Source organism: Chryseobacterium sp. JUb7 (genome assembly GCF_024806495.1).
GTDB lineage: Bacteria > Bacteroidota > Bacteroidia > Flavobacteriales > Weeksellaceae > Chryseobacterium.
On the sequence record NZ_JANUFF010000002.1, the window covers coordinates 288,357 to 346,027 of the forward strand.

At 34.8% G+C, this 57,671-nt stretch carries 54 protein-coding genes and 4 tRNA genes (2 of these 58 cut by a window edge); 21 read left to right on the forward strand and 37 right to left on the reverse strand.

The features are described 5' to 3' along the window. The 3 genes from M2373_RS04885 to M2373_RS04895 all read right to left on the reverse strand — a co-directional run. A protein-coding gene (locus M2373_RS04885) for a M13 family metallopeptidase (RefSeq protein WP_259108206.1) crosses the window boundary here: on the reverse strand, positions 1 to 1,571 show its 5' portion. Its footprint begins 526 nt before the window's first position; 1,571 of the gene's 2,097 nt are visible here — the first part of the coding sequence; its start codon is at positions 1,569 to 1,571; the stop codon falls past the left edge of the window. Positions 1,572 to 1,936: 365 nt separating this feature from the next. Beyond that, positions 1,937 to 4,012 carry a M13 family metallopeptidase gene (locus M2373_RS04890; protein WP_259108208.1) on the reverse strand — a complete coding sequence of 692 codons (2,076 nt, stop codon included), beginning with the start codon at positions 4,010 to 4,012 and terminating at the stop codon, positions 1,937 to 1,939. Positions 4,013 to 4,130: 118 nt separating this feature from the next. Continuing rightward, positions 4,131 to 5,381 carry a CinA family nicotinamide mononucleotide deamidase-related protein gene (locus M2373_RS04895; RefSeq protein WP_259108211.1) on the reverse strand — a complete coding sequence of 417 codons (1,251 nt, stop codon included), beginning with the start codon at positions 5,379 to 5,381 and terminating at the stop codon, positions 4,131 to 4,133. A gap of 99 nt (positions 5,382 to 5,480) precedes the next feature. Between M2373_RS04895 and M2373_RS04900 the strand changes: the two genes are divergently transcribed. After that, positions 5,481 to 5,957 carry a hypothetical protein gene (locus tag M2373_RS04900; protein ID WP_259108214.1) on the forward strand — a complete coding sequence of 159 codons (477 nt, stop codon included), beginning with the start codon at positions 5,481 to 5,483 and terminating at the stop codon, positions 5,955 to 5,957. A 116-nt stretch (positions 5,958 to 6,073) separates the two neighbouring features. Here M2373_RS04900 and M2373_RS04905 read toward each other — a convergent pair whose 3' ends face one another. The 4 genes from M2373_RS04905 to M2373_RS04920 form a co-directional block, all read right to left on the reverse strand. Further along, entirely contained in the window at positions 6,074 to 6,616 is a 543-nt protein-coding gene (locus M2373_RS04905; protein WP_259108217.1) for a lipocalin family protein, read from the reverse strand. A gap of 84 nt (positions 6,617 to 6,700) precedes the next feature. After that, positions 6,701 to 7,435 carry a LytTR family DNA-binding domain-containing protein gene (locus M2373_RS04910; RefSeq protein WP_259108219.1) on the reverse strand — a complete coding sequence of 245 codons (735 nt, stop codon included), beginning with the start codon at positions 7,433 to 7,435 and terminating at the stop codon, positions 6,701 to 6,703. A 19-nt stretch (positions 7,436 to 7,454) separates the two neighbouring features. Beyond that, on the reverse strand, positions 7,455 to 8,168 hold the full coding sequence (locus M2373_RS04915) for a hypothetical protein (RefSeq protein ID WP_259108222.1): 714 nt from the start codon (positions 8,166 to 8,168) through the stop codon (positions 7,455 to 7,457). A gap of 9 nt (positions 8,169 to 8,177) precedes the next feature. Further along, positions 8,178 to 9,962 (reverse strand): histidine kinase, encoded by a 1,785-nt coding sequence (locus M2373_RS04920; RefSeq protein ID WP_259108224.1) that lies wholly within the window; start codon positions 9,960 to 9,962, stop codon positions 8,178 to 8,180. A gap of 130 nt (positions 9,963 to 10,092) precedes the next feature. Between M2373_RS04920 and M2373_RS04925 the strand changes: the two genes are divergently transcribed. The 4 genes from M2373_RS04925 (at position 10,093) to M2373_RS04940 (ending at position 13,523) form a co-directional block, all read left to right on the forward strand. Beyond that, on the forward strand, positions 10,093 to 11,085 hold the full coding sequence (locus M2373_RS04925; RefSeq protein WP_259108225.1) for an SIMPL domain-containing protein: 993 nt from the start codon (positions 10,093 to 10,095) through the stop codon (positions 11,083 to 11,085). A 70-nt stretch (positions 11,086 to 11,155) separates the two neighbouring features. Beyond that, the gene (locus M2373_RS04930; protein WP_259108227.1) at positions 11,156 to 11,509 is read left to right on the forward strand and encodes a hypothetical protein; all 354 of its coding nucleotides are present in this window, start codon (positions 11,156 to 11,158) and stop codon (positions 11,507 to 11,509) included. A 142-nt stretch (positions 11,510 to 11,651) separates the two neighbouring features. After that, the gene (locus M2373_RS04935; protein WP_259108228.1) at positions 11,652 to 12,329 is read left to right on the forward strand and encodes an SIMPL domain-containing protein; all 678 of its coding nucleotides are present in this window, start codon (positions 11,652 to 11,654) and stop codon (positions 12,327 to 12,329) included. A 12-nt stretch (positions 12,330 to 12,341) separates the two neighbouring features. Then, the gene (locus M2373_RS04940; protein ID WP_259108229.1) at positions 12,342 to 13,523 is read left to right on the forward strand and encodes a VWA domain-containing protein; all 1,182 of its coding nucleotides are present in this window, start codon (positions 12,342 to 12,344) and stop codon (positions 13,521 to 13,523) included. A 209-nt stretch (positions 13,524 to 13,732) separates the two neighbouring features. Here the strand turns inward: M2373_RS04940 and M2373_RS04945 are convergent, their stop codons facing one another. Then, positions 13,733 to 14,938, reverse strand: a complete 1,206-nt coding sequence (locus M2373_RS04945; protein WP_259108230.1) for an FAD-binding oxidoreductase — start codon at positions 14,936 to 14,938, stop codon at positions 13,733 to 13,735. 114 nt (positions 14,939 to 15,052) lie between these two features. Here M2373_RS04945 and M2373_RS04950 point away from each other — a divergent pair, with 114 nt between their 5' ends. Next, positions 15,053 to 15,433: an STAS/SEC14 domain-containing protein gene (locus tag M2373_RS04950; RefSeq protein WP_259108232.1), complete on the forward strand. Its 381-nt coding sequence runs from the start codon at positions 15,053 to 15,055 to the stop codon at positions 15,431 to 15,433. A gap of 48 nt (positions 15,434 to 15,481) precedes the next feature. Here M2373_RS04950 and M2373_RS04955 read toward each other — a convergent pair whose 3' ends face one another. Continuing rightward, the gene (locus tag M2373_RS04955) at positions 15,482 to 16,681 is read right to left on the reverse strand and encodes an MFS transporter (RefSeq protein WP_259108234.1); all 1,200 of its coding nucleotides are present in this window, start codon (positions 16,679 to 16,681) and stop codon (positions 15,482 to 15,484) included. A gap of 166 nt (positions 16,682 to 16,847) precedes the next feature. On the opposite strand from M2373_RS04955, the gene M2373_RS04960 reads away from it, so the two are divergent. Then, the gene (locus M2373_RS04960) at positions 16,848 to 17,699 is read left to right on the forward strand and encodes an AraC family transcriptional regulator (RefSeq protein WP_259108236.1); all 852 of its coding nucleotides are present in this window, start codon (positions 16,848 to 16,850) and stop codon (positions 17,697 to 17,699) included. A gap of 69 nt (positions 17,700 to 17,768) precedes the next feature. Here M2373_RS04960 and lipA read toward each other — a convergent pair whose 3' ends face one another. Continuing rightward, positions 17,769 to 18,635 carry a lipoyl synthase gene (lipA, locus tag M2373_RS04965; RefSeq protein ID WP_259108239.1) on the reverse strand — a complete coding sequence of 289 codons (867 nt, stop codon included), beginning with the start codon at positions 18,633 to 18,635 and terminating at the stop codon, positions 17,769 to 17,771. A 107-nt stretch (positions 18,636 to 18,742) separates the two neighbouring features. Here lipA and M2373_RS04970 point away from each other — a divergent pair, with 107 nt between their 5' ends. After that, complete coding sequence (locus tag M2373_RS04970) at positions 18,743 to 19,375, forward strand: hypothetical protein (RefSeq protein ID WP_259108242.1); 633 nt, start codon at positions 18,743 to 18,745, stop codon at positions 19,373 to 19,375. A 27-nt stretch (positions 19,376 to 19,402) separates the two neighbouring features. Here the strand turns inward: M2373_RS04970 and M2373_RS04975 are convergent, their stop codons facing one another. After that, positions 19,403 to 19,963: an RNA polymerase sigma factor gene (locus tag M2373_RS04975; RefSeq protein ID WP_259108245.1), complete on the reverse strand. Its 561-nt coding sequence runs from the start codon at positions 19,961 to 19,963 to the stop codon at positions 19,403 to 19,405. Positions 19,964 to 20,214: 251 nt separating this feature from the next. On the opposite strand from M2373_RS04975, the gene tyrS reads away from it, so the two are divergent. Beyond that, entirely contained in the window at positions 20,215 to 21,510 is a 1,296-nt protein-coding gene (gene tyrS / locus M2373_RS04980; protein ID WP_259108248.1) for a tyrosine--tRNA ligase, read from the forward strand. Positions 21,511 to 21,634: 124 nt separating this feature from the next. Here the strand turns inward: tyrS and M2373_RS04985 are convergent, their stop codons facing one another. Then, positions 21,635 to 22,045, reverse strand: a complete 411-nt coding sequence (locus M2373_RS04985; protein WP_259108251.1) for a hypothetical protein — start codon at positions 22,043 to 22,045, stop codon at positions 21,635 to 21,637. A gap of 221 nt (positions 22,046 to 22,266) precedes the next feature. On the opposite strand from M2373_RS04985, the gene M2373_RS04990 reads away from it, so the two are divergent. Beyond that, entirely contained in the window at positions 22,267 to 24,252 is a 1,986-nt protein-coding gene (locus M2373_RS04990; RefSeq protein ID WP_259108254.1) for a tetratricopeptide repeat-containing sensor histidine kinase, read from the forward strand. After that, a complete protein-coding gene (locus M2373_RS04995; RefSeq protein WP_259108258.1) occupies positions 24,242 to 24,880 on the forward strand; it encodes a response regulator in 639 nt (212 codons plus the stop codon). The genes M2373_RS04990 and M2373_RS04995 overlap by 11 nt, the downstream gene beginning before the upstream one ends. A 51-nt stretch (positions 24,881 to 24,931) precedes the next feature. On the opposite strand, the gene M2373_RS05000 is transcribed toward M2373_RS04995, so the two are convergent. Beyond that, a complete protein-coding gene (locus M2373_RS05000) occupies positions 24,932 to 25,357 on the reverse strand; it encodes a hypothetical protein (protein WP_259108263.1) in 426 nt (141 codons plus the stop codon). A 257-nt stretch (positions 25,358 to 25,614) separates the two neighbouring features. Between M2373_RS05000 and M2373_RS05005 the strand changes: the two genes are divergently transcribed. The 3 genes from M2373_RS05005 to M2373_RS05015 all read left to right on the forward strand — a co-directional run bounded on the left by M2373_RS05005 (position 25,615) and on the right by M2373_RS05015 (position 28,215). Next, positions 25,615 to 26,253 (forward strand): alpha/beta hydrolase, encoded by a 639-nt coding sequence (locus M2373_RS05005; protein ID WP_259108265.1) that lies wholly within the window; start codon positions 25,615 to 25,617, stop codon positions 26,251 to 26,253. A 110-nt stretch (positions 26,254 to 26,363) separates the two neighbouring features. Continuing rightward, positions 26,364 to 27,689, forward strand: a complete 1,326-nt coding sequence (locus M2373_RS05010; protein ID WP_259108267.1) for a PDZ domain-containing protein — start codon at positions 26,364 to 26,366, stop codon at positions 27,687 to 27,689. Position 27,690: 1 nt separating this feature from the next. Beyond that, entirely contained in the window at positions 27,691 to 28,215 is a 525-nt protein-coding gene (locus tag M2373_RS05015; protein WP_259108269.1) for a hypothetical protein, read from the forward strand. On the opposite strand, the gene M2373_RS05020 is transcribed toward M2373_RS05015, so the two are convergent. The 22 genes from M2373_RS05020 to M2373_RS05125 all read right to left on the reverse strand — a co-directional run bounded on the left by M2373_RS05020 (position 28,216) and on the right by M2373_RS05125 (position 45,648). Further along, positions 28,216 to 29,250, reverse strand: a complete 1,035-nt coding sequence (locus tag M2373_RS05020) for a L,D-transpeptidase (protein ID WP_259108270.1) — start codon at positions 29,248 to 29,250, stop codon at positions 28,216 to 28,218. Between the two features lie 494 nt (positions 29,251 to 29,744). Then, positions 29,745 to 29,818, reverse strand: a tRNA-Asp gene (locus tag M2373_RS05025). 32 nt (positions 29,819 to 29,850) lie between these two features. Continuing rightward, positions 29,851 to 29,924, reverse strand: a tRNA-Asp gene (locus tag M2373_RS05030). 32 nt (positions 29,925 to 29,956) lie between these two features. Next, positions 29,957 to 30,030: transfer RNA gene (locus M2373_RS05035), tRNA-Asp, on the reverse strand. Between the two features lie 32 nt (positions 30,031 to 30,062). After that, a tRNA-Asp gene (locus tag M2373_RS05040) sits at positions 30,063 to 30,136 on the reverse strand. Between the two features lie 135 nt (positions 30,137 to 30,271). Then, complete coding sequence (trxA, locus tag M2373_RS05045) at positions 30,272 to 30,586, reverse strand: thioredoxin (RefSeq protein WP_072962583.1); 315 nt, start codon at positions 30,584 to 30,586, stop codon at positions 30,272 to 30,274. Between the two features lie 85 nt (positions 30,587 to 30,671). Next, the gene (locus tag M2373_RS05050) at positions 30,672 to 31,847 is read right to left on the reverse strand and encodes a cysteine desulfurase family protein (RefSeq protein ID WP_259108275.1); all 1,176 of its coding nucleotides are present in this window, start codon (positions 31,845 to 31,847) and stop codon (positions 30,672 to 30,674) included. A gap of 1 nt (position 31,848) precedes the next feature. After that, positions 31,849 to 32,313: a hypothetical protein gene (locus M2373_RS05055; protein WP_259108279.1), complete on the reverse strand. Its 465-nt coding sequence runs from the start codon at positions 32,311 to 32,313 to the stop codon at positions 31,849 to 31,851. Between the two features lie 23 nt (positions 32,314 to 32,336). After that, positions 32,337 to 32,924, reverse strand: coding sequence for an HAD family hydrolase (locus M2373_RS05060; protein ID WP_259108281.1), 588 nt, complete (start codon positions 32,922 to 32,924; stop codon positions 32,337 to 32,339). A 125-nt stretch (positions 32,925 to 33,049) separates the two neighbouring features. Further along, positions 33,050 to 33,775 carry an SDR family NAD(P)-dependent oxidoreductase gene (locus M2373_RS05065; protein WP_259108283.1) on the reverse strand — a complete coding sequence of 242 codons (726 nt, stop codon included), beginning with the start codon at positions 33,773 to 33,775 and terminating at the stop codon, positions 33,050 to 33,052. Between the two features lie 6 nt (positions 33,776 to 33,781). Continuing rightward, positions 33,782 to 35,098 carry an FAD-binding oxidoreductase gene (locus M2373_RS05070; RefSeq protein ID WP_259108285.1) on the reverse strand — a complete coding sequence of 439 codons (1,317 nt, stop codon included), beginning with the start codon at positions 35,096 to 35,098 and terminating at the stop codon, positions 33,782 to 33,784. Then, entirely contained in the window at positions 35,095 to 35,982 is an 888-nt protein-coding gene (locus tag M2373_RS05075; RefSeq protein ID WP_259108287.1) for a decaprenyl-phosphate phosphoribosyltransferase, read from the reverse strand. Before M2373_RS05075 ends, M2373_RS05070 begins: the two co-directional genes overlap by 4 nt. Before the next feature lie 107 nt (positions 35,983 to 36,089). Continuing rightward, positions 36,090 to 36,779 carry an OmpA family protein gene (locus M2373_RS05080; RefSeq protein ID WP_259108289.1) on the reverse strand — a complete coding sequence of 230 codons (690 nt, stop codon included), beginning with the start codon at positions 36,777 to 36,779 and terminating at the stop codon, positions 36,090 to 36,092. Positions 36,780 to 36,801: 22 nt separating this feature from the next. Beyond that, entirely contained in the window at positions 36,802 to 37,296 is a 495-nt protein-coding gene (locus M2373_RS05085) for a lipocalin family protein (RefSeq protein WP_259108291.1), read from the reverse strand. Positions 37,297 to 37,424: 128 nt separating this feature from the next. Then, complete coding sequence (locus M2373_RS05090) at positions 37,425 to 39,107, reverse strand: S8 family serine peptidase (RefSeq protein WP_259108293.1); 1,683 nt, start codon at positions 39,105 to 39,107, stop codon at positions 37,425 to 37,427. Position 39,108: 1 nt separating this feature from the next. Next, entirely contained in the window at positions 39,109 to 39,732 is a 624-nt protein-coding gene (locus M2373_RS05095; protein ID WP_259108296.1) for a WbqC family protein, read from the reverse strand. Positions 39,733 to 39,792: 60 nt separating this feature from the next. Continuing rightward, positions 39,793 to 41,448 carry a signal peptidase I gene (lepB, locus tag M2373_RS05100; protein ID WP_259108298.1) on the reverse strand — a complete coding sequence of 552 codons (1,656 nt, stop codon included), beginning with the start codon at positions 41,446 to 41,448 and terminating at the stop codon, positions 39,793 to 39,795. A 111-nt stretch (positions 41,449 to 41,559) separates the two neighbouring features. Continuing rightward, complete coding sequence (gene dapB, locus M2373_RS05105; RefSeq protein ID WP_259108300.1) at positions 41,560 to 42,261, reverse strand: 4-hydroxy-tetrahydrodipicolinate reductase; 702 nt, start codon at positions 42,259 to 42,261, stop codon at positions 41,560 to 41,562. A gap of 47 nt (positions 42,262 to 42,308) precedes the next feature. Then, a complete protein-coding gene (locus tag M2373_RS05110; RefSeq protein WP_259108303.1) occupies positions 42,309 to 42,947 on the reverse strand; it encodes a DUF5683 domain-containing protein in 639 nt (212 codons plus the stop codon). Beyond that, complete coding sequence (locus M2373_RS05115) at positions 42,948 to 43,838, reverse strand: ParB/RepB/Spo0J family partition protein (protein ID WP_259108304.1); 891 nt, start codon at positions 43,836 to 43,838, stop codon at positions 42,948 to 42,950. Positions 43,839 to 43,868: 30 nt separating this feature from the next. Further along, the gene (locus M2373_RS05120; RefSeq protein ID WP_259108306.1) at positions 43,869 to 44,642 is read right to left on the reverse strand and encodes a ParA family protein; all 774 of its coding nucleotides are present in this window, start codon (positions 44,640 to 44,642) and stop codon (positions 43,869 to 43,871) included. 163 nt (positions 44,643 to 44,805) lie between these two features. Further along, positions 44,806 to 45,648: an energy transducer TonB gene (locus tag M2373_RS05125; RefSeq protein ID WP_259108307.1), complete on the reverse strand. Its 843-nt coding sequence runs from the start codon at positions 45,646 to 45,648 to the stop codon at positions 44,806 to 44,808. Positions 45,649 to 46,047: 399 nt separating this feature from the next. On the opposite strand from M2373_RS05125, the gene M2373_RS05130 reads away from it, so the two are divergent. From M2373_RS05130 to M2373_RS05140, 3 genes are all read left to right on the forward strand, one after another. Continuing rightward, positions 46,048 to 47,649: a hypothetical protein gene (locus M2373_RS05130; RefSeq protein WP_259108308.1), complete on the forward strand. Its 1,602-nt coding sequence runs from the start codon at positions 46,048 to 46,050 to the stop codon at positions 47,647 to 47,649. Positions 47,650 to 47,946: 297 nt separating this feature from the next. Beyond that, a complete protein-coding gene (locus M2373_RS05135) occupies positions 47,947 to 49,785 on the forward strand; it encodes a hypothetical protein (RefSeq protein ID WP_259108310.1) in 1,839 nt (612 codons plus the stop codon). A gap of 209 nt (positions 49,786 to 49,994) precedes the next feature. Further along, complete coding sequence (locus tag M2373_RS05140) at positions 49,995 to 50,828, forward strand: N-acetylmuramidase family protein (protein WP_259108313.1); 834 nt, start codon at positions 49,995 to 49,997, stop codon at positions 50,826 to 50,828. 601 nt (positions 50,829 to 51,429) lie between these two features. On the opposite strand, the gene M2373_RS05145 is transcribed toward M2373_RS05140, so the two are convergent. After that, complete coding sequence (locus M2373_RS05145; RefSeq protein WP_259108316.1) at positions 51,430 to 52,716, reverse strand: adenylosuccinate synthase; 1,287 nt, start codon at positions 52,714 to 52,716, stop codon at positions 51,430 to 51,432. A 165-nt stretch (positions 52,717 to 52,881) separates the two neighbouring features. Here M2373_RS05145 and M2373_RS05150 point away from each other — a divergent pair, with 165 nt between their 5' ends. Beyond that, complete coding sequence (locus M2373_RS05150; RefSeq protein WP_259108319.1) at positions 52,882 to 53,337, forward strand: hypothetical protein; 456 nt, start codon at positions 52,882 to 52,884, stop codon at positions 53,335 to 53,337. Between the two features lie 5 nt (positions 53,338 to 53,342). Further along, entirely contained in the window at positions 53,343 to 54,407 is a 1,065-nt protein-coding gene (locus tag M2373_RS05155; protein ID WP_259108321.1) for a serine/threonine-protein kinase, read from the forward strand. A 58-nt stretch (positions 54,408 to 54,465) separates the two neighbouring features. Here the strand turns inward: M2373_RS05155 and abc-f are convergent, their stop codons facing one another. Continuing rightward, positions 54,466 to 56,055: a ribosomal protection-like ABC-F family protein gene (gene abc-f / locus M2373_RS05160; protein WP_259108324.1), complete on the reverse strand. Its 1,590-nt coding sequence runs from the start codon at positions 56,053 to 56,055 to the stop codon at positions 54,466 to 54,468. A 632-nt stretch (positions 56,056 to 56,687) separates the two neighbouring features. Between abc-f and hpt the strand changes: the two genes are divergently transcribed. Both hpt and M2373_RS05170 read left to right on the forward strand, forming a co-directional pair. After that, on the forward strand, positions 56,688 to 57,242 hold the full coding sequence (hpt, locus tag M2373_RS05165) for a hypoxanthine phosphoribosyltransferase (RefSeq protein ID WP_259108327.1): 555 nt from the start codon (positions 56,688 to 56,690) through the stop codon (positions 57,240 to 57,242). 128 nt (positions 57,243 to 57,370) lie between these two features. Continuing rightward, a protein-coding gene (locus M2373_RS05170; protein ID WP_259108329.1) for an adenylate kinase crosses the window boundary here: on the forward strand, positions 57,371 to 57,671 show its 5' portion. It continues 278 nt past the right edge of the window; the window shows 301 of its 579 coding nt (coding positions 1–301); it begins with the start codon at positions 57,371 to 57,373; its stop codon lies off the right edge, out of view.

Below are 57,671 nucleotides of genomic sequence, written 5' to 3' on the forward strand. Positions count from 1 at the left end.
TTAACTGCTGCATCAGCTTTTGGATTATAGAAAGGAGGCTGAAGGATAGCTGCCGGGAAAACAATTTCGTTATTTGAACCGCTATAGTAAGCATTTACCGTTTGCGGAGTCATTCCCCATTCTGTTTTATCAACCGGTTTACCCACTTTATCTAAGCTTCTCTGGTATTGCCAAGCTGCAACATTCTGAAGATTAGAATATAAAGTTGCTCCCTGCTTTGGAGATTCTACTTTCATCTGAGTGTAGTCTTTCCATTTGTCAGGATAAGCAATTTTTACAGTGAATTTAGATAATTTTTCCTGAGCCTTCACTTTGGTTGCAGGAGACATCCAGTCCATATCATTAATATGAGTCTTAAATGATCTTAAGATATACTGAATATAAGTCTCCATCTGGGCTTTCGCTTCCGGAGTGAAATATTTCTCAACATATAATTTACCAAAAGCCTCTCCCAAAACGCTGTTTACAAGAGAAAGACCTCTTTTATTCATTGGACGCTGTTCTTTTTGTCCCTGAAGGTATTTAGCATAGAAATCAAATCTGATCTGCTCTAAATTTTCATCTAAATTGCTGGCGTTACCGTTAATTAAATGATATTTCAGATAATCTTTCAGTAAAGGAAGGTTCTTCTGAGTCAGGAACTGATCCATATTCTGGTAATATTTCAATTCCCCGACAATCACCTTATCTGTTTTCACTCCTGCATCTGTCAGATATTTAGCCAAATTTACATTCTTCACCAAAGCAGGTAACTCAGCAGTAGTTTTAGGATTGTATCTTAGATTGGCGTCTCTGTTTTGCTCCAGCGTCAGTAAATAATTAGCCAGCTGTTTTTCGAAATCAACTACATTTTTTGCTGCTGCATCAGAATTTTTATATCCTAAAACTCCGAATAGCTTTCCAACATAGGTCTGATATTCTGCTAAAGTCTTTGTATTGGCTTCATTTACTTTCTGATAGTAATCTCTTCCTAATCCAAGATCCGGACCGCCAAGATATACTGCATTCATCGTAGAATTTTTCATATCGGCACCCACTCTCCATCCGTAGAAAGAGTTGTCACCCAATCGTGTTGCTTCCAACAGATATTTCTGAAGATCATTGAGGTTTTTAATTGCATCGATTTTTGCTAAATCTCCTTTAATGGGAGCTAAACCCTCTGCATTTCTCTTCGATGTATCCATAAACGAGGCATACAGATTCTGAATTTTTTGACCCTCGGAACCTGAAGCATATGATTCGGATAAAATTTTGTTTAAAATATCCAGAGAAGCATCATCTACATTCTCTCTCAATGCATTGAAAGATCCCCAATTTGCTTTATCAGAAGGAATCTGAGTAGTTTTCACCCAATTTCCATTAACGTAGCTAAAAAAGTCATCTTGTGGGCGAACGTTTTTATCCATGTAAGATAAAGTGATCCCCTCCTCTTTTACTTCTTCCTTTTTCACTGGTTCTGCAACCGCCACTGATGTTTCAGTTTTTGTACTGCCGGCTGTTTTTGTTGTACCACACGAGTTTAAAAATACCAGCCCGGAAAAGGCAAGTATCCCAATATTTAGCTTTTTCATTAAAGATAATTTTTGATTTTACACAAACTTACCAAATATACAAATTTTGATTATTATTTTTAAGTTATGAATGAGAAGTTATGAATTATGAATAAAAAAAAGCAGGCTTGAAGTGTAAGTTTTGGCTAAAGTCTTTTATGATACTTTGAATTGAAAACAGGCTAAAGCCCGTTCCTGTTTGATTGAATAATATGTAAAATCTGTTGACAACCTCAGGGTGACACCGCTTATACTATCTCAACAAAATAATAGACGGATTTGCCAGTATCATTTATAGTGAAGTCTAAGAATCTCTTGATCTTAATATTTTCAAAACAAAAAAACCGCTCATTTCTGAACGGTTTCTGTTATTTTTTTGGTATTAATTACCAGATTTTAATTCTGTCTTGAGGAGCTTTATACAATTTATCTCCTTGTTTTACGTCGAATGCTTTATAGAAGGCATCAACGTTTGTTAACGGACCGAAACTTCTGAAATATCCAGGAGAGTGCGGATCTGTTTTTACTTGGTTCACCATATATTTCTCACTCGATAATGTTCTCCAAACTGTTGCCCAGCTTAGGAAGAATCTCTGATCCTGTGTATAACCACTGATTGAACCTGGATTTCCTTTGTCTTTCAAATACATTTGAAGAGCATCATAAGCGATGTTTACACCACCTAAGTCAGCAATATTTTCTCCGTTTGTGAAAGTTCCGTTTACAAACGTTCCTTTTACAGGCTCATATTTGTCATATTGAGAAGCCAAAGCTTTTGTTGCTTTTTCGAAGTTGGCTTTGTCTTCAGGAGTCCACCAGTCTACCAAGTTACCGTCTGCATCGAATTGTGCTCCCGAATCATCAAATCCGTGGCTCATTTCGTGACCGATAACAGCACCGATTCCACCGAAGTTAACGGCTGCATCAGCTTTAGGATTGAAGAAAGGAGGCTGAAGAATTGCAGCCGGGAATACGATTTCGTTGTTTACTGGGTTATAGTAAGCATTTACTGTCTGCGGAGTCATTCCCCATTCTGATTTGTCAACCGGTTTTCCGATTTTAGCCAGATCTTTATTATACTGCCATTCTCCGATGTTCTGAAGGTTTGAATATAAATTTCCACCTTTAGCTTCAGAAACGATATTTAATTTAGAATAATCTTTCCATTTGTCAGGATAAGCCACTTTTACAGTAAATTTGTTCAGCTTTGTTAATGCTTTTTCCTTTGTTGTAGCAGACATCCAGGCTAAACCATTGATGTGAACTGCAAAACTTTTCTTTAAGTAATCAATCAACTCAACCATCTGAGCTTTAGCTTCTGCAGGGAAATATTTTTCAACATATAGCTTTCCGAAAGCCTCACCCAAAGAACCGTTGATCAACTCATAACCTCTTTTGTTTAATGCTCTCTGCTCCTGCTGGCCTCTTAAATATTTACCGTAGAAAGCAAATTTCATATCTCCTAACTTTTGGCTTAGGTAAGAAGCACTTCCATGAATCATGTGGAATTTAAGATAATCTTTAATGACAGGAAGATTCTGCGTACTGATAAATTTATCCAGATTTTTATAATATCCAAGTTCTCCGATGATTACTTTATCTGTAGTTACTCCAACAGCCTTAAGATAAGCCGGAAGATTTACATTTTTTACCAAAGCAGAAAGCTGAGCCATTGTTTCCGGGTTATACTGAAGTGTATTATCACGGCTTTGCTCGTTTGTCAGGTAAGTCTGGGCAATACTTTTCTCATAGTCAACGATACCTTTTGCAGCTGCATCAGCATTTTTGTATCCTAATTCTTTCAGCATAGAAGCTACATATTTCTGATATTCAGCAATAGCTTCCGTATTTTTTTCGTTTACTTTCTGATAATAATCTCTTCCTAACCCCAGAGAAGCATCACCTAAATAAACAGCATTCATTTTAGAATCTTTCAAATCCGCATCTACTCCCCATCCGTAGAAGGTATTTTCTCCTTCTTTCGTTACAGAAGTCAGATAATTCTGAAGATCCGTAAGGTTTTTGATCGCATCGATCTTATTTATATTTTCCTGAATAGGCTTGATTCCATCAGCATTTCTCTTATCCATATTCATGTACGTAGCATACAGATCCTGGATTTTTTTACCTTCAGTTCCCGGCTCAAATTTATCTTTCAGAAGAGAATTCAAGATCGTCATTGAATTATTATCTGTATCATCAGCCAATTTATTGAAACTTCCCCAAGTTGGTTTATCAGAAGGAATTTTGGCTGTTTTCATCCACGTACCGTTTACGTAGTTATAAAAATCATCTTGCGGACGTACAGATTTGTCCATATATTTCAGTTCTAAACCTTTATCTGAAACACCGCTTTTTTCAGCAATAGCCAACGCTGCTTTATTTGATTTAGACTGAGCATTCACCACATTTAGTGAACAAACTCCTGCTAATAAAAACAAGGAAAGAGTTAATTTTTTCATTATGATAACAATTTATACAATAGGTATATTATTTTTTTATTTTGTTACGAGATTAATTCTAATTTTTTCAAATCAATTCCAAACGGAACAACGAAAGCAATATAACATTACTAATCAATTATTTACCGATTAAAACCCCCACCAGATCCTGAATAATTTTCTGAGACACAAAATACATAAAATCCATTCGGTCCAAATGAGGCATATATAATTTTGACGTTACTTCTTTATCATTAATTCTTATGGAGTAAAAAACGGTTCCGATATCTTTTCCGTCTTCCCCTTTTCCTGGACCAGCAACCCCTGTTGTGGACAAAGAGATATTCGTTCCGAATAAATTCTGGCATCCTTTCGCCATTTCCATCGCCACCTGCTCGCTTACCACGGTAAATTCGTCTACGGTTTCTTTTCGAACTTTTAAAATTTCAATTTTCTTTTCCGTGGCATAAGGAACTATTCCGCCTAAAAAATATTTTGAGCTTCCTGAATTTGATGTGATCATCTTTGCCAGTTCACCACCAGTACAGCTTTCTGCTGTGGAAACAGTCATTTTTCTTTCACTTAAAATTTCACCAAGAATTTTCTCTATTTTATCTTCAGAAGTTGCAAAAATATGATCTCCAATGATGGGAAATAATTTCTGAATTTCAGCTTCCAGCTGTTGCTGCAAAACTTTTTCATCATCTCCACTTGCCGTTAATCGTAACTTGACACGGGTTCCCACCGGAAGATAAGATAAGGCAAGATTTTCAGGCAAGGCAAGCTCCCAGTTTTCAATCATATCTGCCAGAATACTCTCAGGAATACCGACAACGGAAACTATCCTCGTTGAAATATAATTAAGATTAAATTTTTCTTTTAAATAAGGAATAATCTGGTCTTTTATCAATGGCTTCACTTCATAAGGAACCCCCGGAAGGCTGAACAGGAGCTTCCCATTCTCTTCCATCATCATGCATGGTGCTGTTCCGAAATGATTTTGGAAGACCGTAGATTTCGTTGGTACAAAAGCCTGTTCACGGTTTCTTTCAAGAATTTCAAGACGCCCCCGTTTTTCCATGTAGGCTTTCAGATGATTGAAGGTAGCTTCATCTAAAGCAATTTCATCATTAAAAAATTCGGCGATTGCTTTTTTTGTTTTATCGTCTCTGGTAGGGCCTAAACCACCTGTTGTGATTATCAAATCACCGATCGCAAGGGCCGATTGTAATGTATTTTTTATGGTTTCAATTTCATCTGAAATGGTCAATATCTGAGAAACTTTTATTCCAATATTCTTAAGTTCAGTGGCAATAAAATTAGAATTGGTGTCTACAGTGTTCCCGGAAAGGATTTCATCACCAATCGTAATTAAAACGGCATTTTCCATATTTTGTTTCGAAAATTTCTCCTGCAAATGACGGCATTTTCCAGATGACGGACAATATAAATTGATTTTTTCTATTTTTGACAGAAATTGTTTAAAACTATGACGAAATATGATGATGCTTCATGGCATTATGGAGGAGATTTTCCTGAAGGACTTCCAATCAGGAATGGCGCGACCCACACCGGAATGTTTCTAAACTGGTGTATTGCCAATGAGCTTATTTCCGATGAGATGAAGGAAGATGCTGCAGAAGAAATTGGAAAATTAAAAAGAAGAGAAATCACAGGTGCAGAGTTTGTGATGGATTTTTGTGACGGAAAGTTTTCAGAGCATGATCTGAATGAAGAAGGAAACAGTTTTGCAAAAGATTATTATGCTGATGATACAGATTTCGGGAATAAATTCAGTTCTTTCGCAGATGACTATATCAATCTTTTCGACGCTAAAGCTGAAGAAAAAGATTTCGAATACGAGACTTTTTATCATATTGAAGATACCTGGGAAAACTACGATCTGATGAAGCAAATGATCGATTACCGCTTTCAGGAGTGGAAGGAATATAAAACTCTGAATTAAAAAACGATCAGACTTATCGTTTTAAAAAACAAAAAAACCTTATAGATTTTTAAAGTCTATAAGGTTTGAATATTCTCATTATTCTATAAGTATTGTGATATATCGAGAATATAAAATTATTGGTTATGTTTTACCCAGATCAATTCCTCAGTATTATATCCAATTTTTCTGGCTTTTTCTAAAAATCGCTGTCTGATACTATCAGGAATATCTTTTGTTCTGGATAGAATCCAAAGATATTTTAAGCTATTTCCTGCTACCAGAGCATACTGATAGTCTTCATCAATATCAATAACATTATAACCGGCCCAGATAGGTTTAAAAAATGAAACTTTTAGTTGGGCTTCATTCTTTTCATTGACAAATTTCGCTTCTCCAACAGACTCTTTCCATTCTTTTTTGACGTAATTATATCCGCGGTTCTGTACTTTAATTGTTCCGTTCGGATTCAATGAATAAGTTGCTGTAACATTATCCATATTTTTTTCAAATTTATAATCGAAACGGGCAATTTCGTACCATTGTCCAAGATATTTATCTGCGTTAAAGTTATTAACGGCTACCGCTCCTTTGGGAATCCCGACCGAACAGGAATTGAAAATCATCAATCCTAAAACGCCTAATGAAACAGGAATGGCAATTTTTTGAAAAGTATTCATAATAATATAAGTTTGTGGTTGTCATGAAATCTTCAAAAATAATGCCTTAAATTACTGTTGGTCATCGACTGATTGTTTTCAGTTTTATGAAAAAACCTTTAAAAAATTATCTTTAAAACTGCCTGAAATCTCAATTTCAGTGCTGTCAGAAAGTGTTGCCGTTCCGCTTTTATGGTAAGATTTCACAAAATTGGTGTTGATAATATGTGAACGGTGAACTCTTACAAACGGGTTTTCCAGTAAGTCATCGAAATGCTTTAAAAATCTACACACCATCTTTTTAGAACCATCCGTAAGATAAACCTGTGTAAAGTTTCCATCGGCCTGCAACCTAAGAATATCTTCCGTTTTCACGACATCAAAACCCTGCAAAGTAGGCAGTATCAATTGCTGTTTTTCGGGTTTCAGCTTTAAATTTTCGAGTAGCACTTTATTCCGGTTAAGCTCTTCTTTGCTTTCAATACTTTCAGCCACTTTATTTACAGCTACAATCAGTTCCTGAATATCAATAGGCTTTAAAATATAATAACTTGCAGATTTATTCAGAGCCTGTAGAGAATATTGTGAAAATGCTGTTATAAAAATTGTTTCGTAAGAAAATTCTTTTGTAGCTTCCAATACATCAAAAGCATTTCCAAACGGCATCTCAACATCCAAAAATACCAGTTGTGGCTGTTTTTCAGCAATTAAAGGAACAGCCTCTTTAATATTTTCGGCTTCTCCTAAAATTTCAATTTGCGGACAGTATTTTGTGAGGTAATTTCTCAAAACATCTCTGGCAATAGCTTCATCATCTACAATGACGGATCTTATTTTCATATCTCTCAGGTTTTTAAGCTTATTTATACATTCCGTTACTGAATTTTAGCACTCGGGAGGTTGTTTTCATTTTTTCAACATCTTTGCAGTCTCCGTCTACCTCTTTATTTACGGTACTGGTCGTCTTTGTTTTGATAATAAGATCAGTAAAACTGTTTGTTTTTGCTTTATCAATCATAATGACAGACGTTTCATCTTCAAATTCTCCAGCACAGTTGGTATCCCATTCCCCATGACTCTGACTTAGATTAAACTCACCAAGAATTTTCTTTAATGTCTGACTGACCGGATAATAAAGAGAAATATCTTCTGATGAATACGGATTGGGTCTGCTGCTGCCTTCAAAATATATCTTTACCCCAAAAGCGCGAATATTCTGACTGATATTATATAAACCCGTATCTATTTTTATACTGCTCAATCTTATGGCGTCCGATGTAACCTCTCTGGGATCAAGATATTTATTTTTAATATTTCCCTTCTCATCGCTAATCAGTATATAATTCTGAACCGTAAAAAAATCTTCTTCATAATCCCCTATTAATACAGGAACCACAACGATATAAGAATCTTCGGCGTACGGCATTTTCTTTTCTGTACAGAAATCATTTTTAATTCTTGACCGATCAATCTTCAAACTTCTTATAATATTTTCAAAACGAGTAGAATTAATTTCCTGAGCATTTAAAACATTCGCCACCAGAAGAACAAAAACGAATAAAATTTTCTTCACTTTAATTTTTTATTTGATGTTAGTTAAATTAATTTTTATTGTAACCTTCACGCCATTATTATTTTCTTTATCATTGATTAAGCATGTGATATCCTTTTTATACAGATCATTCAAAAGCTGAATTCGCTCCAGTGTATTTTTCATCCCACGACCTTCCCTATTTTTTTGATGAACTGTTTTCTGCTTTTTACTTTCCTTGATTCCGATACCGTTATCTTCAATTCTAATTTTCAAATGCTGATTATCCTTTTCAAAGCTTAGTTTTAAAAATCCTTTAGTCGTTCTGTAACGAAGTCCATGCCAGATTGCATTTTCCAAAAATGGCTGTACCAACATTCCGGGAACTTTTAAACTTTGCACATTCAGATCTTCATCAAACGTAATTTCATAATCGAATTTATCTGCAAAACGGGTTTTTTCCAGAGCCAGATAATTTTGCAGCAAATCCAACTCCTGTTGAAACGGAATAAAGTCTTCGGTAGAATTTTCCATTACCCCACGCATTAATTTTGAAAACTTTGTTAAATACTGATTGGCCTCCAGCTCATTATTGGTTGCAATAAAATGATTAACACTATTTAAGCTGTTAAAAATAAAGTGCGGATTCATTTCGCGGCGAAGGGACTGCAAAGCAATTTTTTTATTTTTAATCTGAACTTTCTTTAATGTTCTGAAAATAAAGATCACTAAACACGTTAATATAATCAACACGCCAATCAAACTGTAGTTGAAAACATTTTTCTTTCGGATCAACTCATCTTTTAACGCTCTCTCCTTCTCCAGCTGTGAAATCCGTTCTTCGGTATCTTCCAAAATTTTCTGATCTACAAGACTTTTATCTTTTGATACCAAATCCGGTAATTTCCCAAGAAAATCCCGGTACAGCTGCATCGAAGCATCTATATTCTGTGAAATCGCATAAAGACTGTCAAGCCTTTTTACACTTTTCTGAGCTTCCAGCGTATGCCCTTTCTGCAAGGCTATTCCATATGCATTTTTCAACAAGTTGATGGCTTCATCCGGATCATTTTTTTTGATATAAATATCTGCCAATTCCTGAATCTGATTAACATTTTCCTGAGAATTATCTTTAACAAAATCTTCTTTTAAAACCTTTTTTTTTGCTTCAATAGCTTTATCAAATTTTTTGTTTTCAACATAGAAATTGGTTAACTTCTGATTGATTTCCAATGCCTGTTGCGGAGCCTCTTTTTTGGAAATTTTATAGGCATTTTTTAAATTTTCTTCTGCTTTCGGAATATTTTTCTCCTGAATATTCACATCCGCCATCTGGCTGTAACCTGCTGCCAGATCGCCACTATTATTATCTTTCTGACTTATTTCTATATTATTCTGAATCGCTTCTGCTTTTATTTCCGGTGAAGTAGAAGAAAGCCTTGCTGCATCATTGGAATTTACACTTTTGCTTTTAGAACTTACTTCTGCTGCACGGCTGTAATTGCTTATGGCAGGCGTAATTTTATTCTGTTTTTCCTGAGACTGGGCCAGTTTTCGGCTTACTTTTTCAATATTGGATTTATCATTAAGTTTTTCATAGATATTTTTTGCCCGGGTATAATATTCTTCACTTTTAGAAAAATTTCCATCGTTGAAAAAAGTTTCACCGATATTAAAATAAGAATCGGCCTGCGCAGATTCATTTTTGCTGCTTACTGCCTTTTTCAGTTTTTTACTTTGGGTCTGAACTTCCTGTACAACATTAGCACTCTGAGAATATAAATTATTCACAAAAAGGACGAACAGAAATACAATAAACAGTTGAAACACTTTCATAAAACAAAGATATACATATATATAGTTTGCCCAAAAACTATTCACCAAGTGAAAGAATGCATTCACCAAGTTCAGATATTCTCGCCTGTTCTGAGGACTAATTTTGTAGAATCATTCAAACTTAATCATCATGAAAAACATTTTATGCTTGGCTTCGGCTTTACTATTTCAATTTTCCTATTCGCAAATGTCGGGGAACATTAATTACAGAAACCAGGTTCAATATTCCGACAGCAATATCAATGTAGCAACTCCCGTCGTAAATCCTGTTGCCAATGAAAATATCATCAGTGTAAAAGCATTGGCCAATGTAAAAGCCGAGCAGTATGTTGCTATTTTCAGCATTACTCAAGTTGGCGAAAATGCAGAGGAAGTCAATGATTTAATCGATAAGCGCATCAATACTTCACTGGCTCAGATAAAATCAACGAAAGGCGTCGAGACGTATATTGATATGATTTCTTTTGTTCCCGTCTATCAATATAATGTTGAGAAAAAAATATTCAGTAAAAAAACATACAATGAAGTTCCTGCCGGATTTGAATTAAAGAAAAACCTGCACATTAAATTTACAGATCCTTCTCAGATGAATGAATTTATTTCTATCCTATCCAAAAATGAAATTTACGACCTCGTTCGGGTAGACTATTTCTCCACAACAATGGAAGCAATCCGAAAAGAGCTGATGAATAAGGCTAAAATTGCACTCCAGGAAAAAGTAAAAAATTTTGAAGTCATTCTTGGTGAAAGCTTTACCACTGCCACAAAAAATATCAGTGATGGGTACAGAGTTTCCCTTCCCACAGAGATGTATAAATCTTATGAAGCCTACAACAGCTCCTCAATGGCATTAAGCAAATTTTCGAATGTCAATCAGGTCAACAAATCCACGACCTCCTATTATCAGCCGATTTTAGATAAAGAATTTGATTTTGTCATTAATCCGGTGATTCATGAACCCGTTATTCAGGTGATGTATGAAATAAAACTTACGATCAACAGAGAGAAGGAAAAAGATAAAGACAAGAAGGCTGAAACTAAAGAAATGAAAGAAATCAACCATTATATTTTGATTACTCCCAATGGAGAAGTTAAAAATTTAAATCTCCTCACAAAACCTTAATATAAATTGAGATTCCGTTAACAGTCAACGCATTATAATTAATTACATTTGTGAATACACAACTATTACTATGAAAAAGTCTTTACATTTCCTCATTCTATCGGCATTATTGCTTCAGAGCTGTTCGTTTCTCGAGCAAAACAGGTTTATTGAAACCAAAATTATTTCCAACACTTTGAATGAGCAGATTATTTACAAATACTATCAGACTGGTCTGGACAATTATAAAGTTGATTTTTATTCTGTCAATCAATCGGATTCTGTAAAACTGTTCGAGCATTTTGTCCATGATGCTCTTTTCAGCTCCAATACCTACCGGATTTCCGAAAATGAAAATGAGATCATTATAAGAACCAAATTATTTTCCAAAGAAAAAAAGCTCATTACCCGAAACGGAAAATCAATTATAATGACTAACCGATAAATATCCAAACAGTTCTCAGGAACTGTTTTTTTATGTACCGAAGATTCACCAAGTCAAACTTCCCTTTCACCAAGTCTCCAAAATTCCATGCTTAATTCTGGGTAATTTTACTCTAGAAGTTTAAAATTTAAAACAAAATAGTATGAAATTGAAACATTTTTTATTGATCGGATTATTAACATTTGGAAGTCTGATCAATGCACAGGAAATCAAGAAAAATGCAATCGAAGTAACAGGTGTTGCTGAAATGGAAGTAGAACCGGATGAAATTATCTTTAATATCGGAATAAAAGCAGATAACAAAAATGATCTGGCTGACAATGAAAAGAAATTATTTGAAACACTCAAAAATAACGGTGTTAAAAATGAAGATATCAAGTTTAAATCCATGTATCAGAATCTGTACTCAAAGACCACAAAGTTTACGAAAAACTTTCAGTTTAAAGTGAATGCAAAAACCAATGTAAGTAAGCTTTTTGAAGATTTAAATCAAAAATGGGTCACCAATCTGAATATTTCGGAAGTTAAAAATACGAAGATTGCAGATTTTAGAAAAACGGTTAAAATCAATGCTTTAAAAGCAGCAAGAGAAAAAGCTGATTATCTTCTTGAAAGTATTGGTAAAAAAACAGGAAACCCGATTGAGATTGTAGAAATTGAAGATTATATGAGTGATACAATTGTTCCTATGGCTTATAAATCTGCAAAAATGAGCAATGTTCAGCTGGAATCTGCGGATGCAGGAGTAGATTATTCTTTTGATAATATCGAAAATATCAAACTGAAATACAGCATCAAAACAAGATATGAAATCCTATAAACACAAAAGATCATGACAACTATTAAAATTTTAGCATTGACGTTGGGAGCTACTGCTTTTTTTAATGCTCAGGGTCCTATTCATCATGGTAAGCCATTGGTAAGAAGAGATATTGTTCAAAATGAATCTTCCAGATCATCGGGTAAAGAAAATAAAATTCAGGTCGCTTTGCTTTTAGACACCTCAAACAGTATGGATGGCTTGATTGATCAGGCAAAATCCAGACTCTGGAATATCGTAAATACGCTGACAACCTTGAAATATAACGGACAGTCTCCTCAGGTGGAAATAGCGCTCTATGAATACGGAAATGACGGATTGAAAGACGAAAATTACATCAGGGAGGTTACACCGCTTACCCAGGATCTTGATTTGGTTTCAGAGAAATTATTTGCTTTAAGAACCAACGGAGGAAGTGAATATTGTGGAGCTGTAATCCGTGATGCCTCAAATAATCTAAATTGGGACAGCAATGAAAAAAGCATGAAATTAATCTATATTGCCGGAAATGAACCTTTCGATCAGGGAAAAATCAATTATAAGGAAGTTATTTCGAATGCCAAAAGAAAAAACATTTATACCAACACTATTTTCTGCGGAAACAGAGAGGAAGGTATTCAAACATTCTGGCAAAACGGAGCCGCCGTAGGAGATGGAAAATTTTTCAATATAGACAGTGACAGAAAAGTAATCTATATTGAAACGCCTTATGACATCAGAATCTCCGAATGCAATGCAAAACTTAATGATACCTATATTTATTATGGAAGCCGGGGTTCGGAATATAAAACCAAGCAAATAGCCCAAGACAGGAACGCAGAAGTTCAGTCTGCAGCCAACGCTGTTGAAAGAACGGTCGCTAAGTCTAAAAAAAATGCTTATAAAAATGACCATTGGGATCTGGTAGATAAAGCCGAAAAAGATAAAGGCTACATTTCAGGCATTAAACAGGAAGAATTACCTTCCGAACTGAAAGGGAAAAGTAATACTGAAATTCAGAAAATTGTAGCTCAAAAATCATCTGACCGCGAGAAAATTCAACGAGAAATTGAAGAACTCTCTAAAAAACGTCAGGATTTTATTGATACCGAGATAAAAAAAAGAGGAAGTAATGAGGCTGACGACCTTGGAAAAGCGATTGAAAAATCAATCCACGAACTGGGAAAGAAAAACGGATACCGTTTTTCTATATAAGAAATATCAATTGAAGACTCAGTTTTTCAAAGTCTCAATTTTTAAATATCTAAAAGTGATTTCTAAAATTAATAACCATTGAAAACCATTTTTTAGTTAAAAATTTTTGACAGAACCAATAGTTTATGTAAATGTGATAGAACTTGTGATGATATGATCACAAGTTTTTTGTTTCCAGTTTCGGCGGCGAAGCCGCCGAAACTGGAAACTTACCTTCCAAACTTAAAATATTCGCTAAGCAGATGCTTTTTATTTTTCATAAATGCAGAAGCCATTTCCATCCCGGTTACTGAAAAAGTAATTCCGTTTCCTCCAAACCCTAAAACGAAGTAAGAATTTTTAAACTTCTCATGTTCTCCGATATAAGGCAGTCCATCCTTCGTTTCCCCGAAAGTTCCGGCCCAGACAAAATCGGTATAAAATTTTAAATCAGGTTTTATCCTTTTCAGTGTTCGCAAAATTTCTTTTTCTTTTTTATTAAGCAGATCATCGCGTTTTTCGGGATTTACAAAATCTTCATCACCACCACCGATCAAAAGTCTGTTATCATCGGTAGTTCTCATATAAATGTAGGGATCATCGGTATTCCAGACCATTGTATTTTCAATATTTTTAAAAATATCAACATCTATTTCCGAAACTGTGGCAAACGTACTTTTAAGATCAACGAAATGTTCTTTGATAAGGCTTGTACTTTCATAACCAACGCAATAAATAATTTTTTTAGCCTTAATATTAAAGCCGTGTTCTGTAAGTGCAAAATTATATCCTTTGAGGTATTTTACAGACTTCATTTCTGTTTTATCAAAAATTTTCAATCCCTTTTTTTCATTAAATCTCAGTAATTCATGAGCAAATTTAAAGGCATCAATACTTGCCCCCTGTTTAGATAAAATACCACCATATGTATTATGCAGGGTAAATTTTTCTTCAATCTCTTTGGGTTCAAGCCAACTTACTTCAAAACCAGCTTTTTTTCTTGTTTCATATTCTTTAATCAGCCATGAAACATCTTTCTTTTTAGAAGCAAAATACAAAGACTGTTTTCTCTTAAATCCCGCTCTGGATTTCACTTCTTTGGTAAGTTTTTCAAGATCATCAATCGATTTTGAACATGCTTTGTAACTTTCAGCAGCTCCTTTCTCACCGATCAGTTCGATCAGCTCATACAGAGGAACATCAATTTCATACTGCAACATCGAGGTTGTAGCAGAAGTACTGCCGTTGCAGATTTCACGTTTATCGATAATGATTGTTTTGTAGCCGTCTTTTATCATTTGATGAGCAACAAGACTTCCTGTAATTCCTCCTCCGATAATAAGGACATCACATTCTTCGTCAGATTTTAATGAGGGATATGAAGTAACAAGCCCGTTTTTGAGTAACCAAAAAGGTTCGTTTGATTTAAGATCCATAGTAATATTTTTACTACATATGATCAATAATCACGCCTTTTATTCATTAAAATTTAAATATTGGTTTAATTTTTGTTATCTCACTACCACCAAAACCACCTTAAAATATACACTATGATAACGATTATTCCAGAGGCTCCGGAAAATGTTGCTGCATTTAATGCAACGGGAGAAGTGACGAGAGAAGATTTTGAAAATCTTGTTGTTCCACGTGTAAATGAGAAAGTAGATCAATATGATGAGCTTAATTACTTATTATATCTGGATACAGACCTGGATCAATTTACGATGGGGGCATGGCTGCAGGATGCGCTTTTGGGATTGAAAAATCTTACCAAATGGAATCGCGCAGCGATTGTTACAGACAAACAAGGGGTACAGAATTTCACTGACATTTTCAGTGTTCTGATGCCGGGAGAATTTAAATCTTTCCCAAAAGAAAATTTATACAATGCCCTTTATTGGTGTAAAAACGGCAATGAAGTAGAGGCATAACCGTTATTATTTTATAACAGAAAAGAGAAGCTTTTAGCTTCTCTTTTTTTATTTATCACAAGTAACACATTCTACATCCATATTTTCGTCCGGAGATTGTGAACCGTATACATATTTATATCGTACTGCGATAATGAGACCGATAAACGTCATGACCACTCCCACCAGTGAAGGATAATTATAAGAATACCCTTTTTCCAAAGGAATTCCTCCTAAAAATGCCCCCATTGCATTCGCAATATTAAAAGCTGCCTGCATAAATGCTGCTGCCATCATTTCGCTTTTGGGAGCTGCTTTCATCATCATAATATTGATCGGAGCTGCCACAGACATTGATAGTGCTCCGCAAATGAAAGTTAAAGTCAGAGATACATTTTGATATTCCGAAAGCAAAAATACACCTGTCAAAGAAATCATCATAAGGAAAAGTAATAAAGCACATGTCTTTTCCGGACTTAATCTGTCTGATAAATAACCGCCTACCAAATTTCCAACAACCATTCCGGCACCTGCAAGAATCATTACGTAGGCCATATGACTTTCTTTAATTCCTGAAACAACTGTCATTAAAGGAGTAATATAACTGAACCAGGTGAAAAGCCCTCCAAATCCAATTGCTGTAATCATCAACACCAGCCATGCCTGTTTTTTCTTAAGAAACTTCAGCTCTTCCATAAAATGGGTATCCTGATTGGTTTCCATAGCCGGAAGCCAAAGTTTTAAAAATAATAAAGCAAATAATCCGATCACTCCGACAATGGCAAAATACCATCTCCAATGGAACGTATGCCCGATATAGGTAACCAGAGGAACCATCGCGAGATTAGCAATAGTAAGCCCCGTAAACATTAATGAAATATAAAATGCTTCTTTTCCCTTCCCTGCCATTCTAGCAGCAACCACAGTACCTACACCGAAAAAGGCACCATGAGGTAATCCGGAAAGAAATCTGATAACCAGCATTAATGTATAATCAGGAGCAATGGCAGACAATGCATTGAATATGGTGAAAATCATCATCAGGGCAATCAAAACTTTTTTAGGAGCAAATTTCACAGAATATCCGATCAGAAGAGGAGCTCCAATGACCACTCCCAATGCGTATGCGGAGATAAGATGTCCTGCTTCGGGAATAGAAATCTGCAGTGATTTTGCAATATCCGGCAGCAATCCCATGACGGTAAATTCTGTCGTTCCAATTCCTAAACCACCTATTGCCAGTGGTATTATTCTTTTATCAATCCCCATTTTAAATTCTTTTTTGTGTAATGATACTGTAACAACCAGCATCTTCTTAGAAAATGCAAAAATCGTCAGAAAAAATCATTTATACTTTAACAAAAATGATATAAATTTGCTCTGTATTAACCTTTTTAATTAATTTTAAAACTATAATTAATCAAAATAAGACGCAATGAAAATTCAGAAGGAAATCATAGAATTTGAAGAAGGAAAATCTTTTAAGCTTTTTTCGCCTTCCATGAAAAATTGTTTTTTCTGGCATTATCATCCTGAAATAGAACTTGTGTACGTAGAAGCATCCAACGGCATCCGTCATGTCGGTAAAAATATTTCCGACTTTACCGAAAGTGATTTATTGCTCATTGGCTCCAATGTTCCTCATCTCAATTTTGATTACCGGATTCAGACAGAATGCAGGCAGCTGGTTTTACAAATGCGCGAAAACTTTCTTCAGGAGCTTATTTTCCCAATTCCTGAATTTAACAATATTAAAAAATTATTGGAACGGTCATATCTCGGATTGTCATTTTCAGGAGGAACAAAAAAAACGGTTGTTGAAAAACTACATATCCTGAAAGATAAAAACTCTTTTGATTCTTTTATTGGTTTAATTGAAATTTTACAGATTCTCGCCAGTTCCGAAGAAGTAAAAGAATTAAATATTGAAGACACACGAATCAAATGGTTTTTAAACGATAAAATTCGGATGGGCACCATCTATGATTATATCAATGAAAATTATGATAAAAGTCCGAATGTCAATATCATTGCTGAAAATGTCAATTTGAGTACTCCCGCTTTCTGTCGTTATTTTAAGAAGCAGACCAATATGACGTTTACTGATTTTGTCAATAATTACAGAATCAATCAGGCAAAATTATTACTGCTGCAAAACTCGTGTGTGACAGAAGTTTGTTTTCAGGTGGGATTTGAAAGCCTTTCTTATTTTAATAAACTTTTTAAAAAATATATTGGCGAAACACCTTCCGCATTCAAGAAAAAACACTTGAGTAAGGTAGAATAGTTTTACATTATTATTTTTCTCAATGAACTCAAAAAAAATCGCTCCAGAATCTGAAGCGATTTATAATTTTTAGTGAATATGTTTTTCCGCGTGGTAAGAACTTCTCACCAAAGGCGAGCTTTCAACATGTCTGAAACCTAAGCTTCTTGCAAAATCTCCAAATTCATCAAACTCTTCCGGTGTAATGAATTTTTTCACAGGCAAATGTTTCTTTGTTGGCTGCAAATACTGACCTAGCGTAATGACGTCCACATTTGCATTTCTAATATCTTCAATCGTCTGGAAAACCTCATGTTTTTCTTCTCCCAAACCAAGCATTACTCCGGTTTTGGTTCTTCTCTGTCCCGCTTCTTTCAGATATCTCAAAACCTCAAGGCTTCTTTCATATTTTGCCTGGATTCTTACTTCTCTTGTTAAACGTTTTACGGTTTCCATATTATGCGAAATCACTTCCGGAGCCACCTCTACCAACCTGTCAAGATGTTTTGTTAATCCCTGAAAATCGGGAATTAATGTTTCCATGGTTGTTCCCGGAGAGATTCTTCTTACGGCATTTACCGTTTCTCCCCAAAGGATTGACCCCATATCTTTCAGATCATCTCGGTCAACAGAAGTCAGAACAGCATGTTTAATCTTCATTAACTTGATTGAACGTGCTACTTTTTCAGGCTCATCCCAGTTTACATCAAGTGGTTTTCCGGTTTTCACCCCACAAAACCCGCAGCTTCTGGTACAGATATTTCCTAAAATCATGAAAGTTGCTGTTCCTTCTCCCCAGCATTCACCCATATTCGGGCAGCTTCCACTCTGGCAAATCGTATTTAATTTATATTTATCAACCAAAGTTCTCAATTCTCTGTAATTTTTCCCGGTAGGAAGTTTTACACGAATCCATTTTGGTTTTTGAACGGTAGTATCTTGAACTAAATTTTCCATTTATTTCTCAAATTGAGGTTCAAAGTTAAGGATTTTTTTATCGAAACAATCAAAGACAGACATTGATGAAACATATAATTTCGTAATTTTAAGCATCAAAATTTTTTATGAAGACTACATTTTGCTTTCTAGCCATTATTTTCAGTACATTTTGTTTTTCCCAGAAAGAATTTCAGCCGAAAGGTTCAACAATTAACGAAACCATTGACGGTGATCTGGATGGTGATAAAATTCCGGAGAAGGTAATTATCTATGACATCCCTTCTAATGATGATTCCGGGGACATCCGAGAAATTCAGATTTTAAAGAAAGTTAATAATAAATGGACAATTTTAGAGAAATCCAGAAATGCAGTTTTGGGGAGTAAAGCCGGTGGAATGATGGGCGATCCTTATCAGGGAACACAAATTGAAAAAGGAATTTTAATCATAATTCAGGCTGGGGGAAGCAGCTGGAAATGGGGCTATACTGATAAATACAGATTCCAGAACGGGCATTTTGAATTAATTGGCTCTTCTTCCGAAAGCGGAAAACCAGAGGAATACTGGACTACTGTAGATTTTAATCTTTCAACAGGAAAATTAATTTTTAATAAAGATGTTGAAAATACCAAAGAATATGGAAAATCTAAAAATGAAATTTACATCAAAAAAGGGTTAAATATTAATCTTCAAAATAGAAATCAGGGTAAACAAAGAGAAATTCTGCTTCCACAGACTAAGGAAAAAGTTTATTTATAGTCTTCTAATAAGCTTGGTTAAGGCTTATTAATTATCTTCAAACTCATTATTTTTCAACAACTCGGCTAAGACCTTTTTCGCACGCATTACACGTACTTTTGTATTCGCCACAGAAATTCCTAATTCTTCGGCGATTTCTTTGATGCTTTTCTCTTCAAAAAATCTTAACTTGATAATATCCTGATAATTAGCATCCAGAGATTCGATTGTTTTAATGATTTTCTTTTGCTCCTCGGCTGAAATCATCAATTCTTCAGGAGATTTTGCAAATTGGTTTTTCACTTCATCCAGATTTTCCGTAGGATCTTGATTTTCTCTGCTTTTTCTTCTCCAAAAATCAATAATTGTATTTTGAGCTATCGTTAAAACCCATGTCTTAAACTGAAAATGAGGATCATACATATCCAGCTTCGATAAAACTTTCGAAAAAACATTTACCGTGATCTCATCTGCATCATTTTCATCTCTCACTTTTTTCATCACAAAAGAAAAAACATCAACCCAAAAAACATTAATGAGTTTTGTCTGAGCTTTCTGGTCTTTGTCTTTTGCCTTCTGAATGAGGGTGAATAATTGTTCGTCGTTCATTATTAACAAATATAATTGATTTTGGTGAAAAAGCAAACAGTATTAAAAGCATGAAAATATAGGCTAGAACATAAAAGTTCCACAGCTTTTAAAATAATAAATTCATTCTTTGTTATCAACTGCATTTGTAGATATTCAAATGATGATTACTTGTTTATAAATCTGATAATTTACTTTTTTACCTGTCGACAACTTATCCACTTAACTTCGAATTTATTATCTTTGCACCTTAAATTTTAAAGCAAAAAATAATGAACTCTTTTATTGAAGAACTGAAATGGCGCGGGCTTTTTGCCGACATGATGCCCGGAACGGACGAACAGCTGAATAAGGAAATGACAACTGCCTATATCGGTTTTGATCCTACCGCAGATTCTTTACATATCGGGAGTCTTATTCAGATAAAAATTTTAGCTCACTTTCAACAGCATGGTCATAAGCCGATTGCCTTGGTAGGTGGTGCTACAGGAATGATTGGTGACCCTTCGGGAAAATCTGCAGAAAGAAACCTTTTAGATGAAGCTACTCTTCTACACTATGTTGATTGTCTGAAAAACCAGCTTTCAAGATTTTTAAATTTTGAAGGAAATGAAACCAATAAAGCAGAATTGGTGAACAATTACGACTGGATGAAAAATATTTCTTTCCTTGATTTTGCTAAAAACGTAGGAAAAAATATTACGGTCAACTATATGATGGCAAAAGATTCTGTGAAGAAGAGATTTTCTGGAGAATCCGGTGCCGATGGAATGAGTTTTACAGAATTTACATATCAGTTAATACAGGGATATGATTTTTTACATTTATATCAAAATAATAATGTAAAACTTCAGATGGGAGGTTCTGATCAGTGGGGAAATATCACGACCGGTACAGAATTGATCCGTAGAAAAGCTCAGGGCGAAGCATTTGCACTGACGGTTCCTTTAATTACGAAAGCTGACGGTTCCAAATTCGGAAAGTCTGAAAGCGGAGAAAATTATTGGCTGGACAAAAATAAAACATCGCCTTACAAATTTTATCAATTCTGGCTGAATGCTACAGATTTGGATGCTGAGAGATTCATCAAATTCTATACTTTCTTGGGAAAAGAAGAAATTGAAGCATTAATTGAAGAACATAAAACAGCTCCACACGAAAGAAAACTTCAAAAGAAACTGGCTGAGGAAGTAACAGTTTGGGTACACGGAAGAGAAGAATATGAAAAAGCTTTGAAAGCTTCCGAAATTCTTTTTGGCCGCTCAACAGCTGAAGATTTAGTAAGTCTTGATGAAGAAATTTTCCTTGAAATTTTTGACGGTGTCCCTCAAAAAGAAGTTGCCAAAGCTGATGTTTTAGGAATCAACATCGTTGATTTGCTTTCAGAAAAATCAGGATTTTTAAAATCTAAGAGTGAGGCTACAAGAGAATTGAAAGGAAATGCAATCTCTGTGAACAAAGAAAAGGTGAATGAGGTGTATACCGCTAATGAAATGGACCTGATAGACGGAAAATTCCTTTTGTTACAGAAAGGTAAAAAAAGCTACTTTATTGTAAAAGTAATTTAAGTAATAAGTTTAGTTCGGGCTCGTCTTCGACGAGCCCGAACTAAACTCCATATAAAATAAATCGCGGCAAGATAAATCTTGCCGCGATTTTATTAATACAACTATTTCGAAAGTTATTAATTTTTTAGAATACGTAAGAAGCCGATGCCGACAGGTACTGACCGCTTGAAGTTCCTTCTTTTTTCAACTCTCCGTCTACCCAAATCTGAACCTTTAATGTTGATGAAGCATTCGGTCCTATTGCATTTACAGCTACGTTAGCATTGTAGGCACCTGCTTCAGAGGTTACTTCCGGACTTGACCATGTAGTTCCGCTCAGACTGCTTGCTGTGGTCGGGTTTCCATCAATTCCGTATACTGCTACATCAATATTACTTCCTGAAGAAGCTATTGCTTTGAAAACAACTTTATGAGTCTTACTTGCTCCGTTTACAGGATTATCATCGTCGTCGCTGCTACAAGAGCTGACGAAACCGAAAAGTAAGGTTGCTGCTAACATTAAAAATGTTCCTTTAAATACTTGATTCAACTTCATTTTTTTCATAATCTTTTTGTTTAAATTTGACTACTATTGTTTATAATTCTATGATTTGATTGATTTGGTATCTGCAAAACTACCAGAGTATCACCCCGGTATCAATCCTAAAAAAAGAGTATTTTTTTATACCTAAATTCAGGTATTTTTTTATACTGGAAATTTTAATTAAATTGACTGTTTTATAATAAAAACTACTTATTTATTTTGATTTGACGATAATGAAGAAACTAACCGTTGTAATTTTCATTTTACTTTCATTTACCCTACAGTCTCAGCAGATTATTCCGCTTAACGAAAAGCCTTATCTTGATAGTTTACAAAACATCACAATAAGCCGTTCTGATAATGATTCTAAAGCGAATGCTTATTTTTTATTATCCAATTACTACAGAAATACAGACAGTCTTTCAAGTAAAAAATATCTGGAAAACGGTAAAACACTGGTGGAGACAAAGAAAACTTTTATTTCTGCTAAGTATTATTATTATGAAGGTCAGTATTATCTTGAAAAAAATAAAACTAAAGCTGCAGCAGCCTATCAGCAGGCTATCAGCGCTTTGAGTAAATTTAAGACAGAAGAATCTTATTTTTTTCAGTCGCTGGCGTGGTATAACTATGGAGTATCTCTAAAAAACAAAGAAGGATATCCTTTTTTAGTTAAAACTATTCTTGAAAAAAGCATTCCTTTAGTTGAAAAATATGAAAATAACAGAAATTTAGGATTCTTATATTCTCAGCTGGCTCTTATTCTCACCTACAATGCAGAATTTGAGAAAGCAGGAAATTATAATAAAAAGGCATTAAAAATTCTTGAAAAAAATTATCCTAATTCAGCAGAGCTATTTTATACCTACCTGAATACCGCCAGTAATTATTGTTATCAGGCCAAAGGCGATGAAGCAAAAAAATTTCTTGACAAGGCAGAAAAATTAATTCAGCTTTATCCGGATTCCTCATCAAATGCTTTCTTTTATTATGGAAAGACCCTTTTTTTTATAACTAAACAGAAAAACGAAGAAGCTTTACCCGTCATAGAAAAAGGCTTGTTTTACACTAAAAAATTTAATCAGAATCTATTAGCTCAAATGTTCTACTTCAATAAGTTTGACATTCTAAAGAAATTAAAAAGATATTCCGAAGCTAAAGCCGTTCTGGAAAACATTTTAACAGAAAAATCTCTTGTTTTGGATCTCAACAACAGGAAAACAATATATAAACAGCTTTCCGGGCTAAATGAAGAAATGGGAAACCCAGAAGGAGCATTAACGTGGGAGAAAAAATATTCTAAACTTAATGACAGTCTCAGTACGGAAAATACAAAGCTCGAAATCAATAAACTTGAAACGAAATATAACACCGCTGAAAAAGAAAGAAAAATCGCTAATCTTGATGCTGAAAAAGCTCAGAAACAGCTTGAAATAAATCAAAAAAATCAATATCTGTGGCTACTTGGTTTTGCGTCTGTATTTTTAATGATTTTAGTTATTTTTATTTATTTCTATACCAAAAAACTGGCAAAACAAAGAAAAATCAACCTTCAGCAAAAATTAAAAGAAATCCAGCAAAAAGAAGAGTTAAATATTACAAAAGCAATTCTTGAAAGTGAAGAACGAGAAAGAGAACGTATTGCAAAAGACCTACACGATGGACTTGGAGGAATGCTGGCAGGGGTTAAAATCAATTTTTCAACCTGGTCTTCCACTCATTTAAGCACAAATGATCAGGAGTTTAATAAAATCTTAGGACAGCTGGATAATTCGGTAAGTGAATTAAGGCATGTTGCCAGAAACTTAATGCCCGAATCTCTTCTCAATTTCGGACTGGAAACCGCATTGCATGATCTTTGTGAGTTCTACATCAGAAAAGATCTCAGCATTGATTTCCAAGCGATTAATATCGAAAAAAATATTCCACTTACCATACAGTTAAATATTTACAGAATTGCTCAGGAACTGTTGGCAAATGCTGTAAAACATTCACAGGCTTCAAGCATTTTATTACAATGCTCTCAATCTGAAGAAAATTTCTTTATCACCATTGAAGACAATGGAAAAGGGTTTGAGAAAGATATTGAAAAAACAACCAAGAGTATGGGACTTCGAAATCTTAAAAACCGTGTCAATTATCTTAAGGGAAAAATGGAGATCAACTCCGACCATGAAGGAACAACTATTAACATTGAACTAAATACCCATGCAGTCTGATAAAATAAATATCGTCATTGTAGATGACCATCCGATCGTTATTGAAGGATTGAAAATAATGCTTAAGAATCAGTCATTTTTCAATGTTCTAGAAAGTTTTACACTGGGTTCGGAGATTGTTGATTTTGTAAGATCTAATGAAGTTGATATTATTCTGTTAGACATCACCCTACCCGATGCCAATGGAATTGAATTGTGTAAAGAGATAAAAAAAATATCGCCCCATACATCCGTAATTATGTTCAGTAATCGCTCTGAACGAAGTATTATGATGCAATCTATTCAAAATGGAGCAAGTGGATATCTGCTTAAAAACACGTCAATCGAAGAATTGATAGAATGCATCAGAGGTGCACTTTCGGGGAATATTGTATTTTGTAACGAAACAAAACAGATCATCAGTAAGCCATCTCAAAACGAGCTGACAATTCCCAGATTAACAAAGCGGGAAAAACAGATTTTACAATTGGTCGCTAAAGGGAAAACCAGTGGAATGATTGCCGATGAATTATTCCTAAGCCCATTAACCGTAGATACTCACAGAAAAAACCTGCTTCAGAAATTTCAGGCAAAAAATTCTTCAGAGCTCATCACGATTGCTTTACAGCACCATATGATTGAGGAGTAAAACAAAAAAACCGTCAAATTGACGGTTTTTTTTATATGTATTGTTTATTTTTTACAATTCCAAGAAGCTGTGAGCAATTGATGTACTTTGAATTCCTGAAAGGTTTTTAATTGTATCTGTTTCTGCAACTTCACCGTCAACCCAAATATTCAAGATAAGTTTTGCGTTCGCGTCAGGAAGTAATGCATTGGCTGCAAGATTCAACTGAGACTGGCTAGAATTAACAAACATCTCACCACTGTTCCAACTAATACCCGGCTGATCAAAAAGTTGATTCTGGCTGGTTCCCACTTGTGTTACAATCGTTTTAAACTCTACACCTGTAGTTCCTTTTACTTCAAACTTTACGATATGATCTTTAAACTCATCTTCGTCGTCGTCATCTTTACAAGAATGAGCCACAGAAACTACTGAAAATAATACGATGAATAAAAAAGAAAGTCTAAATAAACTTTTTGATTTGTAAAATTGCTTCATTTCTCCAAATAGATTTTTAATGTTTCAAATATAGGTTTTTTATCAATATAAAAATAACTTTTATGAAAATTTTCTAATAAAGATTTCCAAATAATATCAAATCTATAAAAATATTGCATCTGCCGGATTTATGATTTCCAATGGTCCTTAACATTAATTAAACATTTAGTTTTCAATAAGTAAACATTATCTGTTGTTTTATTTAAAACTCAATCGGCAAAGATTTTACAATATGATTTATTATTTATCTTTGCTTTATGAATTTAGATTACATCGTAAGAGAACCTGAGAATATTACCTCCCAAACCACTATTCTATTTATGCTTCACGGCTATGGAAGCAATGAGCAAGACCTTTTCAGCTTTAGAGAAACTCTTCCGGAAGACTGGATCATTGTGAGTTTCAGAGCTCCGAAAGCAACCCAGTTTGAGGGTTTTTCATGGTATGATATAGATTTTAATGATCCTGAAAATTTCATTAATGTAGAACAGGCCAATGAATCATTAAATGCCGTTTTGGAAAATATTCTGAAAATAGTTAATCATTATGGATTGACAGAAGCAAAGACTCACCTTTGCGGCTTCAGTCAGGGGGGAATTTTATGTTATGCACTGGCTTTAAAGTACCCTGAAATGTTCAATTATGTAGCTTGCTTAAGTGCATATCCTGAAGAGAAACTTCTGAAAGATATTGTAAAAGATAAGAAAAAGCTGGAAAGACTTCGTTTCTTCGTGTCTCACGGCACAGATGACGCTGTGATCCCAATGGAATGGGGAAGAAAAGCGGCTGATCTACTGTATGATTTAAGTTGTTATTTTACATTTAGAGAATACATGAGCGGTCACGGAGTCAATCAAAAAAATTATATGGACCTGATGGAATTCTTTTCAAAGTAAAATTACGGGAAGAAAAACATTTCTTTTAATTCATTACAAATTATACAGACATTCTCAACTTTGAGAATGTTTTTTGTTTCCTATACAAATAAATTCAGTAAATTCAGTAAATGAAATTACGCCATTTTATATTATTTTTTTTCTTCAGCATTTTCATTAATGCACAAAATTCATTTGAAATAAAAGATGTAAAAAAAACAGTTATTCCTTTTAAATTAATCAATAATTTAATTTTTATTCCTATCAATATTAATGGTGTTAATCTCACTTTTTTATTAGATACCGGTGTTGCGGAAACCTTACTTTTCAGTTTAGAGAATCAGGAGGTGAAGTTAAGTGAGGTAGAAAAGATTAAGTTCTCCGGATTAGGTGGAGACTTAAGTATTGACGGGTTTAAATCTGATAATAATATCGGAAAAATCGGAGATCATATGATCAATAATTCTATGTCTATTTTTCTCATTCTTAATCAGGAATTTAATATCTCTTCACATGTTGGAATTCCCGTCAATGGTGTGATAGGCTATCATTTGTTTAAAAACCATCCGATTTCAATTGATTATTCTTCTAAAAAAATTACAGTTTATAATGATCGTGAATTGTTTAAGAGAAAAACAAGAAAATTCGAAGAACTTCCTGTCAGCATAGAAAAAAGTAAGCCTTATCTCTACACCGATGTAGAGATGACGAATGAAAAAAAGAGTTCAAAATTATTAATCGATCTTGGAAACAGTGATCCTATCTGGTTATTTCCTGCATTAATTAAAGATTTTGTTTATAATCGTCCGAATATTGAAGACTTCTTAGGTAGAGGGTTTAATGGGGATATTTATGGTAAAAGAAGCAGAATTCACAATTTTTACATTGGTAATTTTAAGTTTGAGAAACCCCTCACAGCTATGCCTGATGAGTTCTCTATTCAGCATGTACATTTGGTAGAAGACAGAAAAGGCTCTGTAGGAGGTGAGATTATGCGTCGTTTTACCGTAGTATTTGATTATCCCAATGAAAAGCTATACCTGAGACCTAACAGAAATTTTGATGATCCTTTTCATTTTAATATGAGTGGCTTAGATTTTAAACAGGATGGAATGCAATGGCAGGAAGATCTTGTAAAAATTGAAACTAAGAAAGCCAATAAAGCCAGCAGTGAATTTTCAACAGCCACCGACAAGTTTCAGTATAAATTTGTGCTGAAACCCATATTCTCCATTTCAGGAGTCCGGAAAGATTCTCCGGCTGACAAAGCAGGGTTAAAAAAAGATGATCAGATCATTTTCATTAACGGAAGCAAAACCTCAGATATGAGTTTAGAAAAAATTATGGAGATGATGAAATCTTATGAAGGAAGAAGTATTACAATGATCATACAGAGAAAAACTCAGCAGCTGACTATAAAATTTCAGCTGGAAGATCCAATACCTTATCAAGAATAATATGAATACAGAAGAAACTACTTTAGATAAAATAAGAACGCGGCCGAGGTTTAAAATGTTCACCGATCTCAGCAAGGAAGAATACGCCGAACATTTAAAAATATATCTTGCCGAACACAAGGATGAGTTTTCAGGAAATATCAATAAAGAAGTGGCTACAATATGCGTGGAAACCGAATATGACAATTACTGGAAACCCAGATTATCTTTAAGAATAGAAACTGAAGACGAAAAAACTGCTGTCAGAGGTATTTTCGGACCCAGTTCAGCAGTTTGGACATTCTTTATGTTTCTGTATTTTTCTTTTTCTATTCTATGGATGACTTTCTTTTCCATGTATTATGTGGAAAATCAAATCAACAGTTCTGAATTTCCCTGGGCATTAAACGCCTCTTTTGTGATGCTTTTCTGCATTGCACTGACCTATGCAGCTGCAAGATTCGGGCAACATAAAGGAAAAGATGAAATGCTCAAATTAAGGAAATTTGCAGAGGAATCAACTTTACATTTTGAAAAGAAGGATTAATTAAGGGGCTACCGTTTTGGGAGTTTGCGGCATTTGTTCAATCTGAGCTCTTGCTGCTTTTATAGAATCTACCACTTTCTCTCTGTTATCCTGCTCCTTCAGTATTTTTTCAATATTAGGTTCTATCATCTTTGTCATTTCTTCTACCGAAACATTATTTGAATTAGGATCATCCAACAATTTTCTCCAAGGCTTTCTTGCACCCCATTTATAGTCTCCGAACACCATTACTGCTGTCCCTCTCGCTTTTGTAGTAGCACCTCCCGGATTCAGAACCCAGGTATCAGCATAAGAATAAAGCCATTTTGCATCATTTTTCAATAATCTTAAGCAAGAGTGCGACGCAGGATATCCCGGAAGATCATACTGGTGCCATCCGATTCCGTCTAAATTGAATATATTAAAATTGTATGGGAGCTTCCATTCGCTGCTTACCGTAGAAATAGCTAATTGCTTTTTCCAGTTGGCAAATGTTAAACCTGTTTTTGTCTTTGCCGTCTTTTTCCCCATACTGGTAGGTCCCCATTTTACAAGGCTACCATTAGAGTACACTCCATAAGCCTGAATAGGATATGAAAAAATCACAAACTTTTTCACACCGCTCAATACATCCAACTGCATAGGGAAAGGCGAATATTCCATTAATGTAGTATCAATTTTAGCAGGAACAACCAATGTATCGGCGTTCCATTTATTTTTTGAATCGAGTCTGTTCAGTGCTAAGATGGCATAACGTTCCTTCTCCGTATATTTTTTATTAAATATAGAGAACAGAGAATCTTTAAGCTTTTTGTCTTTAGGAAAAATAAATGCATTGTAAAAACCATCCTCCTGCATTGCCGGCGGCATAGATTCTTTCTGCACTATTGAATCTTTTTTTATAGAGTCCTGCTCCACAACCGGAGTTTCACTCATTGAAGTCGTTGTATCTTTTAAGGTATCACTTATCTTTTCAATTTCTTTTTTACAAGAAACCAAAAGTAAAGAGAATAATAATGTACATAGAAATGCTTTTTTCACAGATATGTTTTTCATAAAATAAAATGGTTCATCTAGTTTTGCTACTCAATACAAATATCAGACCTAAAATTGAATAATAAAAATCATTAATGAAAATACCGTAAAAAAACGGATATCCTTTTATAACCTCACCAATATTAATACAAAAACTACACTAAAGTGTAGTGGCTAAAAAATATAACCTGCGTATTTTTAACACCAACAAAAAATAACACAATTTCTGATTGAAAAATTTAAATATAGGGTAATCACAATACCAGACCATGAATCACTTTTAACATAGATCAGATCTTCAAATACCATCAAGTTGATGGTATTTTTATTTTATAGTAAAGTGGTAATAAGAATAAATTAAAAATAGAAATTACTGAAATCGAATACACTTTCGTTTTTCGACATCTTCTGAAAAACCTTTGTAATAAACATCTCTACTTGGAGAATATAAGATATAAACGTAAAACATAATAAAAACAAAAGAATCCTACAAAATATTTGTAGGATTCTTTTTGCGATCCGGACGGGACTCGAACCCGCGACCTCCGCCGTGACAGGGCGGCATTCTAACCAGCTGAACTACCGGATCAATTTTTTTAAAGTAAATTGATAAAACTTCTGCGATCCGGACGGGACTCGAACCCGCGACCTCCGCCGTGACAGGGCGGCATTCTAACCAGCTGAACTACCGGATCAATTTTTTAAAAAGAAATTGATAAAACTTCTGCGATCCGGACGGGACTCGAACCCGCGACCTCCGCCGTGACAGGGCGGCATTCTAACCAGCTGAACTACCGGATCTAATTTTTTTAAAGTAAATTGAAAAACTTTTGCGATCCGGACGGGACTCGAACCCGCGACCTCCGCCGTGACAGGGCGGCATTCTAACCAGCTGAACTACCGGATCAATTTTGTTTTCTTTTAAAGAACGTTGTTTCTTTTTTGTGATTGCAAAAGTACGACTTTTTTCTTTACATGCAAATTATTTCGTAAAAAAATGCCTTCCAAAACCGGAAGGCATTCATTATCAAATTTATTATTTTTATAAGTGTGCGCTTAATTTCTCTGCGATCACTTCTTTTGGAGCTACTCCAACGATTTTATCAACAACCTCACCGCCCTTAAAAATTAGAACTGTAGGGATATTTCTGATACCATATTGCATAGAAATTTCCTGATTGTTGTCAACATCTACTTTTCCTACTACTGCTTTTCCTTCGAAATCAGTTGCAACTTCTTCAATGATTGGTCCCAGTGTTCTACAAGGTCCGCACCATACTGCCCAAAAGTCTACTAATACCGGTTTATCTGATTTTAAAACCTCCTGAAATGAGCTATCTGTAATTTCTAAAGCCATTTTGTTTCTTTTATTTAAATTAATATTATATTCTTGTTTTTATCTTTAATTAGACTCCCAAAATTACGCCATTTAAGTAATATTGTTATCTATGCTCAACATTTGTATTTTCTATAACAAAATCGCCGGAAATTTCTTTCAAAGCAGTAACGAATGTATCAATATCTTCTTTTGTCGTCATGTGACTGAAAGAAATACGCAGCGGTGTACAGTGATCCATTTCATCTTCCGACAGAACCATCATCATTACCATTGAAGGTTTTGAAGCTCCGGAAGAGCAAGCACTCCCCTGAGAAATTGCGATTCCTTTCATATCCAGCTGAAGTCCGATCAATGGATTTTTATAAGGCAATAAGGCACTTAAAACCGTATAAAGGCTATTTTCCTTCTCTGCGCTCCTTCCGTTAAATTTAACCCCCGGAATCTCTGCAGAAAGCCTTTCAGCGGTATAGCTTTTAATTTCCTGCATATGGTTCGTGTAAGCCTCCATATTATCTAAAGAAAGTTCTAAAGCTTTTCCTAGTCCAACAATACCAGCCACATTCTCAGTTCCTGCTCTCAGACTTCTTTCCTGAGGACCACCTGTAATAATTCCTTTTAAGCCGCTTGATTTTCTGATAAAAGCAAAACCTACTCCTTTCGGTCCATGAAATTTATGAGCACTGCAAGAAGCAAAATCGACCTGAATATCAGACAAATCAAGATTCATATGAGCCATTGTCTGCACAGTATCAGAATGGAAAAGTGCATTATTGGCTTTGCACAATTCCGAGATCTTTTTAATATCGATAATATTTCCGATCTCATTGTTGGCATGCATTAAACTTACCAACGTTTTTTTATCGGAAGATTTTAATAATTCTTCTAATTTATTTAAATCAATATCGCCTTTTTCATTCGGGCGGATATAGTTTACTTCTACTCCTTTTCTGCTTTTCATATCAAGGATACTCTCAGAAACACATTTATGTTCTAAAGGAGAACTGATGATTCTTTCAACTCCAAGATGTTCAACACTGGATTTGATGATCATATTATTGGACTCCGTACCGCATGATGTGAAAATAATCTCAGCCGGAGTTACGTGTAGATAATCAGCAACCTGCCTTCTTACATTCTCAATAAGAATCTTAGCTTCCTGACCAAAGCTGTGTGTTGAAGAAGGATTTCCGAAATTCATTTTCATGGTACCTACCATGGCATCGATAACTTCTTCTGAAATAGGCGTAGTTGCAGCGTTATCTAAATATATTTTATTCATTTTATTTTGAATATTTTAATTCTACGGACTTGAATTGATAATCTGAAGGAACAGTAAAAATAATATAAGGATTGGAAATCACCTGAATTTCCATTCCTCCATGCTCTACATAAGGAACCTCAACATACAGAATATCATTTTTTACTGAAACAGTCTTAATTTCTGAAATTCTATGATCACCTGATCTGAACATTCCTAAATTATATAAAACCACTTTTTTATCATTAGGAAATTTATGGGCAGGAGTACCAGAATCATTTCCCATCTCAACGATCATTGAATTTCCTTTGACAGCACGCTGAAAATCCTGATCATTTTTAATAATGCTGAAACCAGCCTGTTCCGCACCACCCTGTGATTCGGAAACAATAATTTTCGCGTTGTTTTGCATGTCTGATGACTTTTGAAACGGAGTACTCGTGCAACTCATAATAGTTGCCGAACACAAAATAAGCAGTCTTTTCATTTTTACATTTTTACCACTCAAAATTAGTGAAAAAATTGATAATGACCTTCATTTGCCCATTTCAGCATCGGCTTGTCTCCGGAAGTGTCTCCGAAAGCGATGATTTTATCGTATTTATTGTTAATAATTTCAGATTTTATCCGCACCAGTTTTTCTTTTCCGTTGCAGTTTTTACCAATAAAGTTTCCTGTGAAAACTCCGTTTTTAAACTCTGCACGGGTAGAAACCAGCTGCATTTTAAAGGCATCGGCAAAAGGTTTTGCCCAAATATCCAGAGAAGCAGTTACCAATAGACTTTGCGTATGATCTCTATCAATATTATTAATAAAGTCAAGTGCATTCTCTCTTACAATCTTTGGATAGTGCTCTTCAAAAAATTCTTTAGATTTTTTTTCTATTTTCTCCTGAGTCTGTCCTTTCAGAATAGATCCTATAAAACTTTTTTTCACCTTTTCGGTTTCAGCAAGTTTCAATTTTAATAAAATAAAAAGCGGTACATGTCTCAAAAACTGTAATCGGAATTTTGTAGGATCATAAAATTTAAGATACATAAACATGGTATCTTTATACGTTAGAGTTCCGTCAAAATCAAAACAATACAGTTTTTTCATTGGAATTTTTTATCTTATTTAATTTTTTTTTTATTCTTTTAACGCAAAGATTACACGGATATTTTATATAATAAAAAACTTAGCGAATCGTACGTTTAAACTTTCCACTAAATTTAAAAAAAATTTTACAGTTTTAATTTTTTAAATATAAATTCAGGAATATTTCTGATAATCATCATAATAACAGCCCAAATCGGTAAAACATAAGCTACATTTTTCTGCTTTTTGTAAGCTTTATAAATGCAGGTCGCTGCCTGTTTTGGGGTAGCTGTCAATTTCGGATTCAAAGGTAAGCCTTCTGTCATTTTGGTTGCCATGAATCCCGGTTTTATTGTAAGCACATGAACTTTTTTATCAAAAAGATAATTTCTCAAACCACTCAAATAAGCAGTAAAAGCAGCTTTCGCACTTCCATAAATAAAATTGCTCTGCCTTCCCCTGTCACCGGCAACAGATGATAATCCGATAATAGTTCCGGATCTTCTGCTTTCAAATTTCTGAGCAAAATAGTTCATTACGGGAACCAATTTTGAGTAATTAATATCTATAATCCGTTCTGTATTTTTATTATCATACAATCCTTCTTCCGTTCCTTCACCTAAATATCCTGTAGCACAAAATAACAGGTTTGAATTAATATTTTCAAATTTATTATAATCAATTTCCTTGGTAAGATCAAGTTCAATGATTTCAGATTGCTGTACAAACTTCACATCAATATGTCTTGCAAACCTTTCGGTAGTTTCTTTATTTGAGGTAAAAAGATAGATTTTTTCAAACTTTTCTCCTTCCTGCAGAGTTTTTTCCACAAAAGCCTGCGCTACTTCCGATGTACTTCCTAAAACGATCATTTTCCTCTAGTTATTATTTATAATTCTTTTGTGCTGTAGAGACACGAATTTTGGGTTTTGGATATTCTTAAGATAATTGGTTAATGAAGATCTGCTCATGCTGTCTTTGGTAAGGTAAATTCTACCTCCGAATTCCTGAACAATTTCATCCAGCTGATCAACCAGCTTTTTAAGTTTTGAATTCACTTTAAAATCAAGAGCCAGTGTATAGCCCTCAACCGGAAAGGAATTATAAGCCTGAGGATTATTTTTCCCAAACAGCTTTAAAACCGCAAGAAAAGATCCGTTGCCACTATTGGCAATTGTTTCCAGAATTTTCTTCATTCCTTCTTTCCCCGTTTCTTTGGGTATCACCATCTGATATTGAATAAATCCTGATTTCCCATAAATCCTGTTCCATTCATGAACGGCATCCAAAGGATAAAAAAATGTTTCGTAATCTATAAAACTCTTAACTTCTTTTTTGGCTTGTTTTTTATAATATAATAGATTAAAGATCTTAACCGTCAATGCATTCAATACAAAATTCGGAAAATAAAAAGGTACAGTAGGCTCAAATTTACCTTTTAACCTTAATGGATTTTTCTTAAGATTTTCGGGTAATTCATGCTGAAAAGCATGCTCTCCCCGCATCAGGATACTTCTTCCTATATCTTTTCCTTTTTGGAGACAATCAATCCAGGCAACCGTATAGGTCCAGCTTTCACTTTCATCGAATAATCTGAAAATTTCATCCAGATTTTCCGCTTTAATGCTTTCCTGTCGAATATAGGAGGATTCAATATTTTTTAATTTAAATTTTGCGGTAAGAATAATTCCCGTCAATCCCATACCACCAATGGTAGCCCAGAATTTATCCGAATTTTCTTCTCTTGAACACGTAATAATATTCCCATTCTCCGTCATTAATTTAAATTCAATGACATATTCTGAGAAGCATCCTTCTGCATGATGATTTTTACCATGAACATCTGACGCAATAGCGCCTCCCACAGAAACAAATTTTGTTCCTGGAGTTACATATAAAAAATACCCCTGCGGAACAGAAATTTCCAGGACTTCTGAAAGCAAAACACCAGATTCGCACTCTATAATTCCGTTCAGGCGGTCGAAACTGATGAATTTATTTAATTTTTTTGTTGAAAATATATGTTCTCCTAATGAAGCATCGCCATAGCATCTTCCATTTCCTCTTGCGATAACTTCATTATGATCAAGTACAAATTCTTTTATTTTTTTGAAGCTGTCTTCAGACTTCATTTCTTTTTCCACTATAGGAAAGTTGCCCCAATTGGTGACTTTTTGTATAAAATTCGGCTTCATTTTTTAAAATAAATTTGGATTAAAAATGCAGCAACCCACAATAATAAAGTGATTTGGATATATCTGTCTCTATATACAATTTTTGTAGGAGACTCTGTTCTGTTGTATACCAAGGTCTGCTGTAAATACCTTAAAAAGGCAAATACTACAAAAATTACGGTATAAAAGACTCTTTCGTGAAATCTTGCCTGTACCTCCGGAGATAATGTGAACATCAAATAGCAAACAATCGCTAATGTAACTGAAATGGAAAGAGCAATGTCTGCAAACTGAACATTATATCCGTCCAGTGCTCTTCTTGTTTTTCCGGAAACCTGAGCATTAATCAACTCTCCTCTTCTCTTCCCTATCGCCAGCACCAGTGCCAAAACGAAAGTTAACAGGATAGCCCATTGGGAAATACTGATCCCTGTGATATAACCTCCCGACAAAACCCTTAAAACAAAACCTATTGCAATAATTGAAATATCAATAATAGGCACATGTTTTAATTTGAATGTGTACGCAATATTCATCACAAAATAAAACGCAATGATGGTTGCAAATTTCCATAAGCTCTGATGAAAGTATGTCTGCGCAATAAAGACCAAAGCAACATCTAAAATAATCAGTCCGATAAGAATCCCGACAGCTTTAGATTTTGAGATTGCTCCACTAGCCAGTGGTCTTCTTCTTTTTTCAGGATGTTTTCTGTCTGCCTCAATGTCGTTATAATCATTCAGGATATAAACAACGCTTGCTGCCAATGAAAAGATGATAAAAGCGAAAATGCTTTTTGAAAGCAAATCAATATTGGTGGTATTACCAGAAAAAAATAGAGGGACAAAAACAAAAAGGTTCTTTACCCATTGCTCTACACGGAGCAGTTTAAAATATTTCTTCATTTATGTGGTTTCAAATGCAAAAGTAAGAATTTCAAAAATATCTTGCATAAAAATACAAAAATAACCGCAATAGCGGTTATTTACGAAAATATTTATATGTTAATTAATTATTGCCCTTGTTTGGCTTCATTAATCATTTTTTCATTTGCAGTAATGGCAAACTCCACTCTTCTATTTTTAGCTCTTCCTTCATCTGTATCATTGCTGGCCACTGGCATAGCTTCACCTTCACCTTTTGCAAATAATCTGCTTGAAGCAATTCCTTTTCCAGATAGGTAAGATTTTACTGAATTGGCTCTTCTTTCAGAAAGACTCATATTGTATGAATCTGATCCTTTGCTATCTGTATGTCCATAGATATTAATATTGGTATCCGGGTTATTTGTTAATACCTGTGCCAATTTATCCAAGTTAGTTTTTGCCGTAGTTGTAAGAGTTGATGAGTCAAAATCAAAGTTTACAATACTTTCGTTCAAAGTAATTTTAATACCGTCACCTACTCTTTCTACCTGAGCACCTGGCAATGTTTCTTTGATCTCTTTAGCCTGTTTATCCATTTTATTACCGATAACGTTACCTGCAACACCACCGATGATACCACCTAAAACAGCGCCTAAAGCTCCATTCCCTCCTTTACCTACATTGTTACCCAAGATACCTCCCAATACTGCACCTGAAGCAGCACCTACTGCTGTACCTCTTTGTTGGTGGTTAGAATTCTGTACTGCCTCACAACTTGTCAATAATAATGCTGATGACAAGAAAAGAGCTCCTATATATGTTTTGCTAAATTTCATTTTTTTATTCTTTAAAGTTTAATTATTTCATTCCAGTTCTTTCAAAGTTGTAAACAACTTTTACATTTCCACCATCAAAAGGAACGTTTTGTTCTAGTGAGAACTGATCAGTAGTCTGATTGATTACATCAAGGCTGTATCCTGCAATATTTTGTTTTGCTTTGGTACCGTCAGCAATTTTTTTGAAGACAAAAGTGCTTCCATTTTTTATTTCAAACTTGATAGGTTGTGTAAATCCACCTCCACAGTTTCCTCCTCCATTCACAGTATATGCACCTGTCCAGTTATTTGGAATTAATCTCCAATGACTTCCTACGAAACACTGAGCATCGATCCCATCATCAAAAGGCTTAATTTTATATCCTTTTTCATAATTCACGCTCACAATCTGCCAGTCTCCTTTCATTTTAAGAAATTCAGATCTCTGACCTTGTGCTGTTTGTGCATTTTTTACTCCGGAACAAGACACTGCAAAAAGTGATGTTCCCAACAACCCTGCAAGTAGTAACTTTTTCATTTTTGTATTGTTTATTATTTTGTTACTATAAAGTTACAAAAAACCGTGCCAAAATTGAAAAATAAAAATAAAAAAAGTCCGAAAAATTCGGACTCTTTATCTTTTACTCTTAAAAACAGGAATTTATACTATTTTTTAACAGTCTTTTTTACGGATTTCGTAGCCTTTTTCACATTGGTATTTTTACCATTATAAAAATTTGTATAAGCGTATTCTGCTGCTTTTTTCACATCAATTACTCCTCCAGCCTGAGATAAATCATTAAATCCATTACCTGTACTTGAATTGCTGGATTTTACTAATGATTCAATAACCTGAGCTGGTGTAAGTCCCGGCATATAAGCAAGCAATACAGCTGCTGCTCCCGCTACTACCGGAGAAGCCATAGACGTTCCCTGAAGATACTTGTATTCGTTGTGAGGAACAGTAGAATAAATCTCCTGTCCAGGAGCGAAAACGTTAACCATTTTTTTGTTAAAGTTTGAGAAACCAGCTCTCAAAGCATCATTTTCATTTGTACTTGCACCTACTACCAACACATTATCTACAAAAGGTTTCTCATCTGTGATATTTTTAAAATTGGTAGGATAAGCAATATGTTCTGCTACATCTTCATTTTCGTTTCCTGCCGCTTTAACAAGAAGTACTCCTTTATCCTGTGCATATTTGAAGGCATCCCAAACCACATTCTTCCCTGGAGAAACCGGTTTACCAAAGCTCATATTCAAAACTTTAGCTCCGTTATCTACTGCATACTTTATTGCATTAGCTACATCTTTGTCTCTCTCATCTCCGTTAGGGACTGTTCTTACAGACATAATCTTGGCAACTTTTGAAGCAACACCATATTGTATTTCCTTCCCCTGTGGTGATCCTGCGATGATACCTGCAACGTGCGTTCCGTGCATTGCATCCGGACCTTCATAATGATTATTCCCATAATTTTTTTCAGAATAATCATCATAATTATCGCCTACGATTTCTTTTCGGGGATCATAATTAAGGTCATATTGCTTGGCTTTAGGACCATACTCGTCTAAAGCTTCTTTAACTAGATCTTTCGCTGCTTTTTCAAACTCTGCAGAAGATTTTCCTTTGAACTCAGGAGCCTGAGAAAAATCTTTTAAGACCTGAAGAGCAATAGCATCTCTCTGGTCCGTAGGAGTTTTGATGGCTGCAATATTTTCAGCAGTCACTGATTTTCCACCCAATAATTTAACCATATTAGGAACCAGCTCGCTGATCATTGAATAGGTCTGAAAACCCTGTCTTCCTTCTGTACTGTTTTTAGCAAAAAGCTCTTTTGCTTTCATATACATTGCAAAATCTTCAGGCATTTTTGCTTGGTTTGCTTTATTCTTTGTAGAATCGTCGCCTTCGAAAATAGGTTTATATTTTGCCACCACTCTCGTTACTTCCATGTTATCTACATCAATGTCGCCATTTTTGCCACCAATAAAATTCCATCCGTGAACATCATCAATATATCCGTTTCCATCATCATCTTTACCATTTCCGGGAACTTCATTAGGATTAGTCCATATATTTTTCACTAATCCAGGGTGATCAACCTGAACTCCGCTGTCTAAGACCCCTACCACAACAGTTGTGGGTTTAAGACCTTTAGATTCCAAATATTTATACGCATTTTCCGTATTGACACCATATACTTTTGAAGTAGAGAAATCTTTATGATACCAAGTCATAAGATCTTTATCTTCATTCTGACCTCCATTTTTCGCTTGTGCTTCCTGAGCAGAAGTAAAACTGAAACCAGCTAAAAAAACAGCAGCTAATAATACCTTTTTCATATTAGTATAATTGTTTAATATTTTTAATATATGTCAGAGATTCAGGACCTTTGTTACAAATAAGATCCAAAACTGACAAATCTTTCAAAAATCCCAATTTATCTGAAAAAGTTTGATAATACTCTTCCATCTCAAATTCAGAAGGCGATTTTGCAGAAAATTTTTCTCTGAAATTGGTCGCTTCAGGATTTTTGATATATTCTTCATTCAAAGAGTGTGCCTTTTCTGTTTTAAGGATCTGCTGAAGAACTTCAAGGCCTTTAATATTAAAATCTAACAAATATTTTTCTTTCATATCGAATATTTTTCTGAATTTATCTTCATAATATTCGAAGTACGGAGAGCTTTGATAGGCTGTTTTTATGGATTTCCAGTGAAGATTTGCCCAATCTTCTCTGTAAGAGATTTCGATATCTTTGAATTCTCTCTTTCCATTATGATTTATAGGAATTATTAATGAAAGTTTACCATTAGCTCCATAAATATTAGCTCTGTTTCTGTACGTTTGCTTCGGGAAATTTTCAAACTGCTCGAATAAAATTTCACTTTCAGGATTTAAAAACACTGAAAACCAAGAAACTGGAGGTAAATAAAATACCGGTAATAATACATTATTCATATTCATAATAATACAAAAATGAAGTATTCTTTCAAATACTTCATTCTATTTATAGTTTAATTTTAATTATAATTCTTCTTCTGTATTCTTCTTTTTGAATAGTTTCATAAAATACTCCCATCCAAAAAATAAGATCAAAATCATTGCTGCAATCCACCAGTATGAAGTTTTGTTGGCTTCACCTGTGTTGGTAGCTTTAAACATTCTATCCCAACGAACTTTGAACGGAGCCTGATAAGAAGAACTGGCATCCTTGAAAGCTCCTTGTAAACTCATCCAGGTAAACATCGGCTTTCCTACGATATTTTCTTCAGGAACGAAACCAAAGAATCTTGCATCCAGAGAAGCATCTCTGTTATCTCCCACCATCATATAATAATCCTGCTTGATCGTATACTGGTTCGTTTCTTTTCCGTTAACGAAAATTTTTCCGTTTTTATTTTCCAAGCTGTTGTGCTCGTATTCAGAAATAATCCACTGATACATTGGAAGACTTTCCTGATTAAGAGCTACGACATCTCCTTTTTTAGGAATTCTAACCGGACCGTACCAATCCTGATTCCAAGGTTTGTTAATCGGGAAGATTGACTGAGTCGTATCAATACTTTTTGTATAATCTGTTTTATCAGCATTTAATTTATATGAAATAGCCCCTACTCCTTTTTCCAAAACATCTTCCTTCATATCTATGACCTGAGGAAGCTGTTTGATTTCAGCAGCTGTTTGATCCGTTAATCCTTGAAACCAATAAACAAAGCCTTTATCAGTCTGCTGTTCCTGTACCGGAAGGAAACCGTTTGTATTGTAAAGTCCCGGAATATCCAGCTGGCTTCCTGTTGTTACCATATACCTGTGCTGAACCTCCTGGTCACCCAATACTTTTTCAGGCTGCCCATTTACGAAAAGCCTACCGGCTCTCATCTCAAAAGTATCACCTGCAGCGGCCACACATCTTTTAACATAAGGATCTTTTCTGTCAATTGCTGTATGCACGGAATCCTGAGGGTAGTTGAAAACAACTACGTCATTTCTCTGCGGCTTATTAAACTGAAGAATTCTTGAATAAGGCAAAGCAACTCCGTCTACATAAGATTTTGGATCATCTTTAGGATTTCCGGGCTGTCCTGTATCCATAATTGTTCCCTGTAAGAAAGGAATTGCTAATGGACGCATTGGCATTCTGTATCCGTAACTCCATTTATTAACGAAAAGGAAATCTCCAACCAGTAAAGTTCTTTCCATAGACCCTGTCGGAATTCCGAAAGGCTGAGTTACAAAAACGTGAATAATGGTTGCGAAAACTACTGCAAAAGTTATAGATCCTATAAAAGAATCTTTCTTCTTTGCATTCTTTTCTTCATCGGTTAAGAACAATTCATTTTCATCTTCTAACTCTACGTTCTTTGAATAGTTAACCGTTGCCATATAGATAAACGGAAGAATCGCCGTAAGAAGCTGGTGCTGGAAAAGACTTTTCCCAAACTTTTTCATCAAATAAATATGAAAAACCGTCATCATGATAGGGCCTACAATCGGTAAATACGATAAAATAGCCCACCACTTAGGATGTTTTGTCTCTTTAAGAATAATGAAATAGTTGTAAAAAGGTATAAATGCAAATAATGGATTATACCCTAATTTTTTGAACAGCTTCCAAGTGGAAATCCCCATCAACACGGATAAAATGAGAACATATACTGTGTAAGTTAAAAAATAATTCATAAATTTTTTGTGCCTAATCTATAATATGAGTAATAGGTAATGGATAATGAGTCATAAAATCTCCTGTCCATTTTTATTATTAGTTTGCAATGTAGGAAATTTGTTACAAAATTAAAGACCTAAAACGTCTTTCATTCCGAAATTTCCTTTTTTATCCCTGATCCATTCAGCAGCTACTACAGCTCCCAGTGCAAAACCATTTCTGTTGAAGGCTGTATGTTTGATCTCAATTTCATCCACTTCACTTCTGTAAAAAACACTGTGTGTTCCGGGAACCTCATCTTCACGAATCGCAAAGATACCCAACTGATTCCCCTGCGTTTCTTCTAATTTCCAGGCTTCAAATTTCGGATTGTGTTTAAAGATACCTTCTGCTATGGAAATAGCAGTTCCACTTGGAGCATCAAGCTTATGGATATGGTGAATTTCTTCCAGCTGGCAAGAATATTCATCTACATTTTTCATTAAATCGGCTAACTTTTCATTGAGTGCAAAAAATAAATTCACCCCTAAACTAAAGTTAGAACCATATAAAAATGCCGTTTCGTTTTCAACAGCTATTCTTTCTATTTCTTCTTTTTTCTCCAGCCAGCCGGTTGTACCGCAAATGACCGGAATTTTGTTTTCCAGACAGGCTCTGATGTTGCTATACGCTACTTCCGGTAAAGAAAATTCGATAACGACATCCGGATGGTTAAGATTTTCAGCAGTTGGGGTTTCTTTTAATCTGGCTACAACTTCATGTCCTCTTTTCGTGGCAATTTCATCAATGATTTTGCCCATTTTACCATATCCAACTAATGCTATTTTCATAAATATCTATATTATTGAACATATGAATTTACTTCACATGCATTTTATTAAAATCTAAAACTTAAGCTTAAACCCGTTTTTGGTGGATTTATTCCATATTGATCCTGAATAACCGCGGGACTGAAAGTCAAGTCCGGATCATGACGGCTTTCGTAAAGATGTGCATCAACTACAGCATCTACGATATTTAAAATATAAATTAACCCCGTAATGGCAATTGCATAATCTCTTTGTCTTTTTGCTCTGTCCTGAGCATTTCCCAATGCAACCTTATCCAAGAACGGATGATTATCGACAAACTCGTTAGGTGTTCCGTTAAGCTTTGCGATATAATATTCTCTGTACTTTTTGTACTGATTGTCATTCCAGATCGCAATACCGACTCCGGCGCCCACCGCTCCCCAAACAATAGGAACTTTCCAGTATTTTTTATTGTAATACTGCCCCAGCCCGGGTAATACTGCAGAATAAAGTCCCGCCCTGGTAGGATTAAGTTTTAATGTTTTTTTTGTGGGACCGTTTGCTTTTTCAAGATCCGAAATCACTTTAGACTCAGATTTTATTGGTTTTGCAGCAGGAATGCTGTCCTTCGGATGGTATTCCACCCGAATGGTATCATTAGGATTCACTTGTGAATATGCAAAAGCAAACAGACACAGGAAAAATGTGAAAAGTATTTTCTTCATTTATTTAATATGAGATAAAATATATTCCAGCTCATCTTCATTTTTGAAATCAAGAACAATTTTACCTTTTTTACCATTGGGAGAAGCTTTGATCTCCACTTTTACTTCTAAAATATCTGCAATTGTTTTCTGGGCTCTCTTATAACTGTTAGAAAGCTCAGCCTTTACTTTTTTTGCAGCCGGTGATTTTGGATTCTTTAATGCAGTAGCAGCTTGCTCGGCCTGACGTACATTCAGTTTTTCCTGAATAATTAAATCAAATAAAGCCTGCTGATGCTCTTCAGTTTCAAGACTGATAATTGCTCTACCGTGTCCTGCAGAAATCTCTCCACTTCTGATAGCGTTCTGAATATCCGGATTTAATCTCAATAATCTGATGGAATTGGTGATCGTACTTCTGTCCTTTCCAACTCTCTGACTCAGATTTTCCTGTGTAAGGCCAATCTCGTCCATCAGTCTTTGATAGGTTAATGCAATCTCAATCGCATCAAGATCTTCTCTCTGGATATTTTCAACAAGAGCCATCTCAAGAAGCTCCTGATCATTAACAAGACGAATATAAGCAGGAATAGATGTTAAACCTGCAAGCTTTGTTGCTCTGAAACGTCTTTCTCCAGATATAATTTCGAAATTCTCGCCATCTTTTCTTAACGTAATCGGTTGGATTACCCCAAGATTTTTAATCGATTGAGCGAGTTCGTTTAATGATTTTTCGTCAAAATAAGTTCTTGGCTGAGTCGGATTGGGATAGATATCCTCAAGGGCAACTTCTACGATATTCCCTACAAATTTGTCTGCCCCTTCATCAGTCGCTGAATTAACCGTTGCTTTGGATTCTGCACTTAAAATTGCGCCTAAACCACGTCCCATCGCTCTTTTTTTGTCCTTCATAGTTTGCTTTACGCTGTTTGTTTATGGCTATTAATTTTTTATTAACTTCTCGTTTCTCAACAAAACTTCTTCTGCCAGCTGAATATACTGGATAGCTCCTTTACTTTCAGCATCGTAGTTTAAAATACTTTCCCCAAAACTTGGAGCTTCACTTAATCTTACATTTCTACTGATAATGGTATCAAAAACCATTTCCGGGAAATGCGAGTTTACTTCTTCCACCACTTGATTCGATAATCTTAATCTGCTGTCATACATTGTAAGAAGCAATCCTTCGATATCCAAATCTTTGTTATGTATTTTCTGAACATTTTTAATGGTATTCAGTAATTTCCCAAGACCTTCCAGAGCAAAATACTCACACTGGATAGGAATAATTACAGAATCTGCTGCAGTAAGAGCATTCACGGTAATCAAACCTAAACTTGGAGCACAGTCGATGATAATATAATCGTAGCTGTCTCTCACGCTTGCCAATGCTTTTTTAAGCATATATTCACGGTCTTCCTTATCTACCAATTCAATTTCCGCAGCAACAAGGTCGATGTGAGAAGGAACGATATCCAAATTGGGTGTAGCCGTTTGTTTGATACATTTTTCTGTTTCAACGCTGTGTTCTAATAGATTGTAGGTAGAATACTGAACATACTCCACTCCAAGACCAGACGTCGCATTCGCCTGAGGATCAGCATCAATGATCAATATTTTTTTTTCCAATACTCCTAATGCAGCTGCAAGATTTACAGCTGTTGTAGTTTTACCTACTCCACCTTTTTGGTTAGCGATACCTATGATTTTTGCCATTATTAGAACTTTAAGTTTCAAAAATACACTTTTTTCTTTGCTCTCAATGGATGCGGAAAACGAAAATTGAGTTAAAATACTGTTAATAAACATTTTAACAATAAAAAAAATTATCCACAAAAAAAATTCTTTGTGGATAACTATTTAAAAATTTGTTTGGAGATTAATTTTCAAACTTCATGGAGATCGGAAATTTGAAGTAACTTCTTACCGCTTGCCCTTGTTTATTTTTACCGGGCTTCCAGCTCCCTTTAATTTGTTTAATTACTCTTGCTGCTTCACTGTTGAAAGAGGCATCTTTACCATCGGTTTTGATTCCTGAGATCGTTCCGTTGGTCTCAACAATAAAAGTAACGGTTGTTTTAACAACACCATTGTTGTCTTCAAAGCCTGAAGTATCAAATTTGTTCATTACTTTATCTCTAAAAGCGTTAATTCCGCCTTCATAGCTTGCTTCAACGCTTAATTCGGAACCTTCTACAATTTTAGAAGGATCTTCTTTTGGAATTTCTACTTTTGGAATCGTTGGAATGGTTCCTGTACCAATAGTTGGAGCTGCAGGTACATAACTTGTATTTGGAGCAGGATCTGCTTTAAAATTATCTTTCAAACCCGCTATAGCATCACTTGGAATCTCTTCTTTTTTTGTATCCGGAGCTGTTCTTGATGGCGTAGGAACAGTATTATCAAAAGTTTTCACAACAGGAGCTGTTGTTTGTTGTAATGGCTGAACCTTTGGTGGAAGTATTACATCATCTGGAATTACCGGATCTTTAAGATTAATTTCAACTCCGCCATCGCTTAGTACTATTGTATCGCTTTTAAATGCATTGATAACAAAAGGAGTAACAGAAATAGCAGCCAGTAAACTCACGCCCACAAAAAGAGCTTTAGTAAGTATTTTATCTGATTCATTTCTTAAAACATAGGCGCCATATTCTTTGTTACGGTGCTCAAAAAGAACTTCGTTAAAACGAAACTCTTTATTTTCTAGTAGGTGTTTCATCACTATTAAATATTTAAACTGTTATATAAGGTGATTATTAGTTTTAATAGCTCTTATCGATAAGCATTGTTTCAATATCAAAACATTTGCCAAATTTTTGTTAAAATCACAATATTTTAAAAATAATTATAACAATCTACAAAATTAACTATGCTAAAAATAACAACTGTCTATATATAAGTGAGATGCAATTTTCCATTTTTCTCTAAAATCTTCCATTTAATTATAAAAATCAATTCAAAAATAAAAAACAGTAAAAACCACACTCCAAAATCGGAAATACACTGACTAATCCCTTGTGAATGTGACAGATATTTGTACCATACAAAAAATACAAAATCGGGGAACGCTGAAAACCGAAACAGAGTAAGCAAGAAAATCTTAAAAAAACTTATAATTATGCCTACATTAACTCAAGAAGCAAGATCAAACTCATTAATGAGTATGCTTTTAAAACAAGTTTACGATTCTATTACCAATGGCGGAGATCCGGATTCTATTGGACCGAACGACTTTATTGCATTCGACCCGATCGGAATTACTTTAACAGAAGATACTTTCGATTATGCATTAAACGGGCTTTTCGGAAATGCACCGGCTCCAAAACCATTATTGGACGGAACAGGAAAACCAATTTTGGATGCGAACGGAAATCCTAAAACAAACCTTGAAGAGTTCCAAAATGCAATGAAAGACAGCAAATTCCGTAAATATCTTCAAATGGAGCAGTTTTCTGCAATGGTAGACGCGATTCCTTCTACTCTTCCACCATTGACGGATAACGGAAACGGAAGAATGATCACCATCTTTAATGATTCTTCTAAAAGAGTTTCTAAAGTATACGAAGATTTGATGCAATGGTCTGTGGTAGTCGACACTCCAATGGATCCTAAGGTTGAAAAAAATCTTGAAAAACTGAGAGATAAGCTTTTCAAAATTAAAGTCGTAAAAAACCCTGATTTTGATGAAAATGCTCCGGTTGACGATCTTAACAAACCTGAATTACACCAAACTTTCGTTGCACCGATGTATTCTAAATATATCGAATACCAAATGAAATATTACGATATCGTGGATGCCAATAATTCTATCAGAATCGATGCTGACAACGGTGATCCCGATGCAATGGCAACTTTATCTATCGACGGTAAAAACATGAAAAAAAGAGAAGATGCAGCTTTAAAAGCATGGCAATCTCTTGGATACAAAGAAGCAGTGGAAAGAATTCAGAATTACCTAAGTGAAATTGAAGAAAAACACATGCTTGTCATTAAAAAACGTCTTCAGTCTGAATTCAGAAACAGTCAGAGAACAAGAGTGATCGATTATATCAACTATTCTCCGTCGATTCCGATTTCGGCAAATGCATTGAAAGAATCTAAAAACTGGCCGACAATTTCTATGTATGAAGGAAGTGCGCACAGCGATTATTCGAAATCTATCCACAATTGGAGCGCGGGTGCAGGATTCAGCATGGGATTGTTCAGTATTGGTGCGAGAAACAGCGGAAATACGACGAGAACATCGATGAATACTGATTTCAGTAACCTTAAAATTTCATTTAAACTTGGAAAAGTAAGAGTGGAAAGAGGATGGTTCAGCGAAGAATTTGTTGAATCTAAATACTGGAAACTTCACGAAACTTCACCACAATCTTTAAACGGAGACATCATCAGTGACGGTAAAGGAAAAGGACTGATGCCAATGATCGTAACCGAATTGATCATTGCAAGAGATGTAATGCTTGATTTCGGTGAAAACAGTACGGCTTACAAAGCTGCAAGTACAAAAATCAGTTCTGGAGCTGCAGTGGGAATCGGACCTTTCGTATTTGGTGGAAGTCATAATTATGAAAATCAAAATTCTCAAAGTGATGCAAAATGGAGTGGTAAAAAATTGCAGTCCAATGGAATTTACATCATCGGATACAAATGTCACGTGATTCCAAAATCACCGAATCCAAATCCTGACATCAAAGTTTGGACAGACGGAAAATCATAATATTCTTCTCATAATAGGGGTAACCGGCAGATCTTTTTCTGTCGGTTATTTCAAAAAACCATGATGTAACCTAAGCTCTAGAACACAACGTCACTTCGAGTAGATTTTTGAAAAAAAATTGTATCGAGAAGTTGATCTAGGTAAAAGTTCTCGATACATTTTTCTTCATTTCATTACGAAAAACACTCGAACTGACGTAAAAACTTCAATTGCTGGTTTTACATAAAACTTAAAAAAACTGAAAATTAAAAACCCAACAGCCAGCAACAATCAACTAATAACCAAAAACCAATTGCCATGAAATATTTTGTTGCCGTTTACCAAAAATTGAGAAACATTTACACTTCTCAAAGTTCGATGGAAAATGATTTACCGATGATATGCCCTTCTCTAAGAGTGTATGAAAACGAGGAACTGGAATTGCTGAAACCTCCAAGTTTATTAAATGATGATCAGAAAAAAGCACTTTCCATCATTAAAAAACAAAATGTGGCGTATGAACTCAATTCTGTTCCGATTTCTCCGAATTTCTGGGATCTGAATCCGAATAACGCTTTGTTTGATATTTACAGAGATATTCTGGATAAAAACAGTCTAAAAAATTTAGAGGAAAGTCTGGATAAAGTTGTTGCCAATCAGAGTGCTATTTTATTTGATGCAAAAGGAGCTGATACGAAAGAATTAAAAGCTTATAAAAAATATCGGGATACACATGAAACGACAGTCAATAATGTTGCTACTCACCTCGAATTATTCGACGGATTGGATACTGATGACGAAAAAACAAATTGGAATGATCAATTAATCAACCTTAATAATCTGAAAGCTCTCGCATTTTCTGAATGGAAAGTGAAAGGCAGTAAAGATTTAATTGAAAAAGAACTTTCAAGAGTTAATAAAAATTCTGATGCCGATTTATATCTCGCCATGGCTCAAAATGCAAAAAATACTTTTGAAGCTGCGGAAAAAACTGATGTCATCAATAATTCTTCGATTCATGATATTAATTTTATTCCTTACGATTTCATGGAAAATGAATCGGGCTGGAATAATATGAGACTTGAAAAAAACGAACTTGAAAATTTACATACTGAAGCCAAGAATTCCAATGAAAATCTGCCTTCCGAAATTCTTTCGATTGATTACGATGAAAGTGTGATTTTGGCTGTAGAATTCGATTATTCATTTGTTCATTTAAAAAGAAACTGGTTTAATAAAAACTTCATGCTTTCTCAAATGTTTGAATGGAAAGAACCTAAAAAAATATCCGACGGGCAGACGATTTCGAGTGATTTTAAATTATCGGCATTTCCAAAAACGATGATTTTGATTAAAAATTTAAAAATCGTTTTAGACCCATCAATAACAAACGATACGGTAAACAATCCAAATCAACTGATCTATTTTGGTCCATTGATTATGAAACAACAGCTTTTCGTCAACAAAACCAATAACCAGAAATTCCTGAAAGCTGTAACCAACGTAAGAACTATAAAATCTGATCAATTAAATACCTTAACCAGAAAAACAGCGAATCCTGATGCTGCAAAATTCACAATTCCTGATCCGGCACCAAAACCAGTTGCTCAACCCGTAACGGAATCTCCGAAAGTAAATCCTGTTTTTAATAATAGAATAAACGTGGGCATGATGGGAGGTGTAAGAACAATGCGACCTGTGACGCCTGTTGCTACGCCAGTTCAACCTCAACCCACACTTGTAAAACCAGTCACTCCCATTATTGCAACACCGATAAGAACTCCCGGAATCTTTGTTCCTATCCGACTTCCGATTCAGGTTCAACCGACTGCTGCGAATGTCCAATTCAAGGTTTTTGACAAAATAAATAATGATCCTATTTATAAATGTGCAATTTCCATTAAAGGAACGAATAACAGCCGTATTTTCGAAATTGAAACCAATGAAATCGGAATGATCAGCCAAATGATCCCGGTCGGCGAATATAGCATTGAGCTGAGAGTAGATGATTACGCTGTTTTAAATCAGAATTTCAGTGTTACAAATACAAATCCTGTGAATCTGGAATACAGGCTTCAAAGAGAAGAAGTGAAATTTAAATCATTCTTTTTGATTGGAATGATTTGTGAGAGAATGCCGAGGATTCCTATGAATTAAATTCTTTTCAAAAATTATCCATTATTCAAAAATCCTTCGACTGCTTCGCGCTCAGGATGACATCGCTAGTACTAACAGTTTGTATTCAGCAGAATAATTGGCCAGTGTCATGCTGAGCTTGTCGAAGCACCTCACGCAAACACTTAAAAACCTCAAAATAAATTAAAACACATCACACTTAAATTTTAAACAACCAAAAACTAACAGCCATGAAACTTTTAAAATATTATACAAAATCTTCGGAAGTCACTACACTTTGTGAGCTTCTTTACAAACAAGGATACAACATCAAAATTTCGGATTCTTTTTCTCTGGAAGTTGATGCAGCTGTAAAGGATTTTCAGCGAAAAAATTCTTTAGTAGTTGATGGAATTGTCGGAATGAAGACCTGGACAGTTTTATTACAAAAAAGTTCTGCTCCAGCTCCGACAAATTCGACCGATAAATTTTTAAAAGAAAGTGATCTGGTGAATTTTGCCAATCAGTATTCTTTGGAATTAGCTGCCGTAAAAGCCGTAAACGAAATTGAAAGCAGTGGAAAAGGATTTTTATTAAACAACAAGCCTAAAATATTATTTGAAGGACATATTTTCTGGAGTGAACTAAAAAAACGAGGAATTGATCCAAATGCTTATTACAATTCCAATCATAAAGATGTTTTATATCCGAAATGGACGAAAATTTATTATCAGGGCGGTGTAAAAGAATACGACAGACTGAATGAAGCCATGACTTTGGGCGCTGATCCGAAATTTAAAGATGCCGCATTGTCTTCGGCTTCGTGGGGAAGTTTTCAGATCATGGGATTTCATGCAAAACCGCTTGGTTACATTGATACTGCTGATTTTGTTGCTAAAATGGAAATGAATGAAGGAGAACATTTGAAAGCTTTTGGAAAGTTCCTTGAGAAAAACGGACTTTTAGTTCATTTAAGAAATAAAAGCTGGGCAAATTTCGCCAAAGGCTATAACGGCAGCGGTTACAGGCTTAATAAATATGATGAAAAGCTAGCCAAAGCGTATGCTAAATATTCTAAAAACTAATTAACCAATTCATATTTTACCAACGCATTGATTTTATCCTTAAAGTTCCCTTTGCGTTGAGACCTACTTTTTTCTCCTGCAATTTTTGTGGGAGATTTTTTGTTTTTTCCCGCAGATTTCACGGATTTACACAGACGTTTGCGTCCGAGAATTTTATATAATGAAGCTTCTTTTAACATAAAGACTGTGAAGCTTTTCTTTAAAATTGTCATTCATACTTTTCGTTCGCAAAGGCGTTTGAATACGTCGAATCTTAGATTTCACTCAGCAAAGGTTTTATGTTGTTTAATTCCCCTCCAATGGAGGGATGGCGAAAATTTCAAAGAAATTTTTGACGGGGTGGTTTTCAACAGTATACTTCTCCTAGCCGCGATTGCAACGACATCCTTTTTCTGAAATGGCTTTTAAAAAAAACGTTGGCGAAAAAGATATAGTGGAAAGCGGGAAAAAGCTCCTAAAAAGAAAGGAAGTTCGAAGATGGAATGTTGGAAGTTTGCATGATTGAGAATAAAGATTGCTTCGTCGCTTTGCTCCTCGCAATGGCACAAAAAAAGAGACTATCAAAAACCGACAGTCTCTTTTAATTATTTAAAAATATTCCTTAGAATAATTCTTTTCTGATAATGTTCTGACTTCTTTCAGGACCAACAGAAACTAAGTAAACGTTGATTCCTAAATACTTTTCAATAAACTCGATGTATTTCTGAGCGTTGTCAGGAAGTTCATCGTAGCTTCTTGCTTTTGTAATATCTTCGCTCCAACCTGGTAAATCTTGGTAGATTGGTTCGTAGTTGTATAATTTCTCTGTTGAAGAAGTGAAATAATCAATGATTTTTCCATCTTCAGTTTTGTAATGAGTGACGATTTTAAGGTTTTCAATTCCTGTCAGAACGTCTAATTTTGTAATCACTAAATTATTGATACCATTAATCATACAAGCATGCTTCAAAGAAACAAGGTCTAACCAACCTGTTCTTCTTGGTCTACCTGTAGTCGCTCCGAATTCACCTCCGATCTGTCTGATTTTCTCACCCAGCTCGTTGTCTAATTCAGATGGGAAAGGTCCGTTTCCAACTCTTGTACAGTATGCTTTTGCAACACCGATCAGGTTTTGAAGAGAGGTTGGCGGAACACCTGCTCCTGTACAAACTCCCCCTGTTGACGGAGAAGATGAAGTTACATATGGATAAGTTCCGAAGTCGATATCAAGCATCAAAGCCTGAGCTCCTTCGAATAAAACATTTTTACCGTCTCTGATTGCTTCGTTTAATTCCAGTTCCGTATCAACGATTCTGTCCTGAAGCTGTTTTCCGATTTCTAAATATTCGTTGTAAATTTCTTCAACGTCTAATGTCGGTTTTCCGTAATATTTTTCAAAAAGAGAATTCTTAATTTTTAAGTTTTTCTCGATTTTGTCTCTTAAAATCTCAGGATTCAGAAGATCGATCATTCTGATACCTACTCTTGCAATTTTATCTTCATAGCAAGGTCCAATTCCTTTTTTAGTCGTTCCGATCTGCGTTCCTCCGTGTTCTTCTTCACGGTAAGTATCCAAAAGAATGTGGTAAGGCATGATCACATGCGCTCTTCTGCTGATGAAAATGTGATCAGTTCTCATGTTTTTGCTTTCGATCTGATTCACCTCCTTAATGAAAGATTTAGGATTTACCACTACTCCATTGGCAATGATACACTTCCCTTTGCACTGAAGAACTCCCGATGGAAGAAGGTGCAAAACGAATTTCTCTTCACCTACATAAACCGTGTGACCAGCGTTGTCCCCACCTTGGAAACGTACAACGTAATCCGATTTTGCCGATAAAACATCCGTGATTTTTCCTTTACCTTCATCTCCATATTGAAGACCTACAACTACGTAAGTTGACATATTTTACTTTTATTTTAGATTCATGCAAAATTACTTTTAAAAAATTGGGTGCGCAAATTTGTGGTGGATTTTATTTTTGATGAAATTAAAATCGTTACGGTTTCCCTTTTTTTTCAATTCATTATTATTACATATATTTGATTATTAACTAAAAACAATATAATCGTGAAAGTCTTAGGAATTAGAAATAGTCCAACAGAAATAAGATTTGCTATTGCTGAAAAAGTCAATGGTAATATTAAAATTTTAAACAAAGATCAAGAGAATAAATTAGTTTTCCCAAAACACTTACATGATTTAAGCCAAAAAGTTGGATGGCTATTTCAAGAATTAGAAAATATTATTGCAAACAATCCTGAAATCCAAGTAATTGCTTTAAAGCAGAATGAAAATGTTTCCACTAAATATTCAACAGTAAAAGAGACAGCATTTTATGATTCTATAGCATATTTAATAGGCAATAATAAAGGTATTAAGGTGAATAGTTATGTCTACACTAATATTGGAACCAATAGAAAGGATGTTTCAAATTTTGCTGAAACGAATGCTGAAAAAACAGATAAGTATTGGGATTCTAGAATGGCGGATGCAATTTCTGTAACAATAAAAGAATTAAAATAGTAATTATGTCATTCAACAAAGGAGATACAATTTATAAATATACTCTCATTCAAAAATTAGGTAGTGGAAATTTTAGTTCAGTATGGTTAGCAAATGACATTTCTATAGATTCTATTACTGCACTAAAAATTTTAAATCCATCTTTTCAAACAGTAGCAGAATTATTAGAAGAGGCAAGAATAGGAAATAAACTAAACCACCCAAATCTCTTAAAAATTCTTTATGCTGATGTTGTACCTAGTGGAACCGATCAATTAACTTTGATTGCCCAAGAGTATCATCCAAAAGGTTCTATAATAGGTTTACTTAATAGTGGGAATTTTTTAGATCTTCCGATTTCAATTAGATTATTTACAGATATATTAAGAGGATTAGAACATCTACATTCTCAAAATTTCTTCCATAATGATATTAAACCCTCTAACATTTTAATTGGAAATAAGAATGAAGGAATTCTCGCAGATTATGGAATCACAGGAGCTTCTACATCAAATGGCACTGCAATTCCAAAAGATGCATACATATTACATAGAGCTCCAGAAACTCTAAAGAGTAATTATATAAGTGTTCAAACCGACATTTATCAAGTAGGAGTTTCTTTTTATCGCCTCGTAAATGGAATTGGCAATATTAAGGACGATTTAATAAAGCAAGGAGTACCAGAATTTGAACGTTTAAAAGCAAGTGGAAAAATTCCAGATCCCACAAAGTATGAATTGTTTATTCCGGCACGAATAAAAAAAATTATCAATACTGCGATAAATCCAGATCCTAATAAACGATACTCTTCTGCTTTAGAAATGCGTAGAGAATTAGAAAAGTGCTTTTACCCAGGATATTGGTCAATGGATCCAAATGGGAAACTACTAGGTTATGGAAAAAAATATAGTTACTCATTTGAAATTTTACCAAAAAAAAATTCTCTATTTGATTTCGTGTCTTGCAAAAAAAATATTTCTACTGGAGTAGAAAATAAAATAGGGGCTTTTGCACAAAAAAACATTGACAATAAACAGTTAAACAAAGTAAAACAGCAATTTATAAATTGGGTTATTGAAAATGCCATTTAAAAAGTAATTTTTCAGATAGTAAATTACAAATCTGAAAAACTACTTTTTTTATATTTATTTATCCCAACAAGAACTCATTCCTCACCCCAATCTCCTCCAAAAAAACCTCATCATGCGAAATCACCATCAAAGTTCCATGATAATCCTTAATAGAATTCGTCAGAATTTCCACATTTTGAAGGTCTAAATTATTCGTCGGTTCATCGAGAATAATCATATCGGGCGCTTTATTGCTGATGGAAAGTCCGCACAGAAGAAGTCGCAGTCTTTCTCCGCCACTCAGAACATCACACTTTTTATCCCAGGTTTCCTTTCCAAATAAAAATCTTGACAATAAGGTTTTCACTTCAGATTCCTGCAATGCATTGTCGTTGAACTGTTGGGCAAAATCATAAACCGTCGACTGTTTATCGATTAAAGAATACTCCTGATCAATATATATCGTCTGAAAATCTGCTCTCAAAATTGTTCCGACAGAAGGCTGTAAATCTCCCAACAAAAGCTTAATCAAAGTCGTTTTTCCCGAACCGTTCGAACCTTTTATCGAAATCCTGTCACCGCTTCGGATTTCAAAATTGAGGTTTTCTTTCCAAAGATTTTCTTCATCATACTTAAAATTAATTTCCTCCGCAGAAATCAAAATTTTTCCCGAATGCAGATTCGAATCATTAAAATTCACTTTCATCTGATCCGCATTTCTCACCGACGAACGCAAATCCCGCAAATCAACGGAGATATCATTGATTTTCTCGGCATGAACAGACTTTAATTTCGAAGAATTTTTCTCAGCATTATTTTTCAACGTGTTCATCATAATTCTCGCCACACCCGATTTTTCCTGCTTTCCTTTTCCGCGTGCATCGAGTTTTTGCTTTCGTTCGATCGTTTCGCGTTCCTTTTCTTTCGCTTTTTTCAGTGCCCGTTCTTTGGAATGAATATCGTTTTGCAACGCTTCATTTTCAATTTCTTTTTGTTCGGCATAAAAATCATAATTTCCGCCATACGTCGAAATTCCCTGATTACTCAATTCGAAAATAGTATCCACCAAATTCAACAAAGCTCGGTCATGACTGACAATCACAACCGTTGAACTTGTTTTTTCAATAAAATCATATAACAGATTTCGACCTTCCAGATCGAGATGATTCGTCGGTTCGTCCAGCAAAATAATGTCAGGCTGATTGATTTGAATTCCTGCCAGAAAAACCTTTGTTTTTTGTCCGCCACTCAGGCTTTCCAATTTTTGATTGAGATCTAAATTTTCAAGTTTCCAATACTGTAAAGCTTGTTGGCAACGTTCTTCAATGTCCCAGTTGTCATTTAAAATTTCAAAATAAATTTCATCCACTTCACCATTTATAATTTTTTGCAGCGCATCGAGTTTTTTATCGATTTTCAGACATTCAGCCACCGTGAGATCATTAAAATTCCCAAACATTTGCGGAACATAAAATAAATCACCTTTAATATTAACGTTTCCTTCCAAAGGTTCAATTTCATTTGCCATAATTTTCAACAAGGTAGATTTTCCCATGCCGTTGCTTCCGACTAGAGCCGATTTTGTATGTGATGATATCGTTAAATTGATAGAATTAAACAGCAGATTCCCCGCCGGAAACCCAAAGGATATATTGTGTAGAAAAAGCATAATTTCTTTCTGTAATTAAAGTTAAAACTGCAACAACATTTTCTGTTATTGTTTATTAAATCTGAAAGAAATGGTATCCTACATCCTGGTATTTCGGGTTTTGTGAATGGCAAAGGTAAGAAAAAATATTTTTAAGCATTTAATCGGTAGGGTTGTCATTTCGCCGAAAGAAAAATCTAATATCCTCAATCTTGTAAACCTCCAGCACCCATCCCCAACTTCCTTTCTTTCAGTAGCTTTTTCCAGCTTTCCGCTGTATCTTTTGGGTCACGGTCTCCGCTTTGCTCCGACCGCAACCCAAAAGGATGTCGCTGCAATCCGGGCTAGGAGAAGGATGCTGTAGAAAACCACCCCGTCAAAAATTTCTTTGAAATTTTCGACATCCCTTCACAGGAGGGGAATTTTCACTAAGCTTCATATACTTATCTAAGATGCTTCGACAGGCTCAGCATGACATTCGTAATACTAATCGCTCATATTAAACAGGATATTTTAACGCTGTCATGCTGAGCTTGTCTAAGCATCTATTACATTTTAATAAAACTGTCTCTGCCAAATGTTTTTATTAAACAATACAGCCTTCAAAAAACTTTCATCAAAAATCCGTAACTTTGCCGCCTACTAAAAATTTTATGGAAAGTATTAAAGTTCACGACAAAACTTTTGTTCCTTATTTGGAGGACGCCGAGATTCAGGAGATTGTAAAAGCTACGGCTTTAAAAATTTATGAAGATTATAAAGATGAAGTTCCTGTATTTATTGGTGTTCTGAACGGAGTGATCATGTTCTTCTCAGATCTTTTGAAGCATTATCCGGGAGAATGTGAAATCGCATTTATCCAGATGAGTTCTTATTCCGGAACAGAATCTACAGGAATCGTTTACCAGAAAATGGAATTAACAAAGGATGTAAAAGACCGTCACATTATCTTGGTAGAAGATATCGTGGATACCGGAAATACCGTTGAAAGTCTTTTCAAATATTTCAATGAAACGCAACGTCCGAAATCTGTAAAAATTGCTTCATTCCTATTAAAACCTGAAGTGTATAAGAAAGATTTCAATCTGGATTACATCGGAAAAGAAATTCCAAACAAATTTGTTTTAGGATACGGATTGGATTACGATGAATTAGGGAGAAACTTACCGAATTTGTACCAACTGGAAGAAGGACAAATCAACCATTAGATTGCCGATAGCTATTAGCTGCTGGCTTTTAGCTTTAAATATTAAATCGAAATAAAAAGTAAAATATTAACTAAACAAAGCTAAAAGCAAGAAGCCTAATTGCCAATTGCCGGAAGCGAAACAACATTATGATAAACATTGTTCTGTTCGGCCCTCCAGGAAGTGGAAAAGGAACTCAAGCACAAAACTTAATCGAGAAATTTAATTTAAAGCAAATCTCAACCGGTGATCTTTTCAGATACAACATGAAAAACGACACTGAGCTTGGGAAATTAGCAAAATCATTTATCGATAAAGGAGAATTGGTTCCGGATCAGGTAACAACAGATATGCTGGTTGATGAAATCAGAAAGCCAACCGATGCTGCAGGATTTATTTTCGACGGATATCCTAGAACTGCTGTTCAGACAGAAGCATTGGAGAAAATCG

Coding starts and splice junctions, on each gene's coding strand:
- lipA (WP_259108239.1), bottom strand. CDS start 18,635: ATGGAAAATTTAGTTCAAGATACTACCGTTCAAAAACCAAAATGGATT.
- M2373_RS04895 (WP_259108211.1), bottom strand. CDS start 5,381: ATGGAAAATGCCGTTTTAATTACGATTGGTGATGAAATCCTTTCCGGG.
- M2373_RS05085 (WP_259108291.1), bottom strand. CDS start 37,296: ATGAAAAAGTTACTACTTGCAGGGTTGTTGGGAACATCACTTTTTGCA.
- hpt (WP_259108327.1), top strand. CDS start 56,688: ATGGAAAGTATTAAAGTTCACGACAAAACTTTTGTTCCTTATTTGGAG.
- M2373_RS04990 (WP_259108254.1), top strand. CDS start 22,267: ATGAAGAAACTAACCGTTGTAATTTTCATTTTACTTTCATTTACCCTA.
- M2373_RS05110 (WP_259108303.1), bottom strand. CDS start 42,947: ATGAAGAAAATACTTTTCACATTTTTCCTGTGTCTGTTTGCTTTTGCA.
- M2373_RS04955 (WP_259108234.1), bottom strand. CDS start 16,681: ATGGGGATTGATAAAAGAATAATACCACTGGCAATAGGTGGTTTAGGA.
- M2373_RS04930 (WP_259108227.1), top strand. CDS start 11,156: ATGAAAAAGTCTTTACATTTCCTCATTCTATCGGCATTATTGCTTCAG.
- M2373_RS04985 (WP_259108251.1), bottom strand. CDS start 22,045: ATGAAGTTGAATCAAGTATTTAAAGGAACATTTTTAATGTTAGCAGCA.
- M2373_RS04905 (WP_259108217.1), bottom strand. CDS start 6,616: ATGAATACTTTTCAAAAAATTGCCATTCCTGTTTCATTAGGCGTTTTA.
- lepB (WP_259108298.1), bottom strand. CDS start 41,448: ATGAATTATTTTTTAACTTACACAGTATATGTTCTCATTTTATCCGTG.
- M2373_RS05055 (WP_259108279.1), bottom strand. CDS start 32,313: ATGAAAAGACTGCTTATTTTGTGTTCGGCAACTATTATGAGTTGCACG.
- M2373_RS05050 (WP_259108275.1), bottom strand. CDS start 31,847: ATGAATAAAATATATTTAGATAACGCTGCAACTACGCCTATTTCAGAA.
- M2373_RS05005 (WP_259108265.1), top strand. CDS start 25,615: ATGAATTTAGATTACATCGTAAGAGAACCTGAGAATATTACCTCCCAA.
- M2373_RS04975 (WP_259108245.1), bottom strand. CDS start 19,963: ATGAACGACGAACAATTATTCACCCTCATTCAGAAGGCAAAAGACAAA.
- M2373_RS05060 (WP_259108281.1), bottom strand. CDS start 32,924: ATGAAAAAACTGTATTGTTTTGATTTTGACGGAACTCTAACGTATAAA.
- M2373_RS04925 (WP_259108225.1), top strand. CDS start 10,093: ATGAAAAACATTTTATGCTTGGCTTCGGCTTTACTATTTCAATTTTCC.
- M2373_RS04900 (WP_259108214.1), top strand. CDS start 5,481: ATGACGAAATATGATGATGCTTCATGGCATTATGGAGGAGATTTTCCT.
- tyrS (WP_259108248.1), top strand. CDS start 20,215: ATGAACTCTTTTATTGAAGAACTGAAATGGCGCGGGCTTTTTGCCGAC.
- M2373_RS05125 (WP_259108307.1), bottom strand. CDS start 45,648: ATGAAACACCTACTAGAAAATAAAGAGTTTCGTTTTAACGAAGTTCTT.
- M2373_RS05000 (WP_259108263.1), bottom strand. CDS start 25,357: ATGAAGCAATTTTACAAATCAAAAAGTTTATTTAGACTTTCTTTTTTA.
- M2373_RS05130 (WP_259108308.1), top strand. CDS start 46,048: ATGCCTACATTAACTCAAGAAGCAAGATCAAACTCATTAATGAGTATG.
- M2373_RS04920 (WP_259108224.1), bottom strand. CDS start 9,962: ATGAAAGTGTTTCAACTGTTTATTGTATTTCTGTTCGTCCTTTTTGTG.
- abc-f (WP_259108324.1), bottom strand. CDS start 56,055: ATGCTTTTTCTACACAATATATCCTTTGGGTTTCCGGCGGGGAATCTG.
- M2373_RS04890 (WP_259108208.1), bottom strand. CDS start 4,012: ATGAAAAAATTAACTCTTTCCTTGTTTTTATTAGCAGGAGTTTGTTCA.
- M2373_RS05155 (WP_259108321.1), top strand. CDS start 53,343: ATGTCATTCAACAAAGGAGATACAATTTATAAATATACTCTCATTCAA.
- M2373_RS05080 (WP_259108289.1), bottom strand. CDS start 36,779: ATGAAATTTAGCAAAACATATATAGGAGCTCTTTTCTTGTCATCAGCA.
- M2373_RS04970 (WP_259108242.1), top strand. CDS start 18,743: ATGAAGACTACATTTTGCTTTCTAGCCATTATTTTCAGTACATTTTGT.
- M2373_RS04950 (WP_259108232.1), top strand. CDS start 15,053: ATGATAACGATTATTCCAGAGGCTCCGGAAAATGTTGCTGCATTTAAT.
- M2373_RS05015 (WP_259108269.1), top strand. CDS start 27,691: ATGAATACAGAAGAAACTACTTTAGATAAAATAAGAACGCGGCCGAGG.
- M2373_RS05120 (WP_259108306.1), bottom strand. CDS start 44,642: ATGGCAAAAATCATAGGTATCGCTAACCAAAAAGGTGGAGTAGGTAAA.
- M2373_RS05020 (WP_259108270.1), bottom strand. CDS start 29,250: ATGAAAAACATATCTGTGAAAAAAGCATTTCTATGTACATTATTATTC.
- M2373_RS05135 (WP_259108310.1), top strand. CDS start 47,947: ATGAAATATTTTGTTGCCGTTTACCAAAAATTGAGAAACATTTACACT.
- trxA (WP_072962583.1), bottom strand. CDS start 30,586: ATGGCTTTAGAAATTACAGATAGCTCATTTCAGGAGGTTTTAAAATCA.
- M2373_RS04995 (WP_259108258.1), top strand. CDS start 24,242: ATGCAGTCTGATAAAATAAATATCGTCATTGTAGATGACCATCCGATC.
- M2373_RS05065 (WP_259108283.1), bottom strand. CDS start 33,775: ATGATCGTTTTAGGAAGTACATCGGAAGTAGCGCAGGCTTTTGTGGAA.
- M2373_RS05115 (WP_259108304.1), bottom strand. CDS start 43,838: ATGAAGGACAAAAAAAGAGCGATGGGACGTGGTTTAGGCGCAATTTTA.
- M2373_RS05075 (WP_259108287.1), bottom strand. CDS start 35,982: ATGAAGAAATATTTTAAACTGCTCCGTGTAGAGCAATGGGTAAAGAAC.
- M2373_RS04960 (WP_259108236.1), top strand. CDS start 16,848: ATGAAAATTCAGAAGGAAATCATAGAATTTGAAGAAGGAAAATCTTTT.
- M2373_RS05140 (WP_259108313.1), top strand. CDS start 49,995: ATGAAACTTTTAAAATATTATACAAAATCTTCGGAAGTCACTACACTT.
- M2373_RS05095 (WP_259108296.1), bottom strand. CDS start 39,732: ATGAATATGAATAATGTATTATTACCGGTATTTTATTTACCTCCAGTT.
- M2373_RS04945 (WP_259108230.1), bottom strand. CDS start 14,938: ATGGATCTTAAATCAAACGAACCTTTTTGGTTACTCAAAAACGGGCTT.
- M2373_RS05070 (WP_259108285.1), bottom strand. CDS start 35,098: ATGAAGCCGAATTTTATACAAAAAGTCACCAATTGGGGCAACTTTCCT.
- M2373_RS04935 (WP_259108228.1), top strand. CDS start 11,652: ATGAAATTGAAACATTTTTTATTGATCGGATTATTAACATTTGGAAGT.
- M2373_RS05010 (WP_259108267.1), top strand. CDS start 26,364: ATGAAATTACGCCATTTTATATTATTTTTTTTCTTCAGCATTTTCATT.
- M2373_RS05090 (WP_259108293.1), bottom strand. CDS start 39,107: ATGAAAAAGGTATTATTAGCTGCTGTTTTTTTAGCTGGTTTCAGTTTT.
- M2373_RS04940 (WP_259108229.1), top strand. CDS start 12,342: ATGACAACTATTAAAATTTTAGCATTGACGTTGGGAGCTACTGCTTTT.
- M2373_RS05145 (WP_259108316.1), bottom strand. CDS start 52,716: ATGTCAACTTACGTAGTTGTAGGTCTTCAATATGGAGATGAAGGTAAA.
- dapB (WP_259108300.1), bottom strand. CDS start 42,261: ATGAAAATAGCATTAGTTGGATATGGTAAAATGGGCAAAATCATTGAT.
- M2373_RS04910 (WP_259108219.1), bottom strand. CDS start 7,435: ATGAAAATAAGATCCGTCATTGTAGATGATGAAGCTATTGCCAGAGAT.